Annotated in this window: 42 protein-coding genes and 1 tRNA gene (2 of these 43 only partly in view); 17 read left to right on the top strand and 26 right to left on the bottom strand. The window is 52.3% G+C overall.

Annotated elements, in window-relative coordinates; all coding sequences use genetic code 11:
• The 13 genes from IPQ00_13170 to IPQ00_13230 form a co-directional block, all read right to left on the bottom strand.
• Nucleotides 1–1,022, bottom strand: the 5' portion of a protein-coding gene (locus IPQ00_13170; GenBank protein ID MBL0241511.1) for a serine hydrolase. It extends 364 nt beyond the left edge of the window; only the first 1,022 of its 1,386 coding nucleotides appear in the window; the start codon lies at nucleotides 1,020–1,022; its stop codon lies off the left edge, out of view.
• A gap of 46 nt (nucleotides 1,023–1,068) precedes the next feature.
• Nucleotides 1,069–2,145: an alpha/beta hydrolase gene (locus IPQ00_13175; protein ID MBL0241512.1), complete on the bottom strand. Its 1,077-nt coding sequence runs from the start codon at nucleotides 2,143–2,145 to the stop codon at nucleotides 1,069–1,071.
• Between the two features lie 75 nt (nucleotides 2,146–2,220).
• Nucleotides 2,221–3,735 (bottom strand): serine hydrolase, encoded by a 1,515-nt coding sequence (locus IPQ00_13180; GenBank protein ID MBL0241513.1) that lies wholly within the window; start codon nucleotides 3,733–3,735, stop codon nucleotides 2,221–2,223.
• Nucleotides 3,736–3,802: 67 nt separating this feature from the next.
• Nucleotides 3,803–4,954 (bottom strand): membrane dipeptidase, encoded by a 1,152-nt coding sequence (locus IPQ00_13185; GenBank protein ID MBL0241514.1) that lies wholly within the window; start codon nucleotides 4,952–4,954, stop codon nucleotides 3,803–3,805.
• A gap of 46 nt (nucleotides 4,955–5,000) precedes the next feature.
• Nucleotides 5,001–7,418, bottom strand: a complete 2,418-nt coding sequence (locus IPQ00_13190) for a serine hydrolase (protein ID MBL0241515.1) — start codon at nucleotides 7,416–7,418, stop codon at nucleotides 5,001–5,003.
• A 16-nt stretch (nucleotides 7,419–7,434) separates the two neighbouring features.
• On the bottom strand, nucleotides 7,435–8,271 hold the full coding sequence (locus tag IPQ00_13195; GenBank protein MBL0241516.1) for a GNAT family N-acetyltransferase: 837 nt from the start codon (nucleotides 8,269–8,271) through the stop codon (nucleotides 7,435–7,437).
• A complete protein-coding gene (locus IPQ00_13200; GenBank protein ID MBL0241517.1) occupies nucleotides 8,268–9,092 on the bottom strand; it encodes a M55 family metallopeptidase in 825 nt (274 codons plus the stop codon). The genes IPQ00_13195 and IPQ00_13200 overlap by 4 nt, the downstream gene beginning before the upstream one ends.
• 177 nt (nucleotides 9,093–9,269) lie before the next feature.
• Nucleotides 9,270–10,928: a D-aminoacylase gene (locus IPQ00_13205; GenBank protein MBL0241518.1), complete on the bottom strand. Its 1,659-nt coding sequence runs from the start codon at nucleotides 10,926–10,928 to the stop codon at nucleotides 9,270–9,272.
• Nucleotides 10,925–12,154, bottom strand: a complete 1,230-nt coding sequence (locus tag IPQ00_13210) for a beta-lactamase family protein (protein MBL0241519.1) — start codon at nucleotides 12,152–12,154, stop codon at nucleotides 10,925–10,927. Before IPQ00_13210 ends, IPQ00_13205 begins: the two co-directional genes overlap by 4 nt.
• A gap of 3 nt (nucleotides 12,155–12,157) precedes the next feature.
• Complete coding sequence (locus tag IPQ00_13215) at nucleotides 12,158–14,029, bottom strand: CocE/NonD family hydrolase (GenBank protein MBL0241520.1); 1,872 nt, start codon at nucleotides 14,027–14,029, stop codon at nucleotides 12,158–12,160.
• Between the two features lie 12 nt (nucleotides 14,030–14,041).
• A complete protein-coding gene (locus tag IPQ00_13220; GenBank protein ID MBL0241521.1) occupies nucleotides 14,042–17,293 on the bottom strand; it encodes a PD40 domain-containing protein in 3,252 nt (1,083 codons plus the stop codon).
• A gap of 112 nt (nucleotides 17,294–17,405) precedes the next feature.
• Nucleotides 17,406–20,588: a TonB-dependent receptor gene (locus tag IPQ00_13225; GenBank protein MBL0241522.1), complete on the bottom strand. Its 3,183-nt coding sequence runs from the start codon at nucleotides 20,586–20,588 to the stop codon at nucleotides 17,406–17,408.
• 130 nt (nucleotides 20,589–20,718) lie between these two features.
• Nucleotides 20,719–21,738, bottom strand: a complete 1,020-nt coding sequence (locus tag IPQ00_13230; protein MBL0241523.1) for a MurR/RpiR family transcriptional regulator — start codon at nucleotides 21,736–21,738, stop codon at nucleotides 20,719–20,721.
• Nucleotides 21,739–21,979: 241 nt separating this feature from the next.
• Between IPQ00_13230 and IPQ00_13235 the strand changes: the two genes are divergently transcribed.
• The gene (locus IPQ00_13235; GenBank protein MBL0241524.1) at nucleotides 21,980–23,611 is read left to right on the top strand and encodes an alpha/beta hydrolase; all 1,632 of its coding nucleotides are present in this window, start codon (nucleotides 21,980–21,982) and stop codon (nucleotides 23,609–23,611) included.
• A 569-nt stretch (nucleotides 23,612–24,180) separates the two neighbouring features.
• On the opposite strand, the gene IPQ00_13240 is transcribed toward IPQ00_13235, so the two are convergent.
• Both IPQ00_13240 and IPQ00_13245 read right to left on the bottom strand, forming a co-directional pair.
• Nucleotides 24,181–25,230 carry a Fic family protein gene (locus IPQ00_13240; protein ID MBL0241525.1) on the bottom strand — a complete coding sequence of 350 codons (1,050 nt, stop codon included), beginning with the start codon at nucleotides 25,228–25,230 and terminating at the stop codon, nucleotides 24,181–24,183.
• A gap of 844 nt (nucleotides 25,231–26,074) precedes the next feature.
• Nucleotides 26,075–27,397, bottom strand: coding sequence for a hypothetical protein (locus IPQ00_13245; protein ID MBL0241526.1), 1,323 nt, complete (start codon nucleotides 27,395–27,397; stop codon nucleotides 26,075–26,077).
• 316 nt (nucleotides 27,398–27,713) lie between these two features.
• Here IPQ00_13245 and IPQ00_13250 point away from each other — a divergent pair, with 316 nt between their 5' ends.
• Nucleotides 27,714–30,995, top strand: coding sequence for a CHAT domain-containing protein (locus tag IPQ00_13250; protein ID MBL0241527.1), 3,282 nt, complete (start codon nucleotides 27,714–27,716; stop codon nucleotides 30,993–30,995).
• On the opposite strand, the gene IPQ00_13255 is transcribed toward IPQ00_13250, so the two are convergent.
• Both IPQ00_13255 and IPQ00_13260 read right to left on the bottom strand, forming a co-directional pair.
• Entirely contained in the window at nucleotides 30,992–32,266 is a 1,275-nt protein-coding gene (locus IPQ00_13255) for a zf-HC2 domain-containing protein (GenBank protein ID MBL0241528.1), read from the bottom strand. The genes IPQ00_13250 and IPQ00_13255 overlap by 4 nt on opposite strands.
• Before the next feature lie 61 nt (nucleotides 32,267–32,327).
• A complete protein-coding gene (locus IPQ00_13260; protein ID MBL0241529.1) occupies nucleotides 32,328–33,368 on the bottom strand; it encodes a hypothetical protein in 1,041 nt (346 codons plus the stop codon).
• 657 nt (nucleotides 33,369–34,025) lie between these two features.
• On the opposite strand from IPQ00_13260, the gene IPQ00_13265 reads away from it, so the two are divergent.
• Nucleotides 34,026–34,184 carry a hypothetical protein gene (locus IPQ00_13265; protein MBL0241530.1) on the top strand — a complete coding sequence of 53 codons (159 nt, stop codon included), beginning with the start codon at nucleotides 34,026–34,028 and terminating at the stop codon, nucleotides 34,182–34,184.
• 47 nt (nucleotides 34,185–34,231) lie between these two features.
• Here IPQ00_13265 and tadA read toward each other — a convergent pair whose 3' ends face one another.
• Nucleotides 34,232–35,500, bottom strand: a complete 1,269-nt coding sequence (gene tadA, locus IPQ00_13270; protein MBL0241531.1) for a Flp pilus assembly complex ATPase component TadA — start codon at nucleotides 35,498–35,500, stop codon at nucleotides 34,232–34,234.
• A 968-nt stretch (nucleotides 35,501–36,468) separates the two neighbouring features.
• Nucleotides 36,469–36,543 (bottom strand) — tRNA-Asn (locus tag IPQ00_13275).
• Between the two features lie 123 nt (nucleotides 36,544–36,666).
• Here IPQ00_13275 and IPQ00_13280 point away from each other — a divergent pair.
• The 3 genes from IPQ00_13280 to IPQ00_13290 all read left to right on the top strand — a co-directional run bounded on the left by IPQ00_13280 (nucleotide 36,667) and on the right by IPQ00_13290 (nucleotide 40,274).
• Nucleotides 36,667–37,089, top strand: a complete 423-nt coding sequence (locus tag IPQ00_13280; GenBank protein ID MBL0241532.1) for a DUF1801 domain-containing protein — start codon at nucleotides 36,667–36,669, stop codon at nucleotides 37,087–37,089.
• Between the two features lie 76 nt (nucleotides 37,090–37,165).
• Entirely contained in the window at nucleotides 37,166–38,710 is a 1,545-nt protein-coding gene (gene guaA, locus IPQ00_13285; protein MBL0241533.1) for a glutamine-hydrolyzing GMP synthase, read from the top strand.
• A gap of 70 nt (nucleotides 38,711–38,780) precedes the next feature.
• Nucleotides 38,781–40,274, top strand: coding sequence for a sodium:solute symporter family protein (locus IPQ00_13290; protein MBL0241534.1), 1,494 nt, complete (start codon nucleotides 38,781–38,783; stop codon nucleotides 40,272–40,274).
• Between the two features lie 107 nt (nucleotides 40,275–40,381).
• Here IPQ00_13290 and IPQ00_13295 read toward each other — a convergent pair whose 3' ends face one another.
• Together IPQ00_13295 and IPQ00_13300 are read right to left on the bottom strand one after the other, a co-directional pair.
• Nucleotides 40,382–41,587: a galactokinase gene (locus tag IPQ00_13295; protein MBL0241535.1), complete on the bottom strand. Its 1,206-nt coding sequence runs from the start codon at nucleotides 41,585–41,587 to the stop codon at nucleotides 40,382–40,384.
• 4 nt (nucleotides 41,588–41,591) lie between these two features.
• Entirely contained in the window at nucleotides 41,592–42,434 is an 843-nt protein-coding gene (locus tag IPQ00_13300) for a nucleotidyltransferase family protein (protein MBL0241536.1), read from the bottom strand.
• A gap of 104 nt (nucleotides 42,435–42,538) precedes the next feature.
• Between IPQ00_13300 and IPQ00_13305 the strand changes: the two genes are divergently transcribed.
• The 4 genes from IPQ00_13305 to IPQ00_13320 all read left to right on the top strand — a co-directional run bounded on the left by IPQ00_13305 (nucleotide 42,539) and on the right by IPQ00_13320 (nucleotide 47,894).
• Nucleotides 42,539–44,320 (top strand): M61 family metallopeptidase, encoded by a 1,782-nt coding sequence (locus tag IPQ00_13305; GenBank protein MBL0241537.1) that lies wholly within the window; start codon nucleotides 42,539–42,541, stop codon nucleotides 44,318–44,320.
• A gap of 16 nt (nucleotides 44,321–44,336) precedes the next feature.
• Nucleotides 44,337–45,902, top strand: a complete 1,566-nt coding sequence (locus IPQ00_13310; GenBank protein MBL0241538.1) for an amidase — start codon at nucleotides 44,337–44,339, stop codon at nucleotides 45,900–45,902.
• Nucleotides 45,903–46,274: 372 nt separating this feature from the next.
• On the top strand, nucleotides 46,275–47,483 hold the full coding sequence (locus tag IPQ00_13315; GenBank protein ID MBL0241539.1) for a DEAD/DEAH box helicase: 1,209 nt from the start codon (nucleotides 46,275–46,277) through the stop codon (nucleotides 47,481–47,483).
• A gap of 57 nt (nucleotides 47,484–47,540) precedes the next feature.
• The gene (locus IPQ00_13320; GenBank protein MBL0241540.1) at nucleotides 47,541–47,894 is read left to right on the top strand and encodes a hypothetical protein; all 354 of its coding nucleotides are present in this window, start codon (nucleotides 47,541–47,543) and stop codon (nucleotides 47,892–47,894) included.
• A 93-nt stretch (nucleotides 47,895–47,987) separates the two neighbouring features.
• Here IPQ00_13320 and IPQ00_13325 read toward each other — a convergent pair whose 3' ends face one another.
• Together IPQ00_13325 and IPQ00_13330 are read right to left on the bottom strand one after the other, a co-directional pair.
• Nucleotides 47,988–48,167: a hypothetical protein gene (locus IPQ00_13325; GenBank protein ID MBL0241541.1), complete on the bottom strand. Its 180-nt coding sequence runs from the start codon at nucleotides 48,165–48,167 to the stop codon at nucleotides 47,988–47,990.
• 48 nt (nucleotides 48,168–48,215) lie between these two features.
• Nucleotides 48,216–48,560, bottom strand: a complete 345-nt coding sequence (locus IPQ00_13330; protein MBL0241542.1) for a cupin domain-containing protein — start codon at nucleotides 48,558–48,560, stop codon at nucleotides 48,216–48,218.
• Nucleotides 48,561–48,794: 234 nt separating this feature from the next.
• On the opposite strand from IPQ00_13330, the gene IPQ00_13335 reads away from it, so the two are divergent.
• Nucleotides 48,795–49,142: a DUF2493 domain-containing protein gene (locus tag IPQ00_13335; protein ID MBL0241543.1), complete on the top strand. Its 348-nt coding sequence runs from the start codon at nucleotides 48,795–48,797 to the stop codon at nucleotides 49,140–49,142.
• A 70-nt stretch (nucleotides 49,143–49,212) separates the two neighbouring features.
• Here the strand turns inward: IPQ00_13335 and IPQ00_13340 are convergent, their stop codons facing one another.
• Both IPQ00_13340 and IPQ00_13345 read right to left on the bottom strand, forming a co-directional pair.
• Entirely contained in the window at nucleotides 49,213–49,812 is a 600-nt protein-coding gene (locus IPQ00_13340) for a hypothetical protein (protein ID MBL0241544.1), read from the bottom strand.
• A 69-nt stretch (nucleotides 49,813–49,881) separates the two neighbouring features.
• A complete protein-coding gene (locus tag IPQ00_13345) occupies nucleotides 49,882–50,625 on the bottom strand; it encodes a MerR family transcriptional regulator (GenBank protein MBL0241545.1) in 744 nt (247 codons plus the stop codon).
• Nucleotides 50,626–50,804: 179 nt separating this feature from the next.
• Here IPQ00_13345 and IPQ00_13350 point away from each other — a divergent pair, with 179 nt between their 5' ends.
• From IPQ00_13350 to IPQ00_13360, 3 genes are all read left to right on the top strand, one after another.
• The gene (locus IPQ00_13350; GenBank protein MBL0241546.1) at nucleotides 50,805–51,401 is read left to right on the top strand and encodes a hypothetical protein; all 597 of its coding nucleotides are present in this window, start codon (nucleotides 50,805–50,807) and stop codon (nucleotides 51,399–51,401) included.
• A gap of 241 nt (nucleotides 51,402–51,642) precedes the next feature.
• Complete coding sequence (locus tag IPQ00_13355) at nucleotides 51,643–52,890, top strand: VWA domain-containing protein (protein MBL0241547.1); 1,248 nt, start codon at nucleotides 51,643–51,645, stop codon at nucleotides 52,888–52,890.
• 54 nt (nucleotides 52,891–52,944) lie between these two features.
• The gene (locus IPQ00_13360) at nucleotides 52,945–53,607 is read left to right on the top strand and encodes a hypothetical protein (protein ID MBL0241548.1); all 663 of its coding nucleotides are present in this window, start codon (nucleotides 52,945–52,947) and stop codon (nucleotides 53,605–53,607) included.
• A gap of 127 nt (nucleotides 53,608–53,734) precedes the next feature.
• Here IPQ00_13360 and IPQ00_13365 read toward each other — a convergent pair whose 3' ends face one another.
• Complete coding sequence (locus tag IPQ00_13365) at nucleotides 53,735–54,079, bottom strand: DUF883 family protein (GenBank protein ID MBL0241549.1); 345 nt, start codon at nucleotides 54,077–54,079, stop codon at nucleotides 53,735–53,737.
• A 255-nt stretch (nucleotides 54,080–54,334) separates the two neighbouring features.
• Between IPQ00_13365 and IPQ00_13370 the strand changes: the two genes are divergently transcribed.
• The 3 genes in view from IPQ00_13370 to IPQ00_13380 are tightly spaced (at most 24 nt apart) and all read left to right on the top strand, a layout consistent with a single transcriptional unit that may run on beyond the window.
• Nucleotides 54,335–54,997: a TetR/AcrR family transcriptional regulator gene (locus tag IPQ00_13370; GenBank protein ID MBL0241550.1), complete on the top strand. Its 663-nt coding sequence runs from the start codon at nucleotides 54,335–54,337 to the stop codon at nucleotides 54,995–54,997.
• A 19-nt stretch (nucleotides 54,998–55,016) separates the two neighbouring features.
• On the top strand, nucleotides 55,017–56,321 hold the full coding sequence (locus IPQ00_13375; protein MBL0241551.1) for an efflux RND transporter periplasmic adaptor subunit: 1,305 nt from the start codon (nucleotides 55,017–55,019) through the stop codon (nucleotides 56,319–56,321).
• Nucleotides 56,322–56,345: 24 nt separating this feature from the next.
• Nucleotides 56,346–57,671: the beginning of an efflux RND transporter permease subunit gene (locus IPQ00_13380; protein ID MBL0241552.1), read on the top strand. The gene runs 1,869 nt beyond the window's last position; 1,326 of the gene's 3,195 nt are visible here — the first part of the coding sequence; the start codon lies at nucleotides 56,346–56,348; its stop codon lies beyond the right edge, outside the window.

Consider the following 57,671-nt stretch of genomic DNA (forward strand, 5'->3'; position numbering starts at 1 on the left):
CTCAGCACGACGACCGTCACCTTATCGTCCGGATAGCGTGATATATCAGTAGCAAAGCCGTAAATGCCGCCACCGTGAGAGACCGACTTATGGCCAAACCTCTTGCCGATGCTCCAGCCATAGCCGTAGCCGGCGTCACCCTTTTCCGGAGCAGTTATTTCATCTATCGACTTTTTCGAAACGAGCTTTTCTGTATAAAGAGCCTGATCCCAGATAAGTAGATCGCCGGTCGTAGAGGCGAGCGAACCAGCCGCATACGGGACGGACATATCAGTGTACGAGGAGTTAATGATCTTCCCGGCCTGCTTCTGATAACCGGCGGAGCGCTTCATAATTATTAATTGCGGGTCGTCGTAGTAGGTTTGTTTCATTCCGAGCGGCGTAAAGATATTTTCCTGAAGAAAATCCGCGTAAGTCTTGCCAGACACCTTCTCGATGATCACGCCAAGCAGGTAATAGCCGGAATTGCTGTAGGACATCTTTGCACCCGGCTCGAAATCGAGTGGCGGCTTTTTTAATTTTTCAACCATTTCCGCAGTCGTCGTCGGCATAACGGTCGTCCGGGCAAAGTCGGGAAATGCGGTATAGTTTGTTACGCCTGACGTGTGTCTCAGGAGTTGGTTGATCGTGATCGGTTTCCAAGCGTCGGGGCAATCCGAAATGTATTTGCACATCAGGTCGCTGACCTTCAACTTGCTTCGTTCCTGCAACATAGCAATTGCCATCCCCGTAAACTGTTTTGTCACCGAACCGAGGCGAAATACATTATCCGGCGCATTTGGTACATTCAGTTCGATATTGGCCATGCCATAGCCTTTGCTCACGATAGGCTTGCCGTCACGAGCAACGAGGATGGTGCCGCTAAATCCGTCAACACGCAGCACGGCATCCATATACTCGTCGACCTTGCGATCTATGTCGGCGTTCGACGGCGGACTCTGGGCCGAAACGAGTGAGATAAATGCCAAAAATAGAGCAAAAAGAATTGGCAAGCGATTAACAACCTTAATTTTTCTAATCATTTTAATTTCCTTCGATCAAATGTTCTGTAACTCTCCCGTTTTATAGTTACGGCTTCTTTTCCAAATGATCGGATTCGACACCTTTGGCAGTCGCCGATTCCCGAACTACCTTCAGAATGTATGGGACTATCTTTTCTACATTTTCTTTGTTCGTCACCAGGCCCATATGATCAGCGGTATCGATCTGGACATACTCGCTTCTGGTGGATAGAGCAGCGATCTGTTTGTGCAAATTTGCAAAATTTTCTCTCAATTGCTCCGCTGACATCCCTTCCGGTAAATAAGCGGGCGTGGTCTCTTTCGTTGCAGAGATAACGACGATGGGTCTGTCGCCTAAAGTCTTATTCTTTGCCGCCTGCTCCGCCGCCTTGTCGAAGTCATTCGCTTCGAGGACCGTTGTATTCAGAATCGAGGTTTTCTTTGACAAATAAATGGTCTGGTCACGAATGTCTTGCGGGAGCTCTTCGAGGCTCGCCGAACTCACAAGCGGATTGTAAACTTCTAAAACGCCAAGCCCTTTAAGTACCTTGACGAGCGTTACTATCCATCCGACCGTTGACATCAACTCGTCTTTCTTTTCCTTAGTTAATCCGAGTTTCTCATTCTGTTCGGGATGGCTGGGATCCAGAAACACTAGGCCCGCAACTTCGCTCGGGTATCGCTCGACATAGTCACGCATATACAGTCCGGCGATCGAGTGTCCCGCGAAAACGAAAGGACGCTTTACTTCCGCTTTGTCTAAGAGCGTGTGCAGCGCCGTATTCACGGTCTTTGCGTCTCGCGGAAGTCCGCTTTCCTCACTCCATCCGAGGCCTGCACGATCGTAAATACAGATCCTGGTGGTCTCAGAAACGCCATTTTGTATCCAGTAGGACAACGGCGTCGAAACGCCGGCACCGGCTTCGAAAACCACGGTTGGCAAGTTTTCATCGCTTTTCCCTTGAGGGGAAACGCATTTTATGTGTAGTCGATATCCGCCGACATCGACCATTTCACCCGGCGGCGGAACGACCGGAGCGATCAACCGTAAGACCTGGCCCACGATCAGCGGTATGCCGATCAAGACTGCCAGGGCGATGCCTGTAATTTTCAGTAGTTTCCTAAATTTTGGTAGCCTAAACACCACGTCTCCTACAATCAACAAATGACCGAAGCTTCCGATCCCGCCATCAGTTAGAGCGGATTTCACGAGAGCGTCTTATTTTTTATCCGGTACCCGCGTAAAGTTACCCATCGCTCCCATATCAACCGAAGCGACCTTGCCGCGTGCGTTTAGGCTGAATTGCATAAAGCCGTTGCCCTCGACACGGTCTCGCCACTTAACCTGAAAGGTATCGTAGTTCCAGTGTTCGAGTTCGCCGTTAAAATATGGCCCGAATTCTGCAGTTAGCTTGCCGCCATCCAGTTTGATCTCGACGTCGCCATACATTTCACTGTTATATTTACCGGCATATTCCTTCAGATCAAGTGACGGTTTTGTGCCGGTCACTCTCGATGCCAAAGCCTTTTCCTGGGCGGCGGCACCCTGCTTTTCAAGCGCCTGAATTTTGGGAAGTGCCTCAGCCTGCCAATCGCGTGTGGGCTGACCCATATATGAGTCGAAGATACGATAGGTCAGAAATTGTGGAAGCAGCGTTCCGCCGACGTTCGTAAGTATCACAATTCCGACATTTGCCTCAGGTATCATCGCTACTTCGGCCCTCATACCGTCAATCGCGCCGCCGTGCTCGACCAATTTCTTACCGCGAAAATCGCTCAGAAACCAGCCCATGCCATAACTCATAAAGTGGGCGTCGGGGTAAAATATCGTGTAGGGTCCTTCCCTACGAATGACCGTTTGCGGTGTGTGTGTCTCGTCGAGAGTGGCGGCGCTGACGAGCTGTTTGCCATCAAATTTGCCATTCCCGAGCTGCATCCGCAGCCATTGAGCCATATCCACAACATTTGAGTTTATCGAGCCAGCGGGACCGATATTGTCGATCAGCCGCCATGCGACCGGCTGTAATTTGCCGTCCACCTTCTGATGCGGCGTCGAAACGTCATTTGATTTGGAAAGCGTCCTGATCGTCGTATTGGTGTCTTTCATTCCGAGCGGCGTAAAAATGCGTTCGGTCAGAAAGTCGTCCCAGGATTTGCCGGTTATGGATGGAATGATCTGTCCGGCAGCGAGAAACATAACATTTTGATACCCAAATCTTGACCGCATGCTCGACGAGGGCTCTAGAAATCTTATACGCCGTAACACCTCATCTCGATTGTGCTCAGTGGCGTACCATAGCTGATCGCCGCGTTCGAGCCCGATCCGATGCGTCAACAGATCGCGAACTGTCATTTCGCGCGTTACATACGGATCAAAGAGTTGAAAACTCGGTAAATATTGGCTTACACGATCGTCCCATTTGAGCTTTTTATCATCGACGAGCATACCGATCGACGTTGCCGTGAACGCCTTTGACGACGAACCAATAGCAAAGATCGTATGTTCGTCAACCGGCGCGGTTTTGCCCATTTCGCGAAGCCCGTAGCCTTTGGCATAGACGACCTTGTCGTCCTTAACGATGGCGATCGCCATACCGGGGACATCCCATTCCTTCATTGCCTTGTTGACGTAATCGTCAAACCCTTGAAACGGAGCCTGAGCGTGGCTGCTCTGCAGTCCCGCCGCCATAACAACCAATAGAATTGCCAAATTAATGATGGAACGTAATTTCATATTTTTCCTTTTTGTCGACGTGAAATTCACGGGATTAAATTATTACAAATAAGGACTTTAACAAGCGTCAAACCGTCCAGATCTCTTTCAAAACACGTGCAAAATTGCCACCGAGTATTCCTTGAATATCCGAATCGGTGTATTTGCGGCGGATCAGGCCCTCAGTAAGGTCAAACATCCGTTTTGGGTGATTCAGGCCCTCGACATCGATCTTTTCTCGGAATCCGTAACTGCCCTTGTAACCGGCACGCAATTGCTTATTGGATTCCGGCGGCATTGCGTCGTAACCGTAAAGATCTATGTCGCTGCCGACACCGAGATGCTCCGGGCCAATTAGATCACGGACGTGGTCGTAGTGATCTAGAACGTGTTCGATGGTGGTTGGCTCATCCGCTTTCACGAACATTCGCACGCCTGTAATTCCCATTACGCTACCATTCAAACCCACTCTCTTAATTGCTTCGTCCGACTTATCTCGTGGATGTCCACCTGCGAGTACGCGACAATTTGAGTGAGTGATCAAAACCGGTTTCTTGGAAAGTTCGAAAGCGTCGAGCGTCGTACGGTCGCCGCAATGGGAAACGTCCACAGCCATTCCGACCTTGTTCATTCGTGCGATGATCGCTGCGCCAAAATCCGATATGCCTGAGTCGTTTCTTTCGGTTGAACCGGTGCCGATGAAGTTTCGGGAATTGTAAGTTAGTTGTGAGACTCGCTGGCCGAGATTTCGAAAGAAATCAACGTCGTTCGGGTTGCGAAACTGATCGGAATTTTGAAGACCCAGAATGACGCCTAGCTTGTTCGATTTCTTTACGCGGGCAAAATCATCCGGGCTGTCGATCCGCATAAAATGTTCGTCGTGGCTGGCGATGAAACCATTCCAAAATGCAAAAAACTCAAGGACGTTTTGGTATGAGGTCATTCCTCCCATACCGAGCGCGGGGTGGATGACGTTGATTCCAGAGTCCTTCCACGGTTGCAGATCGGCAGCCGTAAATGTTTCCGGATCCTTGAACCATTTGTCCTGTTTTGCAAAATCGAGCGTCATTACGCACAGCATATCGATGACCGTAGATTCTTTGACAAGCCCGATCGCGCGAGCCGAATATTCGGTTGGCGAATTTGCAAATAACCGAAACCGGCCAAAATTGAGCATCGGTGCAGCAACTAAGCCCGCTCCGGCCACGGCCATACTTTTCAGCAGGCCGCGCCGCGATATGAGATCACATTTCTTTTTGTTCTTCTTGCTATCCATATTATTGGTTTCAGTTTGAGCCGATCTTCTCAAATACCTGGTTTCCGATCCGATAACGCGTCCAATCTTTGTAGTCAAAATGCCACCATTCGGCTTCGTAAACGGTAAACCCAACAGACTCCATTGCGTCTCGCAGCAATTTCCGATGCCAACGCTGTAGCGATGTGCCGCCGGGATAATCAGGGTATGACCGGTCGGATGTTTCATCGTAAGTGCCGACCATTTCGATCGGTTTGCCGCTATTCAGGTCATACAACGAAATATCGACCGCCATTCCGCGATTGTGCCGCGACCCCTGAGATGGGTCGGCGACGAAGATCTTTTTGTCGTCGGGCGTTGCATCCCAAAAGACCTTGGTCACATACCACGGCCGATATGCGTCGTGGATCAACAGACCGTAGCCAAGTTTTTTGAGTTTTTCGTTAGCTCTAACAACGGCCTCGGCCGCCGGACGCTGCATAAACGCTTTCGCCTGCGAATAAAAAACGCTGCCGAGAAAATTGTTGGTCCCGGCATAGCGGACATCGAGCTTTACCGTCCGATCAAGCTTGGCGACCTCGACCAGATCCGATGTGTAAAAATCCCCAGTTTCCTGTGGCGGCGTCGCGGCAAGAGCTTCTTTTAGCAGTTCGGGAACCGGCCTGAGTGGTTTGATATGAAGCTGGCCGACACCGTCCGGCCCGACATCACGGTGTTTGAATACCACATTTGCCGCATTTACCTGCGTTGCTTTTCCATTTGTGTCGCGGGTGAATACGAGCAGTTCACCATCGTAGAGGCCATGATCTGGAAACTTGAAGACGTTTTCGGAAACTTGCTCAAGCGGGTCATACTCGAACCATTCGATCAAAGCCCAGAGCTTGCCGTCTTTTTCGAGGATATAAAGAACGTCGTGGTCCCAGCCGTATTCACCGATCAGTCCCTTTAGCTTTGTGTCAGTAGGTGGTGGTTTGGGGGCGGCAACTCGTTTGTAGGCCTCGTTATTGACGACGATCGAGTCGCCATCGGGCGATATCCTTGGTCCAAACGCCAGCTTACCGTCAACCATCAGATCATTGCCGCTTGACCTAAGCACAGCCGGAGATCCGCCCTCTGTGCTTAGGATCGAAAGCTGATTCCTTGAGCTATCGGTCAGGTCAAAGCCCTTTGGACCATTCATATAGCGGCCAGCGAGCAGCTTTGCCCGGTCGGGCGCTACCGGCGATGTTTTCGCGGGCTCGGGAATCGACTTGCCGTCTCGCACGGCGAGCATGGCTTTCAGCGCAAGATCGGCGATGTGGGCCGTCACGGCATTTGCGGCGTCCTTTGTGGTCACTACGACGACACCGAGTTTGTCGTCGGGCAAAGCGCTTAATTGGGTTGCAAAACCATAGATCGCCCCGCCGTGGCCTATCTTTCGATGGCCATCCATTTCCGAGATGCCAAAGCCGATCCCAAATCCCGTTTTCGCTCCCGGCTTGGCATATTGCGGCTTCCACATCTCGTCAAGTGTCGACTGCGTCAGCAGCTGCCCCTTTGAGCCACGGCCGCCGGCAAAAAGGACGCTCATAAAACGGCCCATATCCTTGACTGTCGTGTACATAGAACCCGCAGGACTTATTCCCAGCTCGAACGTCGGGGCCGGAAACGTGCGTCCGTCGATGGTCCACATATAAGCCTTTGCCAGGCTTTTCGTGATCTCCGGCGTGGGCTCGAAACTGCTGTGGTCGAGGCCCATCGGATCGAGCACCGATCGTTTGAGATATTTTGCAAACGGCTCTCCCTGCGTTTTCTCGAGAACATAACCGACCGTCGCGACACCTGCGTTCGAGTACTTGACGTGAGTCTCGGGAGCGTAAACGAGCTTTGTATCGTTGAGGCTCGCGATCGTTTTCGCCAGCGTCGGTCCAGTCGGATCGAAATAATTGCCGACCGGCGGCTCGCGAACGAGGCCCGATCGGTGCGACATAAGCTGACGGAGGGTTATTGGCTTATCAAAATTATTTTTCGGATGAAAGGTCGGAAGATATCGAGTAACCGGTGCGTTAATATCGAGTTTGCCTTGCTCGACAAGCTGCATAACCGCAATGTCTGTAAAGAGCTTTGAGACCGAACCGACGCGGTAAACGGTCTCGGCCGTTGCCGGGGTTTTGGCCGTGGGGTCGGCAAAACCAAACCCGTTGGCCCACACGATCTGCTGATCGTCCACCAAAGCGATCGAGACCGCCGGCAGGTCCTTTTCGGCCATTTCGCGAGCGATGAACTTTTCGAGCATTTCCGCTACTACCGTAAAATCACGACGCGGTGCGACGTTCTGAGTAGTTATTTCAGCAGGCCGGGGATTGCTCGCAGATATGGAACGGCCGGGCAGGGAGGTCAGCCCGAAAAACGCCGCAACCGTGATCGCTACAAGTATCGGCCAGTCCACTCTGTTTCTTCGTATTGTCATATCTTTCATTAGCACGTCACGCCGCCAGATCTTCCATCGTTTGGGTGCGGCTAAGAACATACTTTCCGGTTTCATTGCCGCGAACGAAGTCGACGATCACAAATCCCGCGTCAATTGCTTTGGTAAAGGCCATCCGCGTCGCATCGCGCCAATCCGCCGCCAATTCGAGGCTCTGCTGTTCAATTTCCTTGATCCGTCCGGGTATCTCGATGAATGCCACGTCACCAATATTCGCGTCGTTTAAGTCGCGATACCCTGGTATGCTATTTTCGGTTACCTCAAGCAGCGATTCACCTTTCCCGTAATCCCTCGTCAAAACTTTCGAGTAAAGCTTTTCGGTGACGCGGCGGCTATTGACCGGCCAGGTTACCCATAAACGGTCCGTACCGTTGCGATGAAGAAAACTGGCGGCGTCCGCACCGTAAAAATCGACCAAGTATTGGTTCGACACAACGCCAAGCCGGTTAAAATTTAAGTAGGCATTCAAGCTTTGCAGCGGGTCGAATGTCCAGGTCATCAAGCCAATACCCTGGGCTATGATGAAATCCCGTTGAGCAAGTTTGAGACGGTATCCAACGCTGTGACTTCGATATTCAGGCTTTACCGCAAGCATATGCGAGTGATGTGTCGCCCTTTCGTGCTCAAATCCGGGAAAGCCGTATGCAAATCCGATCAAAGTCTTATCGACAAATGCTCCAATCAGCGCGCCTCCGGCTGCTTTTGCGGCGACGAACTGCGTAAGCGGCACAACATCGAGATCCGGCAGACCCCACACTTCCTTTTGGAGTTCTTCGACTGCCCGCATTTCGGCCTGTCCGTCAATGTCCCGGATGACGATTTCAACTGCGGTCATGGTTCTAAACTTTGGTCGTAATTTGTAATAAATGCTATAAATTTCGTTGCTTCGACCATATCTTTGCCGATGAATCTTATGCTGTGTGAATCTATCCGTTTGACGGTGGTTAAATAGCTGAGGATCTCGGCCGGTCGATAATTCTTGAAACGCACATCCAACTGGACCGGTGTCTTGACCTTGTACGGCTTAAAGCTCTTAATACGGCCCATCGCCGTTTTCACTTTCTCGCGGATAAGGTCGTAGGCCGCTTCGGGCATCATTGTTTTTGCTGAGTGAAAACCATAATTCCACTTAACAACAGCTCCCTCGATATCGCCGACCGCGGACGTTACCTCTTTGACCGCAGCGTCGTCGCCGGAGACCATGATCACCGGCACGTTAAAGTGGCCGGCAACCGCCGCGTTAAAGCTTCCTTCAGAAACTGAGACATCATTTACCCGCACGTCTGCCAGCCGTGCGCTGGAGAATGTGTGGGCACGCACCCCTTCGATATTCATAGTGCTTGCGTGATAGCCAATAAAGATGACCCCGTCGAAAGTTTCGTCAAGCCCCTCCATCATCTCGAGCGGACGCGGAAACCCTCGGACTAGCAGAACATTTTTCGGCAGTTTTTCGATCAGCAGATTTTCCGCGTTACCGTGCGAATCGCTTATCACGACCTCGGTCGCGCCGCCGGCAAATGCGGCTTCGATAGCGGCGTTCGTCTCCTGCGTCATAAACTCGCGAAACCGTTGGTACTCAAAGCCCGTTGGTCCCAACTGGTCGGCGGTGACCACCCCAACCACGCCCTCCATATCAACTGAGATGTAAATTTTCATTTTCTTTACCTGCGCTTCGGCCGCGGGGCTAATCGCTAAAAGCAGAAGAATTGTGCAAATCAGACTCAACATTGATCTCATAACCGTTACTCCCATTCGATTTCGGACAATGCTGGAACCCTTCCCGTTATTCCTCACAACTAAATGAATTCAATAAAACATTTCTACTTGAGCGGTTTACTGCGATGGCGTTTTGCCCTGTCCGTAGATCACCTTTCCCGGTCTTGCTCCTGTGTGCTTTCCGTTTTCAATAACGACCTCGCCGTTAACAAGAACGTAATTGATTCCCGTCGGTGTTTTATACGGATATTCATACGTCGATTCATCTTGTATTTTGTCGAAATCAAAGATAACAACATCGGCCCACAGACCTTCTTTGATCAAGCCGCGTGATGGTATACGTAGCCGCGTAGCCGGCCACGAAGTCAATTTTCGAATCGCTTCCGGCAACGAAAGTACTTTCCGTTCGCGTACGTACTTTGCGATCACTCGTGGAAAATTACCATAGCCGCGCGGATGACCTGCTCCCTCAGTCTTGGGATCGATAAGTTCAGGGGAAGCGGCCGCGTCGCTGCCAAAACTTATCCAAGGATATTTCATGGCCGTTTCGATATCGCCTTCGCTCATCATGTAGTAAAGTGCGGAAACGCGTCCGCCGCTGCCTTGTTCGACCAGATCGAACGCAGCGTCCGCCGGATCCTTGTTCCATTCCTTTGCGATCTGGACTAAATTTTTATTTTCGAATCGCTTGTTATCCTTGTTCGCCGCATTGACCAGCACGACGTGTTCCCAACCGCCGGCGGCTTCGACAATATTCCACCAACCGGGCGAGCCGGTCTTGATCTCATTTTTTAGGCGAGCACGGATCGCAGGATCCTTCAGGCGTTCCAGCAGTTTTTGTCGGCCGCCATCAAACGCCCACGACGGGATCACGGAATCAAGCCCCGTTCCGCCCGCCGTATAGACATACATATTCGCTGCGACATCAACTCCGCGTCCGCGTGCCGCCTCGATCTTTGCACCCGCTTCGACGATCAGCTTGCCCCACCCGGGCTGGAAGGCCGCTTTGAGATGATAGATCTCGACGGGTATGCCGCTCTTTTCACCTATCTCTATAGCTTCTTCGACCGATTGAACGAGTTCCTCACCTTCACCTCGAATATGGGTTGCGTAAACACCGCCATAACGGCTGGCGACCTTTGCCAGTTCAATAAGCTGTCCCGTCTTTGAATAACTTGCCGGAGGGTATATTAGAGCTGTCGAGATCCCGAGAGCACCACCTTTCATCGCCGTCTCGACGATCGCTTTCATTCGATCGAGTTCTTCCGGAGTCGGGTCGCGGGCATCCTGACCAAGTACAGCAACGCGGGCCTGCGTCGCTCCATAGTAAGTCCCCAGATTCATACTGATGCCGTTTTTTTCGAGGCCGGCAAAATATTCAGCGATCTTTTCGGCGGGCACCGGAGTTCCACCCTCGCCGCTGATGCCGGTCGTCACGCCCATTAGCAACTTGCTTTCGGCGAGCGGACTCTTGATCAAGACTCCGCCGGAGGCATCGAGCATATCGATCCAGCCCGGCGAAACGTATCGCCCTGTCGCGTCGATCTCACGTTTGCCTTTGCCATCTACTTTGCCGATACGAACAAACTTCCCGTCCTTGATCGCAACATCCGCCGCGATCCACGGATTGCCCGCACCGTCCAATACGCGACCATTTCGTATGACGATGTCATAGATCGGTACCCCTGTTTGTGCCGCGACCTGCGCTATCGAAGTTCCGAGCAGAAGCGCGAGAATAAATAGCCCGGAAAAAATACGTCTAATACTGCCTATCATTTATTTTTCTCCAAATCTTTAGGTACGGCGGCTATCGTCGTGGTCGAGTATTTCTTCATCAGATCCATAGCCCGGTCGGCCAACTTAAAAAGATGCTGATGCGCTTGGTGGCCATTTGTTAGGATCGCGAAACCAAATTTGCGATCACGGTTACCAAGCAAAAATGACGTGTATCCGGAAAGGCTGCCGCTGTGGGCAAAATATCTGTCGCCGTCTCTCACCTGCGTCCACCAGGTCAAACCGAAACCGGCGGTTTCATTTCCCCAAATGCCCTCGATCCCGCCTTTGAATTGATCAAATTGCCGCGTCACCATCTGGTTAAACGTTGCTTCACTTAAGATTCTTTTTCCCTTGAATTCCCCACCATTTAGATTTGTTATCAGCCAATTGGATTGATCCAGGATAGTGCCGTAAGTAATGCCTGCCGGATAAACTGCGGCCCTGATGCGAGTCGCAGGCGTTTGTCGGCCGGTTGCCTTGTCGATGACATAAGGCACCGCGATCCGCTCGTCCATACTCGGGGTCGGGTCAAATCCCGTACTCGTCATCTCAAGCGGCGTCCAGACGTGTTCCTGCATATATTGCCGGTATGGTACGCCCGACAATTTTTCAACCAAATATCCAACCAGCGTGAAGGCCGCGTTCGAATATTCGACCTTCGTCATCGGCGGGAAAGCTACCTTTAGTGATTTACGAACGAAGTCGTCCAGTTTTATCACATCGTTGTTGCTCCAGAGCGGAACCGCTCCGAAATCGCCTTCTAATCCAGATGTGTGAGTTAACAGATGCCGAAAGGTCACAGGGTTTTTCGGGTCGTCGCCCTGGATATCAAAATCCAAATATTTGCGAACCGGATCATCCAGCTTGAATTTACCCTGATCCATTAGCTGCAACAGCGCATACGTGGACATTGCCTTAAACGTAGAACCGATCAGATAGACGGTGTTTGGAGTCGCAGGCGTTCGGGCCCAGAGATTTGATTCGCCGTAGCCAGCGGTCCAAATCACTTTGTCGCCCGAGATCAATGCAATTGATGCCGATGGAATATTCCCCTCGATCATCGCCTGACGAATTGCGGGTTCGAGATCCGCCACAACCTTCTTTATATCGACGGTTTGGCCAAACGCCGGGATGCAGAGAGTACAGAGGACAAACGCCGCGGCGGCGACACAAAAGCTAAACCTTAAACGTAAGGTTCTATTCGGTTTGGTATATGTATTCTTCATGAGCTATTTGGAAATAACGGGCAAAGCTATATAAGACGCATTTTTGCCCGAGCGATAGATTCGTTGGGTTGCCTTTTGAAAATCAGATTCCGTCGCCTTAAAAATGTTCGGCACGAATTTCTGCGGATTACGGTCGATGACCGGAAACCAAGTGCTCTGGATCTGCACCATAATGCGGTGGCCCTTCTTAAACGTGTGATCGTTTGCCGGATACGTGATCTGATATTTTTGAACGGAGTTTGCCGGAATCGGATTAGATTTTTCCCAGCCTTTATAATATCGACCGCGAAAGACATCGCCGGCGATCATTAATTGAAAGCCGCTCATACTAGGCTCGGACTCAAATTTATCCGGATAAACATCGATGAATTTCACGATCCAATCACTGTCGGTTCCGCTCGTCGAGGCAAAGATATTTGCGACTATCTTTCCCGAAACGGTCACGTCCTCGGTCAGAGGCTCTGACTTAAAGGTAAGAACATCGGGCCGATATTCGGCAAAGCGTTGATCCTGAACCTGCCAGATCCGCCACTCGGCTCCCATACCGACTTCCATCGGACGCGGGCGATATGGTACCGGATTTGCCGGATCTGAAACATATTCATCAAATACGGCGCGTGCCGCTTTCGGCGAGTCAAACGAGAGTTTTTTGTCTGCCTGCAAATAGAGGTTTTTGACGCTGGCTTCTTTCGGTGCCCAAGTATCGTGCCTGATCCATTCGTTATCACCGGTTCGGAATGTCAGAGCTTCCGGCAGCTTCGGATCAGGCTTGTCCTTTAAGTAATGTGCGAGGAATGGAGCCCGGACATTCTTGCGGAAATAATCCGCCGTTGCGCTTCCGAATTTGATGCGATCCAATTTATCGCCGTCGCCACGCGAGAATCCGCCGTGATTCCACGGACCGACCACTAGAAAATTCTGATTATTGGTATCGTGTTTTTCGAGCAGTTCGTAGATCTTTATCGGCCCATAAAAATCCTCCTGATCCCACCACCCGGCGACATTCAGCGTCGGAACCGTCACTTTATTTAGCCACGGAGCAAACGCCTGCCGTTTCCAAAACGCATCGTAATCCGGGTGCTCCTCAAAATCGTTCCACGTCGGATATTTATCCTTCAAGTATTTTGGATCGACATTGGAGAGTGGGCCTAGATCAAGAAACCACTCGTATTCGTCGCGTTTGTCGATCACCTGTGACGGGCTTACCACTTCTTTCGAAGTTTCCATCATATACGTGTATGCAAACCCGTAACTCAAACGAAAAGCTCCGTTATGATGAAAATCGTCGCCCAGCCACATATCAGCCGGCGAAGCCTGAGGCACGATCGCCTTTAGCGCCGGATGCGGATCGAGCATTCCCATCACTGTCAGCCATCCACCATAACTCGTGCCCGACAAACCAACGCGGCCATTATTATTCTTGGTGTTTTTTAGTAGCCATTCGATCGAGTCATACGTGTCGGTGCTCTCGTCGATCGCCTGTTTATCTTTTGGATCGCGCGGTTGGCGAAGCATCACGAATTGGCCTTCGGACTTGAACCTGCCGCGAATATCCTGTTGAACGACTATGTAACCATCTTTTGACAGTTCAGGAAGAGCAGCATTGAGTTGCTCCGAAGTGAGATCGCCGACGCCATAGGGCGTCCTCAGCAACAGTATCGGCAATTTCTCGCTCGTAATGTCTGGGGTAAAGATCTTTGTGTAAAGTCGAACGCCATCGCGCATTGCGACCATCGCATCGGTTTTTGAATAAACGGGCGCCGCACGTTTTGCGTAAACCGGCGACAATGCCGCGAACAGGATGCTGAGAGCGAATGTCGCGAGGACCAATGCCCGAATTTTCGATACTGAACTTCGTCCTTGTTGAATTCTCACGGTCAGTTCTCCTTAAGGTTTCGATACGCGATCGATCGGCGCCGGTCGCGGCGTACGCTTGAGAGGTTCTGTCTGCAATAGCTTCATTGCTTCGGCGACTGCCCGCTCCAGCTGCGCGTCTTTGCCATTTTCGATCGGTGTATTCTCGACATTGATATCAGCTGATACTCCGATATTTTCAACATCCCATTTACCCTCAAGGTTATAGAACGCGAGGCTTGGCGCCGTTATCCCGCCGCCGTCGATCGTTGGCGGCACGCCCAGTGTTCCGACGAGGCCGCCCCACGTCCGTGTTCCCACGAGCGGACCGAGTTTGCGCAGCTTGAAGTAAAATGGCAACGCGTCGCCGCCGGAGCCGGCTGATTCGTTGATCACCATAACTTTCGGGCCGTAAACACCTGCGATCGGTGAGAAAAATGTATTGCCATCGCGAACAGCAAATGAACCCATCGGCTTGCGGTCGAGTTCATTGACGATGAAATCCGCGACCATGCCGCCCTGATTGTATCGTTCGTCAACAACCGTTCCTTCCTTGTTCTGCTGAGCGTAAAAGTAGCGGACGAACGATGTATATCCCGGCCCGCCAGTGTTTGGCAGCCAAACGTAGGCAAGACGGCCACCCGAAAGTTTGTCCACCAGGCGGCGATTGTCTTCGACCCAACCGCGTGTCCTGATTCCATTTTCGCTCGCTATCGGAACAACCGTAACGAGCCTTGAACCTTCCGGTGTTGGCTGGTCATTTAACCTGAGTACGATCTGCCGATTTGCCATGCCCTCAAAAAAGCTATAGAAATTAGCGCTCGTGTCGATCGGTTTGCCGTTTACCGCGAGAACATAATCGCCCTCTCTCGCGTCGATTCCAGGAGCGCTCAGCGGAGCCCGTAGTTCGGGATTCCAGTTCTCACCGGTGTAGATCCGGCTCAGGCGATACTTCCCATTCTCGACCTTGATGTCCGCACCAAGCAGACCGACGGAAACGGGATTGTCGGACGGGACATCGCCCGAACCGGAAAGATACGAGTGTCCGACCGTCAATTCGCCGCCCGTTTGGGCGATCAAATAGCCAAGATCGCTGCGATGCTGGACAGACGCTAGCAACGGAAGATATTTCTTGTAAACGGCGTTCCAATCGGCGCCTTGCATTTTCTCGTCGTAGAAATATTCACGCTGTATCCGCCAGGTCTCTCGGAAGATGTTCGCCCACTCGGCTCGCGGATCAACCTTCATTTCAAGTTGTGCGGTATTGAGAGCTCCTTCGCCGGGTTTGGCAGGTGCCGTCGTGCCGACAACGCCGAATCGTCCGCCGCGAGCCGCATAGATGAGCTTTTTGCCATCTGCCGATACCGAATATTGGCTGATCCCGTCCATAAACGGCATCGCGGCACCGGCCGCGACCGTATATTTGTGCAATCGGAAAGCGCCGATCTCGGGAACCAATTCCGTGTAGAAAAATGTGCCTACCGGTCCCGCGTTAAGACTGCTGAGGTTAGCGGCCCGAACGCTTAGCGGCAGGATTCGGTTGTTGATGCCGGCAAAGTCGATTCGCACCGCAGTGGCACCGGCGGCCGGTTTGCCCTTGGGAGCATCGGATGGCGACGCCGGCTTCGGTTCGTCGCCCGTTTCGGGGATCAACGGTGAAGGCTCATCCGATGGCAGCACGACAAGATATGCCGATCTATCCGTCGGATGATCGATCGAGCTCATATCTAGCCAGCTCGTTTTCGGGCCGAAATTGGTGCTCGCCAGGAAATATAGATACTTACCGCCGGCGTCGAACGCGGGGGAGATCGCATCGGCCAGCCCATCGGTTATTTGCCGCGTCTTTTTCTCGTCAACTGAATAGACAAAGATCGCACTCAGACGGCTGTTCAGATTTCTTGAATATGTTATCCATTTAGAGTCCGGCGACCACGACGCGTTAAAAGTTGCGCTCGGAACCGGATCGTTGTCCGTATCGATCTTGGCAAAAGTGCCGGTCTTTACATCCATCGTCCAGAGGTTGCTGTGATTGTCCTCGACCACGAGTTGCTCGCCGTTTGGCGACCAGATCGGATTTTGGAAGTAGGCAGTCGTCGGCAACGCAATGACGCGCGGTGCGTTCAATCCTGATGCATCGCCGATCATCAGCTGGTATTCGCCCGTCGGGTCGGAAAACCACGCTAATTGGTTTCCATCCGGCGACCACGCCGGATCGCGATCGTGTGCGCCCGAACTATTTGTAAGATTGCGGTAATCGCCTTTACCGGTCGGCACGGTGAAGATATCACCGCGAGCTTCAAACGCTACCCGAACACCGCTCGGGGAAAGCGCGGAGCTACGGATCATATCGCCAACTTTCTTAAATTGCGTTTGTGCCCACGGAAAATCGCCGGTTACTTCGATATTTAGTTGCTGAGACTTTCCTGTTTTTGCATCAACGAGATGGATATAACCCGCCTGCTCATACACGACAGCGTCCGATCCGGCAGATGCCGTCATAACGTCAAAGTCGTTATGGTTGCTAACCTGTTTTACTTGCTTGCTGCCGGTGTCGTAACTAAAGAGATTGGCTGTAAAATTACGGTCGGACACGAAATATATGGTATTGCCGATCCACATTGGCGAGCTGTCGTTGCTGTTTGTCCACGGCAGCTTTGAGATCGAATTATCAGCTAGATTGATCACCGATATCGGATGTGTACGACCGCCGCGGTAATGGCGCCAGAAACTTGTCTCCTGCCACGGCGGGAACATCGTGGTCGAAAATTCCTCATACGCCAATCGCTGTCCGTCGCCTGAATAGGCGCCTGTAAATGCTCTGGACAATTGTAGTGGTTCCGGCATTCCGCCGTTCACGCTAATGGTCCATAGCCGCCAGTGTGACTCAAGCGGAGCATTGCCTCGCACCGACGAAAACAAGATCCTCTGACCATCCGGCATCCACCCACGCACATGATCTTCGGAGGGGCTATACGTCATACGCTTCGGGTCACCGCCGGATGTTGCCACAACGTATACGTCCGTATTTCCGCCGACTGTGGCCGTAAACGCGATCTTCGAGCCGTCAGGTGAAAAATACGGTTCGGTCTCAACACCGGGAGTTGCCGTCAATCGAAGAGCCTTACCGCCGCTTCGCGAGACGGTCCATATGTCCCCCGCGTATGCAAATGCGACGAGGTCGCGGCTCACTGCCGGGTGCCGCAGCATTCGCGTTCCTTGGGCCATGGCAATTGAGAAAAAAGCCACACTCATGAGAAAAGCGAGGACTAGATGTCGAACTGTCATTTGATTTACAACTCCTTGATGCTACGTATCGCGAACAATATCAATGCTCGGGTTGCCGCCGTATTGAGGCGACAACCCTTCTTGCATTTATCGAAACTCCCAATAACGGATCTTAGAACGAGATTCTAAATCCAATTTGACCTTCCCGTCCCGACAATACCTGCGTCGTCGAACCGAAGGCCTGAGTAGGGATCGTGTCACGGTTCTGGATCGCAGCCGGATTTTGACGGTTCAGGATATTGAAGAATTCGAACAACACCTGTACCTTGACCCGTTCACCGACATCGAACCGCTTTGAAAAACGCATATCGAAATTGACGTACGGAGCTGCCGAAAACGCATTACGACCGGCCGTAAAATCGATGCTGTTAAAATTACCGTTGCCGTCCGGGTCTCGGTTCAGATTATCGAATTTGCTAAAATGAAATCCGCTCTGTGCCCTAAATATCCCGCCGATCTGAATTTGCCACGGTAGCTCTAAAAGCCCGTTGAACTGGAAAATATGATCCAGCGCCAAACTTGACGGGCCTTTGTCCAGATCAGGGCCATTCACAAATGTCCCGGCCTGGGCAACAAAGTTACCGTTTCTGCTGACGAAGGAACCGTTCGCGTTTGTCTGCTGTACACAACCAGGGTTACCGGATGCGCATGGTTCGACAACAACCGGAGCGATACCAATGAATTGATCCGTGGACCTTGTCCCAATACCGAGCGAATTGTCAGTCGCTTTAGCGTACGTGTAACTGCCACCAAGGCTAAAGCGATGGCTCAAACGTTTATCCAGACTCAATACCAGTGCGTCATATTTTCCCTTGAAGAACGGTCCAAACGTAGCAATTTCTCCAAGTGTGTTTGGCGCATCAAAGCTGCGACCGATGCCCGCGACACGGGATCGGAATGCGAGATTGCTGGTTCTGGTACCGAGGAGGTTACGAATGTCCCGGTGAAAGTAATCCGCCTGAAACACGATGTCGTTTGTGATCTGCCGCTGGAAACCAATGCTGAAACCGCGCGTCTGCGGCGTGTTGAATGTGCTATCAACAGTTGTAGGAGTAGATTGCGCGGGAATGACCGGATTGTTCAACACACCAAATTCTCCCCATTGAAAGTAGCCATCAGGCTGGCCGATTGCCGCCGCGGCCTGGGTGAGATATTGAGCGGGCGTGAGGCCGGTAAGAGTTTGCACATTGCTGATGTTTAGTACTGCATTGGCAGGTATGGGTGCATGTCCCACGGCGACGACATTGTTCAATCGATCAACTCCGACGATCGGACCTCCAATTAGGGGGCAAGTTGTCCCCAAAGTAATGATCTGGGCATCGGTTAGCTGATTGGAGATGCAGGGGCCTGGAAGGCCTGAAAAGCGGGCGATACTCGACACCAAACTAGGCGAGCCATAGAAACCGCGGGGAAAATAAAGTGACTGACCACCTCGGCGGTCACTGCCGCCGAACGAAGGGATATTGGCGACAAGTCCCAACCGGAACTGGTCGAAAAAGACCCCGTAATTCGCCCGAATAACCGTTTTAGGCGTAATCGCCCACGCAACGCCGAGCCGCGGGGCAAAATTCTTGTCCGCCGCGAACTCGCTGTCCTTTTCGTAGCGAAGCCCGAGATTCACGGTCAGATTCTTTAGGATCTTCCAGTCGTCCTGAACAAAAACACCATTGTAATTGTTATTTAGTCGAATTTTAGCTTTTTCGGGTGTGACAGCCCCTGTATTGGCAAGCAGGATAATGCCGCTGTTAATTGGGCCAAAATTTACAAAATCATCGATCGTTGCATAAAGCTGCGTAGCGATATTATTCGGATCGAGCCCGTCCACCTTGGTTCTCAAATACTGCCATCCGAACTTAATTTCATGATCACCGAAGCGTTTGCCGACATTGGCTCCAACCGATGTGTATTTCTGATCCAGAAACGATCGCGTCGAGAGACTGCCGAAAACCACGGATGGTAGAGTCGAGAAAAAACCGCACGTCGGGGGACAAGTTTGCTGTGCGGGAAACGGCTGCAATGATGTGGTTCCGGTGAACTGCGGAAATGCCGGTTGATCGTCCGACGGCTCACCGCGGTACGAACCTCGCAACGTAACTACCCACGGATTGCCCTGATCCCCAAGTATCATAGTGTCCCCAAATCCGAGGAGCAGATGTCGAGCGCTTGTCGACCTTCTCGTTGACGGTAAACCTGCACCCGCTGCACGATCGTAGCCATTGGTATAATTTACTTGTTGATTCAACTGATGCCGCCCGAAGTTTTCGTTAAGCTTAAAAAAGTTTCTGGTCTCACGGCCAATAGCCGGGCCATCCAATGGATCCTCCTGAGTTTGGAGCAACGACAGCAGATTGGGCGGCAGAGCAGGATAGTTGAAATCAATTCCTCGATCTTCCTGGATACGTTCGGACGAGCCAAAGAAAAACATCTTGTCTTTCCAGATAGGGCCGCCGAGAGCGAGACTGTAATCGTAACGTCGCAGTGCGGGTTTAATACTTGTGGAACTTAACGAGTTTGACGAATCGAAGCTGTCGTTTCGGTGAAAAAATGACCCTACACCGTGGAATTGGTTACCGCCACTTTTGGTGATAACGTTCACGATCGCTCCGGATGCCTGTCCAAATTCCGCCTTGTAGGCCGATGTAAGCACCTGAAATTCTGCGATCGTCTCCTGATTGAACTGAGCCGCCGCTCCACCGTTAACGGTGTCTTTATTAGGCTGTCCGTCAATTAGAAAGTTGTTATTTCCACTTCGTTCGCCTAGAACCGGACTGGCATTGTCGCCGCTCGACTGCCGGTTGATTGCCACGCCGGGAACAAGCTGAAGCAGATCAAGATATTCGCGACCATTTACGGGCAAATCTTGTATCTGCCTCGGAGTTACCGTAGAACCGGTGGATGACGCCGTAGGTTCCAGCAATGGTAGTTCGCTGGTCACCGTAACTTCGACGCCAGTTGCCCCAACGTCCAGTTTGGCATTTAAGACACCCGTGCGATTTACCGTCAGTTCGACGTTAAACGTGGCGGTGCCAAACCCTGGTTGTGAAACAGTCACCTTATAAGTACCGGCCGGAAGAGCAACAAGACGGTAGAAACCCGCGCTGTCGGTAACGGCGGTGCGTTCAGCGGCAGAGTTCGCCCCAGTCGCCTTTACAGTAGCACCAGCGACGACCGCGCCATTGGGATCCGTAACCGTTCCCTCAATGTTTGAAGTCGTAGTTTGGGACCTCACAACTGAGAAAAGTCCGATCACCATTAACACGACGCAAGAACTGACAATAAATTTAATCTTTCGCATTCTTTCCTTTCACCTCACTCAAGAAATTAGTAAATCAAGACCGCTAACCTACCTCTACCCGCCTAAGATTCCAACATTCCTGTCGAAACGATTTTTAAATATGTCCCGACGACTGAATGTATAGATAACATCATTCGTTTGACCGCATAATTTTGGCCGCTTCCGCGGCTGAATTTTCCTTGGCCCCGTACCACCGAGACCCTGACGTTGATTCCCTGTCGAACTCTTCCAGCAATTTCAGCGCCCGTTTTGGCTGGCTGTGTGCATACGCGATCAGAATGGCGTTGATCGCAGCAACAGGAGCGACATAAGAATCAATAAACGATGCTCGGGCGGTGGATGCGACAATGTATTGATCGCAAAGGCGTGCGATCGGGGTCTTTACGCTGTCTGTTATGCCAAGTGTCGGCACGTTATGCCGTTTCGCCCGCTCAACCGCTTCAACCGTTTCGCGCAAGCATTTGCCAAAACTGATAGCAACAAAAAGATCTTTTTCGGTCAGAATGCTGATCTTATTTTGCAAAGAGCCAGTAGTTCCCATCGGAGCCTCGGCATCGCATCCCAATCGTACGAGCCCATAAGCGAAGGATGTAGCCAGCGACGCAGCAAAATCTATACCCACAATGATGATCCGCCGCATTCCGTGAATTTGCTTTGCTATCTCGACGACTTTCTCGACATCTATACTCGACTTTAGTAGGTTCAGATTCTCGAGATCTTTATCAATGCTGTTGTTAACGTAATCGGCAACGCTCCGATGCTTTTGCGTTGCCTCCCTCATTGACGCGTATGGGGTGATCTGCGTAACGAAATGATTACGCAGATCGTGAGCAAAGTCGGCGAATTTTTTATACCCCATCGCCTGGATCGTGCGAACGATCGTAGCCGAATCGACGTTGTAACGCCTTCCCATCTCACGTGACGAGAGGTAAAACGTCTCGTCAGCTTCGGCCAGTATCTGGCTCAATAGTCGCTGTCGGCTTGAGCTTAATTCAGTTTGGGTATCTAAGAAACGTGCTTCAAGCTTCGTTTGCACGTCATTGCCATTCAGGCTTTCCGCCGTGTCTGTTGCATTTCCGGTAGCATCGCCGGCGAATACGCCCGCACTATTCCGACTCTTAAATTCTTTTTTTCGCCCTTTCGTATCCATACGATAAGTGCCTTTTCGCTTCTACATTGTCGAGAGACAAGCTCGCTGCCCCTGCAAAAGCAGTCAGGAATTCAATTCTGATTGTGCAACATGTGATGCAATTTTGAAATTCAACAGCAATATACGCTGAAGTTTACCTCTATGTCAACAAGAAATTCTGCAAATTTGCACCAAGTGGTGCATTATGACAATATTATGACGATCAAATAGATATTGTTGGGTAAAGGATCAAAATAAAACAATGAAAAATACGTTATTGATATTGCTGTTGTTGGCAGGTCTCTCGTGGCAGGCATTTGCCCAAACGCCTGCAAAAGGCATCGAGGGCACCTGGAACGGGACGCTTGACGCTGGTTCTGCAAAGCTGCGTTTGGTTGTCACAGTGACCAAGTCCGAAGCCGGCGTTTATACCGGAAGCTTTGAAAGTGTGGATCAGGGGGCGACTATCCCGTTTGATACGGTCACGCTCAAGGGTGACGCCGTGACCTTTGAAAGCAAGGCCGCTGGGATCGTTTACGAAGCGGTTCTGAACAAAGAGAGCACGGAGCTCGTCGGCACCTTCAAACAGGGCGGGCAAGAGATACCGCTCACGCTTTCCAAAACCGCGCAGAGAGCGTCGCCGGCAACCGGATTTGAGGGCACTTGGAACGGCGTGCTTGACGCAGGCGGGACAAAGTTGCGTTTGATCGTTACAGTCACGAGATCCGAGGCCGGTGCCTATGCGGGAAAATTTGAAAGCGTGGATCAGGGAGCGACCGTCCCGTTTGACACAGTCACGCTGAAGGGGGACGATGCGGCCTTTGAAAGCAAGGCCGCTGGGATCGTTTACGATGCCAAGCTGGACAAAGCTCGCACGGAACTCGTAGGCACCTTCAAACAAGGCGGGCAAGAGATACCGCTGATGCTGACACGAGGCGGGCCGGCGGCGGCTCCGAAAGCTGCCCCGAAGCCGAAACCCGATTACTCGGCTCCCGCCGACGCTCCCTATACAACGGAAGAGGTGTTGGTAAAGACGCCCGGCGGCTTTACTCTCGCCGGCACGCTGACGCTTCCTAAAGGAGCAAGTAAAGCAAAGCCCGTTGGGGCGATCGTCACGATCACGGGCTCCGGCCAGGAAAACCGTGACAGCGAGATCGGGCTGGAAGGCTACAAACCCTTTCGCCAATTGGCAGATTCGTTTGCCCGAAGCGGCATCGCCTCGCTTCGTATGGACGATCGCGGTATGGATGGTTCCGGCGGCATATTCAAAGGTTCGACGAGCGAAGATTTCGGCGAAGATGCACGAGCCGGACTCGCTTACTTGCGGACGCGGCCGGAGATCCGGGCTGATCGTCTCGGAGTGGTTGGGCACAGCGAGGGCGCGGTTATAGCCCCGATGGTGGCCTCAAAGGAACCGACGCTGCGAGCTATTGTGCTACTCGCCGGCATCGCCGAACCCGGACGCCCGACCCTTCATTTCCAGATGAAGAATCTCATTGAACACAACGCGAAGCTCACGGCCGCTGAAAAGGAAGCCCAGATCGCTGAGATCCCCAAGAAGATCGATGCGATGATGGCCGCAGACCCATGGATGAAATTTTTCCTAACTTACGAGCCCGCATCAGCGATGCGCAAGGTGAAGACGCCGGTGCTTATCCTGACCGGTTCTAATGACCAACAGGCAGTCCCTGCGCAAGTCGCCCTGCAAGAGGCGGCGTTCAAGACAGCGGGCAATAAGGACGTGACTGCTCAAGTGCTGCCGGGTCTCAACCATCTTTTTGTCGAGGACAGCGACGGCTTCCCCGGCAACTACGCGAAACTCCCGCCCCCGGTGATGATGCGAAGCGACGTCGTGAAGATGGTCACGATCTGGCTCGTGAAACGGCTTAAATAATACTAAACGGAGATGAATTTGAGCCCGATGCAGTTCAAATGCTTTTCGCAAACTATTGGTCGTTGCAACTGCTACGACACTACCAAAGCTTGGGTGGATTATTTATTGCGAACAGGAAACGGGCACCTAACTGGTGCCCGTAACTTGTTGATCAAATTGGCTCCGCAGGTAAGACTCGTGTCTTACAACCCTTCGGTATACAGCCCGGTTCGCACTGTAATATGCGATAACATAGGATAACAAAAGTCAGACGTTGACCCCCAAAAACACTCGATTTTGACCTGTTTACCCTTTTGTGGACCCCAAAATCTGTAACATACGATAACATCGAGTCTTAGATAACTCTTTAGATAACCGCAACGTTTCGGGTATAGGAATGAACAGCGATTCCGGCAACACTGAATTGAAAAAGAATCGTCGTCCCCTTTCAACCTGCTTCAGGATCCCTATTGCCTGCGTCTCACTGAACTTCGATCTCGTCATTTCCAGTCCTCCTCCTACTTTCTTTTTTGACCGGAAACTATATTTCTGTCTGGTACTATTTTATGGAAGGCTTACAGGTGCAATGCTTACGGTAAGTCGTACCAGGTTGATCGCCCTGCTCCGTGGCGCACCAGTAACTTGTTCTCTACCAGGCTGCGGAAATGCTCTTTGAGCGTGTTACCGCTTGCACCTGTGGCTCGTACCATATCGCGCATGGTCACGCGGCCTTGGTCGCGGGCATAGTCCAGAATCCTGACGGCCAATTCCGGTAAGTCGGCGATTACAATCTTTTCGCGCTCTACCTTTATGGCCAAGCGGCGCATTTGCTGCTGCAAGGCTCGCATGAAAAACATTAACCATGGCTGCCAGTTCGGAGAGTCAGTCCGAATGGTACCTTGCGTCTGGCGCAAGGCCAGATAGTACCCTTCCTTGCTGTTCTCGATAACGCTTTCAAGAGAGCTATACGGGACATAGGCATAGCCTGATTGCAGTAGGAGCAACGTGGTAAGAACACGGCTCAGGCGTCCGTTGCCGTCTTGGAATGGGTGAATCTCCAGGAACACAACAATGAATATGGTGACAATCAGCAGAGGATGCAATCGGCGCAAGTCGCGTGCTTCCGCAAGCCAGGCGATAAGTTCGGCCATAAGGCGCGGCGTATCGAACGGTGTTGCGGTCTCGAAAACAATGCCGATCTGCTTTCTGCCTTCGTCGAAAGCGACAACGCTGTTGGACATTTTTTTGTATTCGCCACGGTGCCGCTCGTCCTTCTCGCTTTGGAACAGAAGGTCACGGTGAAGCTGCTTGATATAGTTTTCGTTGATGGGAATCTCTTGCCAGTCGGCAAAGACGGTTTCCATGACGCTGGCATAACCGGCAACTTCCTGCTCGTCGCGGCTTCCGAACTTCTTGATTTCGAGGTTGGCAAGCAAACGCTCGACCTCGCGGTCGGTCAACTTGCTGCCCTCGATGCGGGTTGATGAACCTATGCTTTCAATAGTGGCTACGCGGCGCAGCGCCTTTAGGCGTTCCGGAGCAAGGCTGCCGAGAGAGCGCCACGCTCCTTTGAATTCATCTATTTCCGTGATCAACGCGAGCAATTCCGGCGTTATCTGTAAGGTGTCTATCTTCAACATCCAGTATACCTCACCCGTAGTATCACCCGATTACACCCGATTGTCCACCTGTAAATCCACCCGAGTACGCCCGTATTTTGTATCCATGGCCCCGTAGGATCTTTTCCTCAAGGACGGACGTTGCGTTGTGACACCGACAATAGTAAGGGCAAAGAACTGCGCAGGCTACCCGACGCGTGTTCCCTGCCCCAAAGCCGCAGGTGAACGCATCATTCAGCGAAGCCCCGACCAACCTTTGCGTAATTACGGTATTTTCGAAGGTAATAGAAAAAGGTGCCTCTACGCTTGCTAACAAGCCGTTGATGATCGCAGTTCCTCCGACCGGATTTTAGTTTGGAATCTCTCGTGTGTAACGACTTCTCTGTGTTCCCAAGTCAACAGGAGACCCAATATCATCAACAAACTCAAGAGCCCACGGCGAGTATCTGATGATCGAGCTTAAAGTTTCGCGCCTTCATATTCAATGCCGATATTCGGGTATACGGCCGGCGAATCGGGGTCCAGGCGGATCACGATCGGCAACACAAAAAAAGCGCTGTTGCCCGGAATGGACAACAGCTAGCGTGAGAGTCGGCGACGCCAAATTGGCTCGCGGTCAGGTAGCCGCAAGATAAGAAAAATCATTTCAGAAAATAAACTAAAGATGATGACAGATAGGCGGCTTTCAAAAAACTTGCACTTTAACAAAAAAAAGATGTTGCCCGGAACGGACAACATCTAGTGTGGGAGGTTTTGTCGTGTTGGTGACGCCCATCAGTGGGCGGATCTTTCCCTTTCCGCAGTGACTTAAAAGGTAGGAGAGATTCTTCCGATCTGATCGGACGAACTATTGGCCGGATCGGGCCTAAAGCGAATAACGAAGCAGGGCGATGTAGCGATCAGCATAAGCATTGCTAGCATCGGTATACGCTACGCCCGCGACAACAAACTTTTGACAATTGCAAGTGGGGTCCAGACGAACGGTTCCCTTTATCCCCGTGTCATAGGACCCATAAAATTCCGTCAGATTCCATCCGGTTCCTTGATATGAAGTGTCGAGCGTTCCGTTCGCATTATATCTGGCGGTGAGTATATTCGCGTTGGCATTGTTCCCTGCGAGCCTTGATTCGCCGGTCAACACGATCTTTCCATTAGACTGAACCGACACCGCGGCAAAGTAATCCTGCAGGTCGCCGAGGTTCAGTGGAGCAGTCTTACCGCCGCTGCCGAACGTTGTGTCGAGTTTCCCGTCTGACTTCAGGCGGATCATAACGGCGTCGAACCCCTTTGGATACGGAGTAGTATCAACGTAGATCGCCTCGCCGGAGACAAGGATCTTGCCACTTGCGTCAACTGTCAGATCGCTGACAATATCAAGCTTTCCCGCAAAATCAACTGAGGTTCGTCCCTTTGTGCCGAAAGTTGTATCGAGTTTGCCGTTAGTATTGAAGCGACCGACCGCGAAGTCCCAACTCGTACCGTTCCAGGTCTCTCCACCGGCCAGCACCTTGCCGCTTGAGAGCATTTCCAAGGCTCTGATATTCATTCCGGGATTTGTCGTCGAAACCCCGTTCGGTCCGTAAGTCGTATCGGCTGTGCCGTTTGATTTCAAACGAAGGATCGAATTTGTACCGCCCGCGAGCAATATTTTCTGATCGCTCTGGATCGCAACGGCTGACGGCGCCCACGCTACGTTGAGGCTCGTTGCGCCGCCCGTTCCGAACGTGGTATCAAGTACGCCCCACTTTGTGTACCGTTCAACCCGTGTGCAACCAGAGCCGCACTCGGAACCCGCGACGACAAATCTCTCTTCTCCGTTGACCGTTTGAATCGCAAGTTTTGAAGCACCACCCGGTCCCCACGTAATGTAGGCAAAGCCACCGCTGCCGAACGAGGCGTCAAGGCTTCCGTCAGCGGTGAATCGAACGAGCGCACCACGAAACGTTGTAGGGGTATCGCTGACATAAGCCAGAATAACGATCTTGCCGTCGCTCTGAAAGACCATATCCCGCGTGCTGTTCGTATGCGTGGCCCCAAGTGGAACCTGAGTAACCGTAAATCCGCCGATGCCGAACGTCGGGTCGAGACAACCCGGCGAGCCGGGACATGTTTGTGAATATGCATTGGCCGCCAGAACAATGGCGCAAACGGCCGCAACCGCGAAAGATCTACCGAGTGTTTTTAACATTGTCATACTCCTTAACCTTGATTTGTGAATTTTCTTGTCATCGGTTAAAGACGTTAATTCGGAAAGGATATTGATTTGTAAAAAAAACTTTAAAATATGCGGAGAAGGAATATACTCCAGGTATTACCATCTATGTTCTAATGGCGGGTTTGATTAAGCTCGCCAATTTCGCCTATGCATTAGCAGTGACTGAACGGAGGTTCAATTGCCCATATTTCGTCAATGTCTTCGGATTCTCAGCCTCGTTTTCCTTTTAGCAGGATTTTCGTTACCGACACATGCTCAGGGCCAACCCGCTAAGGCTCCGGAAACCACCATGCCTGCTACGGAGGAAGCGGCGGTTAAAGCGGCCGCAATCTCATTTCTCAGATCGTTCGAAAACATGGACGTTGACGGAACGATGTCGTACGTTAGTAAAAGCTCGCCGTACGCCAAGGGCAACCAGAGGGATTTTCAAGAGATCTTTACCCAAGCTGAAAAAATAAAGATCGTCGAAATCTCTTTTGTCTACATTAAGGTGCTTGATGTTCAGGTCGAAGTTCGTTTCGATGTGAAATTTGCTGCAACAGACCGAAAAACCGGTGGCCCATACGAGGTCTATACCAGCGCGAGACGCTTGCTCAAACTAGTGAGCGAAAATGGCAAGTGGCAGATCTACCGTCACAGTTCAGGTGAAATGGACTTCGCTCGGAGACTGATAGCCGAAAAGTCCCCGACCGTCCGCGATGTCATGCTCTCAAACGAAAAAGAATACTTGAACAAGTCATTGTCCGGGTCATTTACTAATTTGGGCAATAGTATGCCCGACAATGCACCCCCTGAAGACCTGCTAGAAGTTTTCAGGCTCGGCCTGCATGTGGCCGAACTCATCGGCGACAAGCACGAAATGGCGGGCGCATGGAATAGTATTGGCTGGGTACTTAAGCACCAAAATAAAAACGATCTAGCCCTCGATGCCTATTTCAGGAGTCTTAGTTTGTGGGAAGAAAGTGGTGATCTCGCAGGGAGTCAAGTGGTTCTACAAAACCTTGGTATCGCGTACTTTCAGTTCGGTGAGCTTAAGAAATCACTAGATTTCTACAACCGTTGCGTCGAAAGAAGTACTTCTTTGAAAGATGAAGCGATGATTGCCTCTTGCCTTCACGGCATAGGCGATACGTACCTTGAGAAAGGCGACTATATCCTTGCCCTGACCTACGCCAATCGGTCGTTAGAAATTGGAAGAAAGCTCGGAAACCCAGAGCAACTCTCAATGGCTCTGACAAGTATTGGCCTGAATTATCAGATGCTGAGTCGACATTCGGAGGCTCTGACAAGTTTTGAAGAATCCTTGCGATTGTCGGAATCGATCGGTGACAGGAACAGACAAATAAACGATCTGATGAACATGGGAAACAGTTATAAGGATTTGGGCGATTTTTCAAAGTCAATGGCGTTCTATCAGAAAAGTCTGACGTTAGATGGAAGCGATGATGAATCGCCTTACAGAAACCCGGGAGTATCCGTAAACATCGCTGAGGTTTATTTGGAACAGGGTAACTATGAACAAGCTGGCTCCTTGTTTAATATTGCGTTATCGATTTTTGAAAAGAGCGGCTCTAAGTACGGTGTTGCATTCTCGCTAAGTGGTCTGGCAAAGACCTACTCAGCTCAAAAGGACTTCAGGAAAGCCATAGAATTTGAGGAAAAGGCACTTGCGATGCGTGAGCAGATGGGGAGTAATTTTGATGCGATTAGGAGTCTAGTCAACCTTGGCAATGATTATTTTGAACTGGGGGACAAGAGTAAAGCGGTGGAGTACTACAAGAAAGCTCAAGCGAACAGTGAACAACTTGGTTACGATTCACTCTCCTTGTTGGTTCATTTGGCTTTCGCAAAGGTGCATTTGGCCGAAGGAGACTACGCCAAAGCCATTGTAGAAGCCGAAAGGGCCGACACGTTCGCAAGCAAAATGCCGGGTTACAGTGAGAGATGGAAGATATACGGTCCGCTAGGCAAAGCGTATCAAGCCATTGGAAAGTCTGGGCTGGCACGGGAGAATTACAAAAAGTCGATTTTGATAATTGAAGATAGCCTGCTTAAATTCGCCGGTGGCGAGTCGGAACAGGAACGTTTCTTTGCTGAGAGAATCCAGCCCTACTATTTAATGATCGAGCTGTTGAGGTCCCAGAATGAGCTCGTAGAAGCCTTCGATTACTCTGAACGATCCAAATCCAGGTCATTACTGGATATCTTGAGGAACGGTAGAGATGAGCTTAATAAACTGACTAGTATCAAAGAGAAGCAACGCGAACAAGCGTTGCGATCGGATCTTGTTACTCTTAATGCTCAAATCTCAATGGAAAGTGAGAAGAAACCGCAAGATTCGGTTCGTACGAGTGAACTCCGGAAAGGCCTAAATAATAAAAGGCTCGAATTCGAGAATTTTCAAGTCGCACTTTACGTCGCTCATCCGGAATTAAAGGTTCAGCGCGGCGAAATGGCTCCGATCTCACCCGTGGAAACAACCAAGTTACTATTGGATGATAAGAGTGCTTTGATCGAATACGCTGTCGCCGGGGACAAGACATTTCTTTTTATCATTACCAAGGACATCAGACAAAAGTCTGTTCTAGAAGCGAATACGATCGATGTCAAGAGTAAGAACCTCGCCACAAAGGTCGAGGCTTATCGATCAAAATTGGCGACTGGCGACCTTGATTTTCAGGCGTCGTCGCGGGAATTGTATGACCTTTTGCTTAAACCGGCGGCGGCACAGCTAGTCGGAAAGACTAATCTGATCATCGTCCCGGACGGGCCGTTGTGGGATCTGCCGTTTCAGGCTTTGCAGGATGGCAAGGGTAAATATCTGATCGAGCAGGCGGCCGTATCGTATGCGCCGAGCCTGACCGCACTACGTGAGATGCGTAAGAAGGCGATGGCGCGAAAGCCCTCGCCAGATACCGAACTGCTGGCATTTGGAAATCCGATCGTTGGCAACGAGACCAGAACCCGCGTACAACGTGTCTTTATGAGCGAAAAGCTCGAACCAATACCGGAGGCTGAACGCCTTGTAAATGAGTTGGGCAAGATGTACGGTCCAAAACGGAGCAAAGTCTTTACCGGTGCCGATGCTCGAGAGGAAGTCGCAAAAACCGAATCGCCCAAATATCGCATCGTTCAATTTGCGACGCACGGCATTCTCAACAATGTCTCGCCGATGTACTCACATCTCGTTTTCGCTCAAAATGACAAAAATCCGAATGAGGACGGCCTGCTCGAGGCTTGGGAACTAAAAGATCTCGATCTCAAAGCCGACATGGTCATACTTTCAGCATGCGACACGGCCCGTGGCAAAATCAGCAACGGTGAGGGAATGATCGGTATGACGTGGGCATCTTTTATCGCCGGTGCTCCGACGACTGTTGCGACTCAATGGAAGGTCGAGTCTTCGTCGACGACCGACCTGATGCTCGAATTTCATCGCGGCCTGCTGTCTAAACCTCGAATTTCAAAGGCCGAAGCGCTTCGCCGTGCATCGCTCAAACTAATGAAAATGCCAAAATACCGGCACCCGTCCTACTGGGCCGGTTTTGTCCTGGTCGGCGACGGCAGCTAACGGGCGGATCTCACTTTTTCCAGTAAACGGCGCGCGATCGGCGAGTCAGGATTTTTCTGAACCAGTATCTGAAATTCGCGTATCGCGTCGTCTAACAAACCAGATTCCGCATACAAGATGCCGAGCAACAGATGCGAGCGGCTGTTTTTGGCCCGTGCGGCAGCCAGACGGTTCGCGTTCGACGCGTCGAGAACTTTGAACTTTGCATCGGGCGCCGGACGCACCGGTGACTTCACTTCTTCGCCGTTTACGACCGCCGTGACCTGCCAGCGATAGACTGTGCCGCGTCGAAGCGGAACATTGACCGTCCATTCGGCACTTCGGACATCGGGGCTCGATACAACTTTGGTAAAGTTTTCGTTAAAAATCTCGACCCGATAGGTTTCAGCGTCTTTTATCCCTTTCCAACGGAATTTGGGCTGTGTAGTTTCGACGATAAGGCCGACCGGACCAACAAGAGCAAACGGCACGCCGCTATTGCCCGGTCCCATCAGAGTTCCCGAAGACTGCCCCAGCTTACGTACTTCCGGCGAGACCTCGATCGGGTTTCCGCTCATTGCGGCGGCGACCGTCCGCTCAAATCCCGTATCATCAAGTCCAGTGATCTTGCCCGCTGCGTCCATCTCGATCCGGCCATTACCGTCGTTCAGAACGACGACAGTTTTTGCCTTATCGGAAGCCATATTCTGTATATTTTCCGGTTCAACCGGCAGGTCTGAGTTCGGCGGCGGAGTAACAATATTGACATTTGTCTTCGGCGGACCGACCCGCGCCGTTTCGTCATCCGGTCTGCGGTTCGTGATGAACCACGCCAGGAGCAATACGCCGCCGATTAACATTGCGGCAGCGGGAATGGCGATAACGGGAATCCGAAATGCGCTGATACCATTCCGGACCTGCTCCCAGAATGTAAGTGTCGCAGTCGCTGCCATGGGCAGGGCAGCAAGCTCCTTTCTCAGCACAATGAGGTCGCTAACTTGTTCGTGACAAGTTGGACAGCTGACCAGATGATGGTCGGCGATCTCGCGTTCGACCTCATCCAGACGGCTTTCGACATAAGCCGTTCGCTGATCGAAACTCAAATGACCGTCGACCTCTGGATGCTCAAACGCATCCAGCAATGCCTTTTGGTTAACCGGAACGACGTCTGTGGCCGCCGACCGGCATTCCGGGCAGGTTATTATGTGATCATCAACTCGCAGTAGCTCATCCGGAGGCAGTGTCCGGTGAACATAGCCTTCGATCTCCGTATTAGATAGATGTTTCGACATCCTCATTTATCCTTAGATGAAAAATCGCACTCCAAATTGATTACGTTGCGAAAACTTAGCCTCACTTTAGCCGACGACGCAAACCAGCACGCGCCGATTGGCGTAGATTGATAACCTGTTGACGCGTTAGCCCCATGCGCTCGGCAATCGCGTGGTCATCGAGCGGCAATTCTGCCCATAACTTTGCGAAATCCTCTCGTTCATACTCCAGGGCGGCCGCGATCCCTCGTATAGACGTGATCCCAAGACGGGGAAGAAACGCTATCAGGTTATCGCCCTTCCCGTCAGTCAAATTCAGGAGCAGCGCCCGTCGATGCCGAACCGGCAGCGTACATATTTCGTCCCATAAACGCCGCAGCGAGACGCTCAGGTCGAGCCGTTCCTCAATGTTTACAGCTTTTCCGGGTAAATCGAAAAAACCTTGTTCAGTTTCGGATATGAGCTGAGCTTCCTTCAACCCGAGGAGGTCCCAAATTATCGAAACGGTCGCTTCCAGTTCGAGCGGAGCGGTTGTCTGCTTGAACAGCTCGTCTATCAACTGGACGATCTTATTATTGTCATCCAGACCGCTTGACGGGCCTGCGTCCCGGGTCAGAATTTCCCGCAAGGCTTCAATATCCGAGGCATTCGCAGATTTTCGTCCGCGCGTCTCCCACGCTGCCGGACCGCAGAGCCGGACGTCGCCGTCCTTCCAGATCGAATATTCCGGTCGTGTTGTAAGTATGTATCGGATCTTATTTCTGAGCCGCAGCCGATTAGGATACTTGTCGCGAAGGTACTGTCGGTACGCATTCAAAGCCGCCGTTCGCACATACGCTTCTAGGTTTCCCGTATGATCTTCGTCCGGTTTTGCCCTCATCCGCTGGAGCATTGGCAACAACGCGGCCTTGATATCACTCAGCAGATCGAGCCCAGCCTGATTGACATGACCATCGTCCTCGAAGCGCAGAGAAACCCGCAGTTTGCGGCGAAGTATGCCGGCCGCAATCGACTCGATCCCCTGACCATAAAGTTCCCCAAGGGCGCGATCCACATCCTCGTCCGGAGCGTGGACGAATTTAAGTAGAAGATCATCAAGCGATGTGGCCGGGTTGTCCGTCATCCTGATTGTTTGACGCCACTATATTACTTTAAGTCGGATAGTTTAAGAGCCAAAATGGTCAAAACTTTTTGAAAGGGTTCTCTTCAAATCTATTTACAGTGAGGATATCGTTGACGAGAACACTTTAGAGGATTCCATTGACATTTGAGCAGATCAAAAACTTTCGCTTCCAAATAGAGCTTCTTAAACGTGCGATTTCACGACGGCCGGCACTCCGTCATAACCACCCTCGCTGAAAAGTGAGTTGCAGATTGGGTAATCCAAGCGCAAGTCGGACAATTTGACCCGCAAACGATAAAGACACACAGCCATATCCGGAGGAAGGCTTTGGATGAATCGGTGGCAGCCCTTGAGCCAGCGATTATTACATCTATCCCGGCGACCGAAACTACTGTGGCAGATAGTCCTCTGATCGGTTATTCATGGCAAAGTCCGACAGGTTATGACACTGTCCACGACACAAACGCGAAACGGGCACCAAATCGGTGCCCGTAACTTGTTGATCAAATTGGCTCCGCAAGTAAGACTCGTGCCTTACAACCATTCGGTTAACAGCCCGGTGTGCACGGCGACATACGATAAAGTGTCGGGCCGACGATCGGAGGCACTCCCCGTTAGATCGCATCTGTTAACCGAGAACTTGAGCTCCTTCGGGGAATGCTCAACTATGCGATCCGAAATGAGTGGCTCATAAAGAATCCGTTCGCACGGACCGGAGGAGTAATTTCAAAGTCGGCGGAAGTAGAACGCGAACGTGTCCTGTCGTTTGACGAAAACCGCCGCATCGGCCTGGCCGGCGCGGTCACGATCAAATGAATGTTTGTGAAAAGCGGCCGGGGGTGATCACCTCGCCAGCTGGCGCATCAGGCGTGACTGGGCCGTTTGCCGAACATCATGAACTCCTCTATGCTTGTATTTCCGAGGATCGCCTGACGGAGTCCGGCATCCCAGAGAGTAAGCATTCCTTCTTCGATCGCAGTCTTCTCGATCTCTCTGACCGAGTACTTATTCAAAATGATATCCTGCAGCTTTGGAGTTACTTTCAGGCTCTCGCAGATCAGGATACGGTCGTAATATCCCGATCCGAAACACTTCGAGCACCCTCGCGGCTTATAAAAGGTAATTGAGCCCGGATATTCGAACGGGAGTCCCAGTCGTTCGAAAAGCTGTTCGTCGACCTTCAAGTGCCGCAGTAAACCGTCTGACGGGGAATATGCTTCTCGACAATCGAGGCAAAGTCGTCTGATGATTCTTTGGGCCTGAATCAGGAATATATACGTTGACAGGTCAAATTGCGAGATCCCCATGTTCCGAAGCCTATCAAACACGCTCGCCGCCGAGTGGACATGAATAGCCGAAAGGACCAGCGTCTTCTTCGACGCCGCCCGAAATGCGAGCCTCGTCGTTTCATGATCTTCGAGCTTGAGCTTGATAATATCGGGCTTCTGCTTGAGAAAGGTGTTTACCGCGACCGTATCGGTGTAACCGATCTCAAATTTGCAATCGACCTGATTTATTCCGGACATCGGATATTCGACCGGCCACTCGGCCGTCAATATGTTCTTTTTGCTGTCATTCAAGATATACAGGATCGAATTTTGTGTGGTCGTCTTTCCTGCATTTGTCGGACCCGCAAATACTATCAATCCGCCCTTTTTCCAAATTGCCTCCGTCAGTTGTTTCTCTGCGAACGGATCAAGTCCTAAGTTTTCAAACTTCTTGAACGGCGTTCCCAACCTAAAAATTCTTACAAAGCTCTGTTCCCCAAAAAGTGTGGGGTTGGTGGTGAGCCAGAGGTCCAGATCTTCATTCAAATGTGGAAAACTGAGGTGAATAATTCCGTCGCTTGGAATTGTCCTTTCCTCGACGTCCAGGTCACTCAATGTCTTTAATCGAGTATTTATCAGCTCGGTTACGGACTCGGACCCTTGATCGGACGCTCCGGCTTTCCGGTCAGATAACGTCAGGTAGTCAACAAGGTCCCGACCTTTGCGGTATCGAATTCGCATTCCGCCCTGAAAAGGATCGAAATGGACCTCCGAGAATTCTCGTTTCGCAAGCTTCTCAAATATCTCATCGAGCAAACGATCTGTATCGAGAATGGCTTCCGGTTCTCTGATCTCCTGATCCATAGCGTTCCCTTTAATATTGTCTAGCCCGAAACTGTGTTCCTACAAGATCACGATCGCGACCCAAATTCCGTTCGCAGCGAAGTGTCAGAGCCGATCCACCTGCCACAACCATAATTGGCCGCGCGATAGACCTGAGCGTTATGCGACGATCGGACTCACGCCGTGAGCGTCTGTGTAGGAAGCTCCCGTAGGGTCCCTGCACGCGCTCACCGATCACGGCAATTACAATAATATCACTTGGAAAGATAGAGAGCCGCAAAATTCGCAGCCAAAGTATCCGTACAGACATCGACGACGAGACTGTCGTCACCGCTGTCCGCAACACCACCTTATGGATAACCGCCCGCCGATATCCAGTGACGAGTGATCGGCAACGAGACACCACGGGGACTTGGGATGAGAATCCCGATGTGCAGTCTACTTAGTGAAGCTAAAGTCTCTGAATATAAATCCGTTTTATTGGCCGTCAACAACTTCTGTTTGTTGACGCAAAAATAAAAACGGATCATTGTCGAGCAGATCTGCGACCGCGTAACGATCGGCGACCGTCATTTCAATATCGAATTGGGATATTTACCTATTACTCCTACAACGGTGACATTTGGGCAACGAATCTCAATGAACGACGGAATCGGCGAATTTCCCTTTGTTGAATCGAAGAGTGAATAGATTCAACCCATTACCGCACCCCTGCTTAGCGAAGCGGAAGCCGCAGACTTTGTCGGCGTTTCGAGAATGACGAAGCTTCGAAAGAGAAACGCCGGAATCATTGAGTTCTACCGCGTCGGTTTTCGCGTCCTCTTTTCGAAAGAGAAACATCTCATTCCGTTCCTGGTGAGTATAGAGATCAGTCATGGATAACCTTGGCCGATGACGAACACCCACAGTTAACCAGTGAGACTTAGTAAACCTTCTAGGGAAACAACAAAAGCCTGTCAATCGTTGACAGGCTAAGTTATTGATTAAATTGGCTCCGCAGGTAAGACTCGAACTTACAACCCTTCGGTTAACAGCCGAATGCTCTGCCATTGAGCTACTGCGGAATTTGGCACGCCTCAAATTGGTATTTGGGGCGAACATAAAGATTAGGAATTTAGCTCGCGGTTGTCAAGTTTTGCGTGAAAAACTCGTTACTTTTCGCCAAAACAGATTACTATATACCGATAATGGCAAAATCGGAGCTTAAAACGCAAGAGACTGATGCGAGTGTCGACGGATTTTTGAATTCGTTGGCGGACGAGCAGCAGCGGGCGGACGCATTTCGGGTGCTCGAGATGTTCAGACGCGTCACGGGCGAGGAGCCCAAGATGTGGGGTCCGGCGATCATAGGGTTTGGCCACCGCGTGCTCAAGTATGATTCGGGTCGCGAGCTCGACTGGATGGTGACCGGCTTTTCTCCGCGAAAGGGCAATCTGACGCTATATATCCACGACAGCACCGGCGGATCCGAAGATCTAATGTCGCAGCTCGGCAAGCACAAGACCGGCAAAGGATGTCTTTATATAAAAAGGCTTGCGGACATTGACGAAACCGTCGTCGAACAACTGATCGTCCGCGCGGTCAAGCGAGCGTCAAAATCCGACTCCTGAACGTAGCGTCATTGTTGCCAGCCGAAACTCCAAGTATAATCGTAATATTAGCCATCTAAACGGAGCGATACCCTTCTTGAAGCACGAAACGATCATAATTCTCGATTTTGGTTCGCAATACACTCAGCTTATCGCGCGGCGCGTGCGTGAGCAGGGCGTGTATTGCGAGATACATCCATTTCATTTGTCTGCCGAGGCGATCGCGGCAAAGCAACCTAAGGGCGTCATTTTATCGGGCGGGCCATCGAGCGTGTCTGACGAGGATGCACCGCGGGTAGCGTCCGACTTCTACGACAAAATAGACGTTCCGATACTCGGCATTTGTTATGGAATGCAGCTTGTCGCGGTCGACCTCGGCGGAGCGAGTGAGCCGGCGGCAAGACGCGAGTACGGTGCGGCAACACTCAAAGTGCTAAGCGGTAAAACCGAACTATTTAACGCACTTCCATTCGCTCTCGACGTCTGGATGAGCCACGGCGACCACGTGACCAAGTTGCCCGAGGGCTTTACGACAACCGCTACGACCGGTGACGTCATCACCGCGATCGAAAACCCCGAACGCGGCATTTACTGCGTCCAGTTCCACCCCGAGGTCTCGCATACGCCGCTCGGCAAAGAGATCTTGCGAAATTTTGTTTTCAACGTCTGCGGCTGCCAAGGCGATTGGACGCCCGCACAATTTATTAAGGAAGAGATCGCACGCATACGCGAAACGGTCGGCCCGACCGGCAATGTCGTCTGCGGACTCTCCGGCGGCGTCGATTCGACCGTCGCGGCGGTGCTCGTACACGAAGCGATCGGCGAACGGCAAACCTGCATCTTCGTCAACAGCGGCCTACTGCGCGCCGATGAGTTCGAAGATACGCTCGCGATGTACAAGGAAAATCTTCAGCTCAACGTGGTCGGCGTCGATGCCTCGGCTGAGTTTTACGCCGCTCTCGATGGCATCTCCGACCCGGAACTCAAACGCAAAGCCATTGGCCGCACTTTTATCGAGACCTTCGACGTCGAGGCAAAACGCATCGGCGACGTTAAGTTTCTCGTCCAGGGCACGCTCTATCCGGACGTGATCGAGTCGGTCTCGGTCCGCGGGTCTTCCGTCACGATAAAAACACACCACAATGTCGGCGGACTGCCGGAAAAGATGAATCTGAAGCTGATCGAGCCTTTGCGTGAGCTTTTTAAGGACGAAGTGCGTCTGATCGGCAGGGATCTAGGCATTCCGGCCAAGCTAGTCGAGCGCCATCCGTTTCCCGGCCCTGGCCTCGCGGTCCGCATCCTTGGCGAAATTACCACCGAAAAGATCGAGTTGCTGCAAAAGGCCGACCGCATCTTTATCGAAGAACTACGCAACTTTGGCGTTTATAATGATGTCTGGCAGGCCTTTGCCGTACTGCTGCCGATCCAGTCGGTGGGCGTGATGGGCGATTTTCGCACCTACGAGCGAACCGTCGCTCTGCGGGCAGTAACATCCACCGACGGTATGACCGCCGACTGGGCACGCGTCTCGCACGACTTGCTCGCACGCGCTTCGTCACGCATAACCAGCGAGGTTCGCGGCATCAACCGCGTCGTTTACGACATCACCTCAAAACCGCCCGGAACTATCGAGTGGGAATAGCCCGACAGATAGTTGATTGGACAGACAACAAAAACACATTTAGTATTGGAACGATTTATCTCGAAACAATATGACGAACTTCAGCTGGCTTCTGGACGGGAGCATTGTTGGGCTTTACCTGTTGGTCACGATGGCCGCGGGGTTGTACGTGCGCAAGTACGTGGGCAAGGTCGACGACTTTCTGGTCGCGGGCCGCGAGATGAATGTCTATCTCGGCATCGCAAGCTTAGCGGCGACCGAGTTTGGCATCGTCACCTGTATGTACACGGCCGAGGCCGGTTACAAATACGGCTTTGCGGGTGCGACGCCGGGAATTGCAATGGCGGTCTCGATGCTGGTGATCGGCTATACCGGATTTTGCATCAAGCCGCTCCGTGATTCGGGCGTCATCACGATCCCGCAGCTGATCGAAAAGCAGTTCGGGCCGCGCGTTCGTTGGGCGGCGGGCGTTGTCATCGTGCTTGGCGGACTCCTGAATATGGGCGTTTTCCTTCGGGTCGGCGGCCAATTTTTGGTCCAGATTGTCGGACTCAAGGTCACATCATTTGAGTTTTTAGGATTTCATATCGGTTATCTTGAGGCAATGATGACCGTCCTGCTGGTCGGCGTTGCAACATACACGATCCTCGGCGGAATGCTGTCGGTGCTGATCACCGATTTTCTACAATTTGTCGTAATGAGCATCGGTCTGATCGCCGTAACCGTCCTGATACTCGTCAATGTCGGGTGGGAAAAGATCGTAACGACCGTCGAGGCCAACTACGGTGCCGGCGGATTTAACCCATTTGTCCATCCTGACCTCGGCTGGCAATATGTCGTGTTTCAGATCCTGCTCAATTTTGCGGCCGTGTTGACCTGGCAGACGACGATCGCTCGCGTTTTGGCAGCCAAGGATTCGAAGACCGGTCAGCAGATCTATATGCGGACGAGCTTCTTTTTCGTTTGCCGATTTCTCATTCCCGGCATCTGGGGCATCGCCGCACTGGCGACGCTCGGCAAAATGACCAATTCGCTCGACGCGATGCCGACATTTCTGGCGACATTCGTACCGGTCGGGCTGATGGGCTTGTGCATCGCGGCGATGCTCGCGGCCGATATGTCGACTGACTCAAGCTATATGCTCTCGTGGGGCAGTGTCATCTACAACGACATAATGGCACCATTTCGCAAGACGCCTTGGTCGGAGAAAAAAGGCATCTTTGTTAACCGTACGATCGTTGCTCTGATCGGCGTATTCCTGCTCTTTTACGGCTTATGGTATCCGCTCGAGGGCGACGTCTGGATCTATCTCGGCATAACGGGGACGATCTATCTGGCTTGTATCTCCGTCCTGCTGATCTCTTGCTGTTATTGGAAGAGAGCAAATAATTGGGGGGCGACCGCCGCCATTATTGTATCGGCGGCGATACCCGTATTGTTTCTGGTACTTGAAAAGACACCGTCGACCAAGGATTTCGCCAAGGAGATCGGGCCGTATTATTCGGGTATCGCCGCCTATGTCGGTTCGGCGGCGGCGATGATAATTTTCTCTTTGCTCAAACCGAAAGGAGGACAGGAGGTATGAAGTATTTTTGGTTGATCTTAACCATTATCGCCCTCTGCTGGTACACCTTTGTGACCGCTTATGTAGCGTTTAAGGGCGTTACGGATATTAAGGAGATGCTCGCACGTCTAGCCAGTAAGAAATGAGGGCGGCAGTTCGATCTGAGATGGGCGAGTAACAAAAAGAGAGCTCAACTCAATATGTTGTGGAAATCGCGTGTGATAGATCCGCTGCCATTCGCCGCAAAATCGCTCAGCATCGCTGCTCGGCACTAGAGCGTAAACACTCCCGCCAAATCCGGCGCCGAATGCCGACGCCGCAACCGCGCCGATATCGCGGGCCGCGGCCTGCAGGAACACCGTTTCGGCCACCTGATTGCCTAACATCGCCGCCGCGTTTTGCTGCGAATGGTCGATCAGCGGGCCGATATTTTCGAATTGCCCCGCGGACAGAAGCTTGCCGACGGCCGGAATTATTTCGTAATTCTCAATGTAAAAATGTTCGACGCGGTCGAGCATTTCGCCTCCCGAAAATGAATATTGTCCGCGACTGATCAACGGCCGCAGGGCGTCCATCCCGATCTCGTCGATCAGGCCCCGAAGCGTCGTGCCGCCGTGCGATGCCGTGATCTCAGTGACCATTTGGGAAACGCGATTGTATCGATCGCGTGCAGCACCGGTCTTTTCGGCAGTGACACCGCTCGATGCGACGACAAATGAATGATCCGCAGGAAACGCGAATTCGGCATCAACCGTGAGCGGACCGAACGAAACCGCACTCAGACGATCGACCCGGCCAAGCAAAATTGCCGCGTGATCCTGACTGCCGCCAAACGTCCCGACGCCCGCCGTGCCCTCGAGTTCGCGATAGTCTCGGCCGTTTTCGACACATCCGAGATACTCTGCGATCTCAACCACTCCGGGCAAATTCGCTCTGAAGATCGGCGTTTCACTAATGCCGTTGACCGACGCCAAAGCAACGAATGACATTATTATCAACGCACTCGAACTCGACAGCCCGGCCGCCTTTGGCAGGTCGCTGTGAAATCGGATCGTCGCACCGCGGGACATCGCATCGGGAAAGTTGCGGGTTATTCGGCGGGCGGTCTCGGCGACGTAATTGCCCCAGTGGCCGGCGGAAAAATGCGGTTCGGTAGCGAGGTCAAATGATATAACCTCGCCGGTGTCTCGGCTCTCTGCCGTGAGCATCGTGTCATTTCGCGGTTCGACATCGGCGTGAAAACCGCGATCGATCGCACAGACTATGCTCCGGCCACCGCAGTAGTCGGTGTGTTTGCCCAAAAATTCGATCCGGCCCGGAATGAACATTTTCATCGTACTACGCCCGCCTTTCGTTTATCAGCATTCTCGACACGGCCTCGACATCGGTTCGGCTCGAAAGGTCGAGAACGCCCTCATCCGACCGTACCGCAGCAATTTTGACCTGCATTTGGTCGATCATAAACTGGACCGCCGCGACTATCTCAAGCTCGCCTCGCACGGACGGTGCGATCGATCGGCAAGCGTCGAATATCTCAGTTGGGAAAAGCCAAGCGTTCATCGAAACGGCGGACGAGGCGTCGACCACCTCGGGCTTTTCGACGATACTCCGCAAGAATCCGTGGCCGTCGATCTCAACAGTCGCAAAATTTGCGATCCGATCGGCGGTGATATTGCTCTGCTCGATCAGAGCCTCGCGGTGAAACGCGAGCATCGCCGGTTGGTCTGCCTCGCGCAATCGCCTAAGGCTCTCGAACGGATACAGATTGTCCGAATTGACGACCAAAAACAGCCCGTCACCGACCCAAATTTCAGCCGCAAGCACCGCGTCGGCAGTGCCGAGAGCCTCATTCTGGACCGCAAACTCGATCTCCAGCCCACGTTTGTGACAAAAATCGCGGATCGCTCCGTGCTCAGGCCCGATGACCAGGCAAATCTCGCAAAATCCCGCGGATTCGAGATTTTCGACGATCATTTCCAGCAGAGTTTTGCCGCCGGCGACGGGGATCAGAGCCTTGATGCCCACGTCAGCAAAACGCTCTTGATCGGCGGTCAATCCCGCCCCGTTATCGGCACGCATCCGCGTCCCAAGTCCGCGGGCGAGGATCACTGCTTTTGTCGTTAATGTTGTCACGTCGTTCACGAGCGATCTGCAAAGCCAAACCAGATTATCGTACGTCATTAGATACGTGCGTTCAACGCCTAATATTGCTCGCCGCATCACAATTATTGAAACTTTCAGTCGCTGCCGGTAGTACAATTATCTTTACGATCCAAAAAAACAATATGAATTCCTTAAGACGCTGCGTTCCGTTTGCTATCTTTCTCGCTTTGGTTATCGGTGTACAGTCAGGCTTTGCTCAAAAGGGTAAGCTGGATGTCACCTACACCGTCGCATTGACCGATGTCTCGAGCCAACTTTTTCACGTGACGACCGATATCAAGAATATCGATCAGCCGCGGCTCGATCTCGCTCTGCCGACGTGGTCGCCGGGTTGGTACACGGTCGAGAACTACTTTAGGAACGTTTTGCGATTTAAGATAACGGACGCCAACGGCAAGGTCCTGCCGCTGCGGATGTCGCGCAAACAGACCTGGAACGTCGATACCAAAGGGATCAAGCAGATCCGCGTCGAATACGATTACAGCGCAACGGTTCTGAGCCTCAATCAGGCCAAGATCTCTAAAGATTTTGCCTTTTTTACCGGTATTGAACTCTTTCTCGAGCCGATCGGCCACCGATGGGAGTCGAGTACGCTCAAGTTTCAGTTGCCCGCCGGATGGAAGCTGATGTCCCCGCTAAAGGACACCGCCGATCCGATGACCTTTATCGCGTCCGACTATGACGCACTCGTCGATGCCCCGGCCCTGATGGGTAAATTTGACGTCACTCAGTTTGAGGTCGAGGGCAAGCCGCACTATTTCGCGGCGGCACCGGCGGGCGTCTTCAACGCCGAAAAATCAAAGAAGTTCACTGAGATCCTGGCCTCCAGCATTAAGGCATCGAGTGCGATCTTTGGCGGTCTGCCGTACGAAAAGTACGTAGCCTATTATTTCTTTATGCCCGCCGAGTCCAATGCCAGCGGAGCGCTCGAGCATCTCAATTCATACGTCGCGTTTTCGCCCGGCGGCGAACGCTCGACGCCCGAAGGCATCATCGGCACCGGCGCTCACGAATTCTTTCACCTTTGGAACGTCAAGCGAATGCGTCCGGCCGAGATGTGGCCCTACGACTACTCGCGCGAAAATGAAACGCCCCTGCTCTGGGTTTCCGAAGGCTTTACCAACTATTACGGTGTTGTCGCAACTTATCGCGGCGGCGTGACATCAAGGGAAAATTTCATCAGCCGCGCCGCGGATGCCGCTGCCGGTGTCGAAAACACCGAGGCGCGTAAGTACATCTCGCCTGCCAATTCGTCGGTTTCGACCTGGGCCGGTTACGACACGCCGGTCGCATTCGGCATCTCGTATTATACTCAGGGCCAGAATCTCGCCGGTCTGCTCGATCTGTCGATACTGAACGATACCGACGGCAAATATCGCCTCGACGACGTTATGCGAGCTCTCTACAACGAGCATTATAAAAAGGGCAAGGGCTATACGACCGACGATATGATCGCGATCGTCAACCGTTTGACCAAAAAGGACTATCGCGGATTTTATGATCAATACGTTTTCGGGACCGACGTGCCCGATTATGACCGTATTTTCGGCTACGCGGGATTTAAGTTAGTACGCACCGCTCAGGCGTCGGCGGATCTGGGCTTTAATGTCAGGCCGCGAAACGGCGGTTTTGCCGTTAATGGGGTCGAGCCTAATGGCCCTGCCGAAAAGGCCAAGCTCAAGGTCGGCGATGTCATTACAAAGATCAACGGCGGTTCGCCGTTCGAGGCTCCATTCGGCACAATGGCCGGTAAGGAGATCACGCTGACCGTCGAACGCGGAGGTGTCGCAAGCGAGATGCCAATGCTGGTCGGCTCGCGCAGTTACACCGCCTACAGCCTCGTTGAGAACGCCGACGCAACGCCCCAGCAGATCAAGATCCGCGAAGCGTGGCTCAAACGATAGGCGATACTTAATTGATATGAGCGATATAGGACGATCGAGACGCGAGTTTATAAAGGCCGGGACGGCCGGAGTGGCGGCATACGCTCTGTTTCGCGACGCCGTGGTGGTGTCGGCGGCCGAAGATCCGTTTCCGGAACTCGTCGAGGCGACCATCAGCGACCTTCAGGCTTGGATGAAATCCGGCAAGCTCACGTCGCGTCGGCTCGTGGAGATGTATCTCGAACGCATCAAGCAGATCGATCCGAAGACGCGCGCCGTGCTCGAACTAAATCCGGATGCTCTCGCGATCGCCGATGCTCTCGATAAGGAACGTCGAATAGGCAAAACGCGATCGATGATGCACGGCATCCCGATCCTTATCAAGGACAATATCGACACGTCTGACAAAATGATGACGACCGCCGGTTCGCTCGCTCTGGTCGGCGCCCCGACGCCTAAACAGGATGCATTTGTCGTGAGGCGTTTGCGTAAGGCCGGTGCGGTGATAATCGGCAAGACCAACCTGAGCGAGTGGGCCAATTTTCGTGGAAACCGTTCGATCAGTGGTTGGTCAGGCCGCGGACTGCAGACCAATAATCCGTATTTTCTTGATCAAAATCCGTGCGGATCGAGCTCCGGCTCCGGCGTATCGGTGTCGGCTAACCTCGCAGCGGCGGCGGTCGGCACCGAGACCAACGGTTCGATCATCTGCCCGGCAAATACCAATGGCATCGTCGGCATCAAGCCCACACTCGGCCTTATTTCCCGTAGCGGCATTATCCCCATCGCTCACACCCAAGACACTGCCGGCCCGATGGCACGCACCGTATCAGACGCGGCGATCCTGCTCGGAGCGATGGTCGGACGCGACAAAGATGATTCGATCACTGCCGATGCGGACAATCGTGCCCAAAAGGATTACACAAAGTTTCTCGACACCGGCGGCGTCAAAGGCGCTCGGCTCGGCATCGTTATGCAGTTTACGACAAGGCCGGAATTTAAGGCATTTTACCAACCGTTCTTAGACAAGCTTCGCGACGGCGGAGCGACGCTTGTCGATGTCACCTTTACGCCCGATTACAGCAAGGTCGGCGACGACCGACTCAACGTGCTTTTGTACGAATTTAAGGCTGATCTGAACAAGTATCTCGCCGCTCGCGGTGCCAAATACACGTCGCTCGCGGATCTGATCAAGTTTAATGACGACAATAAGGAAGCCGAGCTGAAACTCTTCGACCAGGAACTTTTCGTCCAGTCGCAGGCAAAGGGCGACCTCAACGACAAGGCTTACATAGACTCGCTGACCAAGGTAAAACGCGCCGCTCGCGAGGATGGCGTCGATGCCGTTATGGCCAAGGAGAATCTCGACGCTCTCGTCGCCCCGACCGGCGGTGCGACTTGGGCGATCGCCGCGACGGCAGGATATCCGTACATCACTGTTCCGATCGGGCTGCGTGAAAATACAGCGGTCGGTATGGCGTTTTTCGGCAAGGCATTTTCCGAACCGTCACTGATCAAATACGCATACGCCTTCGAACAAATGACAAAGGGGCGTGTCACACCGAAGTTCATCGCTCAGAAGCCTTTGCCGGTCGCGAAATGAATTAGCTTGCTTATTATTGCAAAAAGGTGTAGTCTCTTAGTTTGACAACTCCGTATCTCTTTCATCGACGGTAGATGCCCTGCTATGTTGCAGTGCTTTGGATAGTTCGAGAAACGGTTCTTTTATAACTGTTAGAAGCGGTTCCCCGAAAGGGTGAACCCTCGAACGTAGGTCCCTTCCTTGCAACCGTTACACTGAAGATCATTCCACGTTAGTAACTTCTTTTTACATCCTAGAGACTCTTTTTAGAGGCCCAACTTCTGTTGGTTATCCGTTTGCGTAAAGGCATTTTGCCAACCGCCGATGCGAGAACCTAAGGAAGCGAGGGTAAAAATGTAGGTCTTTAGTTGATCTGAGATTTTTTGTTCACAAATGACATTTAAAGATTTAGGCTTGCTGCCGGTTTTCACCGACAAATGCGAGCAAATGGGTTATACCGAACCGACTCCGGTTCAGAAACAGGCTATTCCTGTAGTGCTGCAAGGCGGCGACATTCTCGCTAGTGCTGAGACCGGCACCGGCAAAACGGCGGCATTTCTGCTGCCTATACTGCAGATGCTTGGCGACAACAAGGGCAAGCCCGGAACTCGGGTTTTGGTCCTGTCGCCGACACGCGAACTGGCCAATCAGACCGAGGCCGCTTGCCGCGAGTTTGCCCCCAAGGGCATCTCGTGTACAGCGATCATCGGCGGCGCAGGTTACAAGCGTCAGATGGACTCGCTTCGCCGCGGTGCCAATATCATCATCGCAACGCCCGGCCGTCTGATCGATTTTATGGATCAGGGCCTTATTAATTTCAACAACCTGACGCATCTCGTCCTGGACGAGGCAGATCGTATGCTCGATATGGGCTTTTTGCCCTCGATCAAGCGTATTTCCAAGGTCATTCCGGCCAAGCGTCAGACATTATTCTTTTCGGCGACGATGTCGGCCGAGATCGAGCATATCGCTTACGCGATGCTCAAGGATCCGACCTACATCGAGGTCAGCCCCCGCGGCAAGGCTTCGGGCCTGATCGAACAGACGGCGTATCCGGTTGCGCAGCAGTCGAAGATGCCCTTGCTGCTCGACCTGCTCGACCGCGAAGATTTTGACCGCGTTCTCGTCTTTACCCGCACCAAACGCGGCGCTGACCGCGTCGCCCACGTGCTCGAAAAGCGTGAGCACAAATCGAATCGCATCCACGGCGACCGTTCACAGTCGCAACGTGAAGCAGCCCTTCGGAGCTTCAAGTCGGGCCACACTAATGTGTTGGTCGCGACCGACGTTGCCGCTCGCGGCATCGATATCGATTCGATCTCACACGTTATCAATTACGATATCCCTGAGGCACCCGAGGATTACGTTCACCGCATCGGCCGTACGGGCCGTGCCGGCAACAAGGGTACGGCGATCACGCTCTTTACACTCGCCGAAGAACATTCGATGCGTGCTATCGAGCGTCTGACCGGTGAGAGGGTCGAGCGCGTCGTGCTTCCGGATTTCGGCGGTCACCATATGCCCGCGTCAGTCGCGGCAAAAAAAGCGGGTTCGCCCGCTCGTAAGACTTTCCGCTCATTCGGCGGACGTCGCGGACGTTAGTCCGTATTAGATCGCACGCCGTATATTTTGGGCGTGCTGGAGGTTAGGTATAAAATTATGATCAAAACTACGGCTTATGCCATCGGAGATTCGCTCGAGATGATGTGTTCGGCTTGTGATCTGGAACAAAACCACAAGGTTGTGACCGTGACCAAGCAGGGGAAGGTAACTAAGGCTTCGTGCGAAGCCTGTGAGACCGTCAGCACGTTTACCCGCGGCGTTAAAACCTCGGTCAATATGGGCACCGGCAAAAATGCCTCGCCCTATGATCGCGGCCGCAAGTACCGTAAAGGACAAGCGATGACTCACGACAAATTCGGCCGCGGCGAGGTCACCGCTGTTATTGAACCGCAAAAGATCGACGTGCTCTTCGGCGACCAAACCCGCCGTCTGATCCACTCGCAGTCCTAGTGTAACTGCCGTCCGCTCCGGCGCTCGGCACAGCTACGACATATACAAAAGGCTATCCTGACGACCCCGGTCGTCGGATAGCCTTTTGCTTGCTTACAGTTTCAGCCGTTCGTATTGGGCAAAGAGCTTTGTGATCTCAGCGTTGATCACCTGCCTGGCCGCCGGCGATGTCTCAGCGTCACGCCGCTTAACCAGAGCCTCGATCTGCTCCGCCAAGATCTCGGCCTTAGTCTCCGGCTTCTTACTCTTCGGCACCTGATATTTGTTTTCCATAGGTCGAATTTACTACATCTGGCCCGCGGTTTTCTGACAATTCGACTCTTAACCGTCGGTCTTTGGCACCTTGATCATCACAAGCAGCATTTTGAATCGGCTGATCGCATCCACCGCGTGCGGGACGTTGGCCGGCAACACGATCGTTTCGCCGCCGGTCAGTCTATGCTTCTCACCCGCAAGCGTGATGTCCGCGTCGCCCTCGATCACGTTTACAAACGCATCAAACGGCGCCTTGTGCTCGCTCAACCCCTCGCCCGCATCAAACGCAAACAATGTGATCGTCCCACCGGCGTTCTTAAGCATCACCCGACTGATCACAGACTTATCCTGATACGCCAAAGCCTCACCGAGACTCACCACAGTTGACCCGTCTTCACTCTTCGCATTCATATCTTCCATCCTCCCATCGAAATTACACAGTCGTAGCCCTAATAATATTTAATTCACTCAATAGAGCGACTCGACCACTACCATTATATTACTCGTCCGCGCGAAACCGAGCACTCACATGCTCGTGCTCAGGCTTAAACGTGGAAAAGTTGACCTAGTTGCTGTTTACAGTAAATAGTGTTAGTCTTGTAGAGTACGAATTATTCGAGTCTATTTTAGGAGAATTTTGAAATTATGAAAATGATGATTAGCGGAAGTCGGACGATCGATAGTTATGAGTTGCTTGATACGGCTGTCACTGAAAGCGGTTGGGAACCTACGGAGATACTCTCGGGCGGTGCATCAGGCGTTGATACTTTGGCCGAACAATATGCCGAACAGCACGGTTTACCCGTTACAGTTTTCCGGCCGAATTGGGCCCTCCATAAACGGGGTGCCGGCCATCGGCGCAACGAGGAAATGGTAATAGCCTGTGACGTACTGGTCGCGTTATGGGATGGCAACAGCCGTGGCACCGCCCAGGCCGTCGAGTTCGCCCGCAGACAAGGTAAGGATGTCTACGTTAAGGTCGCAAGACCATAATTACCGGTAGGGGCGAAACACTTCCGTGTCGGTAACCGATCGGTAAGTAGCGAAGTCGACCGTAAAGGGCCTACTTTGGCACTAAACTTTTAAGGAATTCGACCGTTTGCGCCTGGCGTGCCGTAAGTGCATAGAAGTCATATATTCGTGCCAGTGTTGATACTGCAGACCACCAAACAACCATTTTGGGGTTAACCAGAAAGACGTTCTCAAATACGTCGTTATCGTTGGATGAAAAGGAGTCAGACTTCCTAAAGAGTGCAAATTTGCTTTCTCTGGTCGGCTTATTATCGAGCTCCGCCATTAGGTTGTAATCAACATTTCTGGGATCGTGGGCCAACATATTTCTAAGCTCTGATAGATAGCGGATAAATCCCCTGTGAGCCCTTGCCTGCTCGCCATCCCCCAACATCCCCAACGAATTTGCGAACGCTACCTTTCCGCAATGCGAGTCGCTCATTGGGATAGCACTCATTATGTCTAACAGTTCCGGTCTTACGAGATTCGCGCAGATCCGGTCGGAGAAGGCAGCCTCCAAGAGAGCGTGGATCTTGATTATGAATGCCCAATCGCTCTCGCCTCGTACGCTCCTAAAGAACCCTTCAGCAAGTCCAAGCCGATTCTCAATCTGGCTTAGTTCATCATAAAACGAATTTTCTAATAACAGCATCCTAATCCTCCGGTGTAGATATCACTAACTTCTGATCCGTGAAAAAATCAACCATTAGCTCGACACGGTTCAAAGATCGGCCTTATACCTAAGAACTTTTTCGATCACCCGAAGTAACGAATTCAATTCTCGCTCTGTGCCGGGTAGTTCACACGCGTCCGAAAGATGCAGTTCGATGCCGGGCCGGATCAAGCTGCGTGTCCACGCTTCGGGTCCGGCCAGGTTTCGCGACTTCCCGGGATGAGTCCGGTGTTCCGCTGACCTTTGGTCTGGCTTCGGCGTCGGGGCGCTCATCAGGAGTCGGGATAAGTATGCGCTTGCGTCGTTCTCTTCACTCATTTCGGGTGCCTGACCCGCAAGGTAGTCCTCACGCAATTTAGGGTCGGACATTACCATTACCTCTTCGCCCTCGCCTTTTCCGGATGACTCTATAAAAGTTTCGAGCTCGGTCCTATCGGTAAACACTTTGACCCGCTCCCGCAACAGTTTCTCCAGATCGTCGATCTCTCTTCCGGCGAGCAAACTCTTTATGACGCTTATCGGCAACCCTTCGGACTGCAGTTTCTTGATCACGAGCAGCGTGATCAGATGCCTGTAATTAAACAGCGACGCCGGGCCGCGCTTTTCCGTCGGTGTGGGCAGCAAACCTTCTGAAAGATAAAACCGGATCGTTCGCTCGTTTGGGTAGTCCGACACAGTTCCCTTGGGTTGCTCCCCCGGATTCATTTCCCTCAGAACTCGTTCTGCTGCCTCGGCAAGTCCTCTCACGCCTATATATTCGGTGCTTCGGTGATCTCGAAATGTGCCCTGCATAATATCACTCAATCGTACCACAAATCGCCATTATCTCTAACTAGTGTCGACACAAAAAAGGTCGCTTGACATTTTCGATTAACAAGATATGCTGTCGACAGGATATAATGTCATATCCCCGAAATTAAAACGTTTCGCAAATCGGCGTCGCATTGGTCGCCGAAAGGAGGCAAGAATATATGAAAAACGTAACACTGATACATCCGGCTGATCGGTCGACAGACGATTTGAAGCTGGTATACGCGGGGCTCGGACTTGAGCCAATTACTAATACGGCAAATGCCAATTTACTTGATGCGGTCGCTGAGTCAGAGAGAACTATTTGCCTTGGCCACGGAGTTCCGCAGGGTTTGATCGGCACTGGTATGAGGCTATGCGTAAACGAGACATTTGTCCCGTTGTTCAAAGACCAGCCGAATAATATATACATATGGTGTAACGCGGACCAATATGTTAAGGATCATAAGCTGAGCGCATTCTGTACAGGGATGTTCATCAGTGAACCGCAAGAAGCGTATGTGTTCGGGATTGGCGCAACGCCTGAACAGCTCACGTATAGCAATAGGCTATTTTCAAGGCTTGTGAATCAAGGCATTAAAACCGGGCTCAGCAATTGGCGACTGGCCGAGCACGTCTTGACGCACTATAACGATCCGACCAATTCCGCAATAGAATATAACCGACAGCGGATATTTGCTTTTGACGGTGGCTGTGTAACCTACGGCCACCTCGGCAGTACACCTGCGCCTAGGGCGGCGGCATACACGGCCGCATAGTTCACTTCACGGGAGCAGATATGAACTTGAGCTGCGGAGATCGACTGCCCGTTGTTGCCGATCTCCTCTTGCTCGACCCTCGAAGTTCATCAGTTCCAAATAGACTCTATAGCAGGATACTGTCGGCAGCAAACACTGTTGACAGTACCTTGCTAGAGTGCTATATTGAAAATTATCGGAATATTTGAGATTCACGACGCATTCGCTAATCAACGATCGACACGAAGACACGGAGGAAAAAATGAAAAACAAAACAATTATCGAGATCAAGACTATTAAGGAAAAATCAACTGCCGGCGAGGGCCAGACGATCGACGTGCTGGTACGCGTGGTTCCGCCGGAGAGGAACAATACCGAATCCAAGCGGCCCAAGCTAAACCTCTCGGTCGTGCTTGACCGCTCCGGTTCGATGGGCGGCGAAAAGATGCAATATGCAAGGGAGGCGGCCAAGTACTGCATTGATCAAATGCTCACGACTGACCGGCTTAGCACGGTCATTTTTGACCAGAGCGTTGACGTTTTGATCCCAAGCCAAGAGGTTCGAAACAAGGCGGCGATGAGATCCGAGATCGACCGGATCGAGGCTAGGGGTTCGACGGCACTTCACGAAGCGTGGGTGCGCGGGGGCTTGCAGGTGAGTGACCATCTCGATAACGACGCGATCAATCGGGTCCTGCTTATCACTGACGGTCAGGCGAACGTTGGTGAAACAAACGTCAATACGATCGTCCACCAAACTCGCGAACTCGGAAACCGGGGCATAAGTACCAGTACGATCGGGATCGGGCGCGACTTTAACGAGGATCTGCTGATGCCGATGGCTGAAGCCGGAAACGGCAACAGTTGGCACGTACAGGAACCGGATGATATGCAGCGTATCTTTGAGGTCGAGCTTAAGGGCCTGATCGCTCAGGTGGGACACAGCGTGACCTTTGGCATAAAGCCGAAAGAAGGTGTTCGCGTGGTTGAACTCCTTAACGATCTCGAGCGGGACCCGTCCGGTAGATATAAGCTGCCGAATCTACAGTCCGGTTCGCCGCTTGAGATCGTCGTCAGGTTGGCGGTTCCGACAACAGAAGCCGGGGCAACGTTGCATCTTGCCGACTTTGACCTTTCATATATCGGGCAGGATTCGAAACTGCCGGAGAAGTCCAAGGCTAAGTTTCAGGTGGAGTTTGCTGCCGCTGAAGTCGTTGACGCTCTGGAGGAAGATCCGTCAGTCGCTCAAGCGGTGCTTTTGTTAATTAACGCACGGGCACGCCGTGAAGTTGCCGAGCACATCGATCGCGGCGACCCGAGAAGCGCCAAATCGTCCCTTGCGGCGGCGATGGGCGCTACCGATCAAATGTTCTTGAGAGCTCCATCACCCGAACTTCGAAAGGAGTTGAACGATCTCGCCGGGATCGACGAGGCTCTCGATATTGATGATATGTTGGCCCGTAAGCTAGGATTGTACCAACGGTACAACCGTCGAACCGGTAAGGAGTAAGTACTTAAAATGGCAGGGCGGCCCGGTTGGTCGCTCTGCCGGGAGGACTATTTTATGAAATTTAATTTCGAAGAATTTGACGGACACATACTCGCAAATATCGACGACAACGTCTGCCTTATCGACACCGGTTCGCCAGTCACATTCGGCGCCGGATCGTTGCCGTCGATGGGGAACCCGACGATTATGGAAGGCCTACGTGGCAAGGGTGTTACGGAACTCGGAACTCTGCTCGGAAAGCCGTTTGACATCTTGATCGGCACCGACATTTTAGGGAAACACTCATTTCTGGTTGACTCGAACGCTAGGACGATCACTTTCGATGTGACCGATCGGATTGAAGGGGTCGAAGTCCGTTTGGAGAGTATTGGCGTACCAATACTATCGGGCCGCGTGGACGGGCAGGATGTGAGGCTCGCTCTCGATACGGGTGCAAAGGTCACTTTCCTAATGCCATCTCTGGTCGCCGGGGGCGAAGTCGTCGGACACTACGACGACTTTTATATCACCTGCGGAGCATTTACCTGCGGCAATTATCGGAAGGCAGTCGGTCTCGCCGATGTCACGCTGGATCTGATCGTTGGCGAATTGCCGCCCGATCTCGAAAACGGATTGGGGTCGATAGGCATCGACGGTATCTTAGGCAACGACATCTTTAATCACTATCCGAAGGTACTCTACGACCTTCCGAATGGCATTTTGACACTCGGTCGTTGATCACGGATAGGAGCATTACTCGCCCTTTATCTATTGTCTATTGTTGGCAAACTTCCAAACAGAAGAGGCCGCCCCAATTCGACGGGGCGGCCTTTTTAACTTCAGTTAGACTGCGAAAGTTGCGGTTTTATTTTCGCTTAATCAGCAGACCGAGGATCACGCCGACTGCGGCGGCGATCAGAATGGTTTGGCCGGGTTTCTGGCGGGCAAACTCTTTGGCGTCCTCGACGAACTCTTTCGGGTCCTTGTTCTGCAATTCCTTAAATTTATCGCCTGCCTTGGCAAACTTGTCCTCGGCAAAATCTCTTGCCTTGACGGCGGCGTCCTGGATCTTCTGGCCGTATTCTTGTGCCTGCATCTTGATATCTCCTAAAAATTCGTCATCCGTCACCTTTTCGCCCGTGTTGAGCGGTACCAGGCTCTGTTCCAATTCCTTTTCTGCTTTTTTAACTTCGGCTTCAAATTCAGACATTTTCGATCCTACCTCCAAAATAGCTTTATTAATATAACGCCCTGCGACACTCGTTTATGGTCGTTTGTCACAGCTTGCGACGATTCAGATGAACTCATCTGCTCATAAGTTGTAACGATTTTTTTCGTCCGTTTGTTCCGAATTTCGCCATCATACGGCTTTTATCAGAAAAAGAATTGACAAGCCTGAATCCAAAATGTAAATCTATTCGAAAAGTAAGTAAGCACTTACTTAGTATCTTAAAGGGACAGTTTTTTGATCAAAGACCTATTCACGTGTAATCACGCCGGCCGGATGACCGGCGACGCCCGTCGGGAGCAGATATTGCAGACGGCGGTCTCCCTCTTTGCCCAAAAGGGCTTTAAGGGCACGACGACCAAGGAGATCGCGACTGCTGCCGGTGTCTCGGAGGCGATGGTCTTTCGCCACTTTGCGTCAAAAGACGAGCTTTATGCCGCGATCCTGGACACAAAGGGTTGTCAGGACGGCGTCCATCGCTTCCCCTGGGAGGAGAATGAGGTTTTGCGTAAGGCGATCGAGGACAAGGACGACTTTGCCGTCTTTTACAATATCGCCTTTGACGCTCTTAACAAGCACGAAGCCGATATCGGCTTTATGCGTCTGCTATTTTATTCGGCACTTGAGGAACACAAGTTAGCCGAAATGTTTTTCAGCGGATATATTTCGAAGATCTATGGGTTTATCGGCGGATATGTGGCCGAACGCCAGGCCGACGGCGCATTTCGCGACCTCGATCCGCGAATGGCGGTGAGGAGTTTTCTGGGGATGCTGATCCACCATTCGCTTAACAATCTGCTCTGGGATAAAAACCGTATGATCATCGACATTACAAATCAGGAAGCGGCAACGAGCTTTGCCGAAATATTATTGAACGGGGTCAGAAAAGTCGATGCGTGATGCGCATCGATCGTATCAAATGATGAGAAGTCAAAAATACCTATTATTGTTCGGGCTCGTATCGGTTACTGCTGCATTGACGCTGAGCGGATGCGGATCAAAGGCCGCCAATACGAACTCCAACGCAAGCGCGCAACCCACGGTCGTTGACGTTACGACAACGCAAGCAACAGTTAAGCCGATCCCGACCTATTTCGAAGCTACCGGCAACCTGGCCGGCGATGCCTCGACCGATGTCGCACCGTCGGTCGGCGGTAAGATCACCGAGGTCAATTTTGACGTCGGCAGCTATGTCGAAAAGGGCAGCGTACTGGTCCGCCTGGATGACCGCGATGCCCGCCTCCGCCTCGAACAGGCTCAGGCTCAGGCCGAGCAGCAACGAAAGGCTGTCGATCAAGCAGTTGCCGCTCTTCGCCAGGCCCAAATACGGCTTAATGTTAAGGACGGCGAAGTTTTTAACATCGAGACCTTCTCGCAGGTAAAATCGACCAACGCCAATCTCATACTTGCCGAAAAGGAACTCGTACGGGCTCAGCGTTTGTTCGATACCGGCGACGTTTCGCGTTCGGTACTCGACCAACGCCGCGCGGCGCGTGACGCGATCCTCGGCCAACTCGACGAAGCGCGTTCAAACGCCGCGGTTGCAGTCAAGGCGATCAACTCTGCCGAGGCCACCGTCGCAACGGCAAGATCGGGAGTCGCTACGGCCCAGACACAGGTCGATCAGGCCCGCAAGGCACTCACCGACACTGCCATCTATGCACCGATCAGCGGTTACATCGCCGAGCGTGTGGCCGATCCGGGTGAGTTTATTTCGCCTAATACGCCAAATTCTAAGGTTGCGACGATCGTCCGAACATCGACGCTGAGACTGAAGATCGACGTGCCCGAGGCATCGATCGGCAAGGTCGCCATCGGCCAGGGCATCTCGCTCCAGACGAGCGCGTATCCGGACCGCAGCTTTGCCGGAACGGTTGTCAGAATGTTGCCCAATATCAATGCGACGGCCCGCACGCTCATCGTCGAAGCCGAGGTCGCGAACGGCGATGGATTGCTCAAGCCTGGACAGTTTGCCACCGTCCGGATCACGCAGTCCAAACCGGAAAATGCCGTTATGATACCTGCCTCGGCCGTGCGTACCGAGGGCGAGACCAATAGGGTATTTGTTATTAAGGACGGCGTCGCGCACGAGCATATCGTGCAGACCGGATTGCTCGAAAACGGTCTGATCCAGATCAAGACCGGTATCGCCGAGGGCGAAATTGTCGCCAACAGCAACATCAACACGCTCTATGACGGCGTCGCTGTAAGGCAGGCTAATTAGTTGTTTCACGAGGGGTAAAGCAGTATGCAGTGGCTGGCTGAGATTTGTGTAAAACGCCCGGTATTCGCGACGATGCTTATATTGTCGCTGGTCGTCGTCGGGGCATTCTCGTTCTTTAGTTTAGGCGTCGATCTGTATCCAAAGATCGATTTCCCGACCATCACGATCACGGTGGTCAATCCCGGCGCGTCGCCGCAGGAGATCGAAACCGAGATCACCGAAAAGGTCGAGGAGGCCGTCAATACCATCAGCGGTATCGACGAACTGCGCTCGACCTCGGTCGAGGGACTCTCGCAGGTGTTTGTTCAGTTCATACTCGAAAAGGACGTCAACGTGGCGGCCCAAGAGGTCGAAAACCGCGTCCAGACCGTGATCCCCAATTTGCCGGAAACCGCCAAGCAACCGGCGGTCCAAAAGCTCGACACTGATGCGGCGCCCGTTCTGCGTATTTCGGTTTCAGCTCCAAAATCGCTTCGCGAAGTGACGGAAGTGGCCCGAAAGCAGATCAAGGAACGCATCGAGTCGGTCAACGGCGTCGGCCAGATAACCATCATCGGCGGCCGCGAACGCCAGATCAATGTCTGGCTCGACCCCGACAAGATGCGTTCCTACACCGTCACTCCCGCCGAGGTCTCAGGCGCCCTCAGGATCCAAAACATCGAGTTTCCGAGCGGTCGCCTAGACGAAGGCCAGAAGGAAACCAGCGTCCGCACCGTCGGCAAGATCAAGACACCTGAGGAGTTTAATGAGGTCGTCGTCGCGACCCGCGGTAATTATCAGGTCAAGGTCAAGGACCTCGGCTATGTCGAGGACGGCGCCGAAGAAACGCGTTCCGAGGCTCGCCTTAACGGCGTCCCGGCGGTGACTCTGATCGTCTCGAAACAATCCGGGCAAAACACCGTCGCGGTGTCGCGCGAGATCAAGTCTCGCCTCGCCGAGATCGAAAAGACTCTGCCCGCCGGATTTCAACTGCGTGTGATCGGTGACAACTCGGTCTTCATCGAAAACTCGCTACACGCGATCGAAGAGCATCTCGTCGTTGGTTCGATCCTCGCGGCCATCGTTGTATTCCTTTTCCTTTGGAGTTTTAGATCAACGCTCATTGCCGGCCTCGCGATCCCGACTTCGATCATCGCCACTTTCGCTCTGGTGTATGGGATGGGCTATACGCTCAATTCCATAACGATGCTGTCGCTCACTCTAATGGTCGGTATCGTCATCGACGATGCGATCGTCGTGCTCGAAAATATCTATCGCTTCGTCGAGGAAAAAGGGATGAACCCATTTCAGGCGGCCATCGAAGGCACGCGTGAGATCGGTATGGCGGTCTTGGCGACGACACTCTCGCTA

The sequence above is a fragment of the Chloracidobacterium sp. genome (assembly GCA_016720705.1).
GTDB lineage: Bacteria > Acidobacteriota > Blastocatellia > Pyrinomonadales > Pyrinomonadaceae > OLB17.

What these genes read in the sequence shown, in the direction of transcription:
- IPQ00_13180 (MBL0241513.1), bottom strand. Translation starts at nt 3,735, where the DNA reads ATGAAATTACGTTCCATCATTAATTTGGCAATTCTATTGGTTGTTATG.
- IPQ00_13190 (MBL0241515.1), bottom strand. Translation starts at nt 7,418, where the DNA reads ATGACAATACGAAGAAACAGAGTGGACTGGCCGATACTTGTAGCGATC.
- IPQ00_13195 (MBL0241516.1), bottom strand. Translation starts at nt 8,271, where the DNA reads ATGACCGCAGTTGAAATCGTCATCCGGGACATTGACGGACAGGCCGAA.
- IPQ00_13200 (MBL0241517.1), bottom strand. Translation starts at nt 9,092, where the DNA reads ATGAAAATTTACATCTCAGTTGATATGGAGGGCGTGGTTGGGGTGGTC.
- IPQ00_13205 (MBL0241518.1), bottom strand. Translation starts at nt 10,928, where the DNA reads ATGATAGGCAGTATTAGACGTATTTTTTCCGGGCTATTTATTCTCGCG.
- IPQ00_13210 (MBL0241519.1), bottom strand. Translation starts at nt 12,154, where the DNA reads ATGAAGAATACATATACCAAACCGAATAGAACCTTACGTTTAAGGTTT.
- IPQ00_13220 (MBL0241521.1), bottom strand. Translation starts at nt 17,293, where the DNA reads ATGACAGTTCGACATCTAGTCCTCGCTTTTCTCATGAGTGTGGCTTTT.
- IPQ00_13225 (MBL0241522.1), bottom strand. Translation starts at nt 20,588, where the DNA reads ATGCGAAAGATTAAATTTATTGTCAGTTCTTGCGTCGTGTTAATGGTG.
- IPQ00_13230 (MBL0241523.1), bottom strand. Translation starts at nt 21,738, where the DNA reads ATGGATACGAAAGGGCGAAAAAAAGAATTTAAGAGTCGGAATAGTGCG.
- IPQ00_13235 (MBL0241524.1), top strand. Translation starts at nt 21,980, where the DNA reads ATGAAAAATACGTTATTGATATTGCTGTTGTTGGCAGGTCTCTCGTGG.
- IPQ00_13240 (MBL0241525.1), bottom strand. Translation starts at nt 25,230, where the DNA reads ATGTTGAAGATAGACACCTTACAGATAACGCCGGAATTGCTCGCGTTG.
- IPQ00_13245 (MBL0241526.1), bottom strand. Translation starts at nt 27,397, where the DNA reads ATGTTAAAAACACTCGGTAGATCTTTCGCGGTTGCGGCCGTTTGCGCC.
- IPQ00_13250 (MBL0241527.1), top strand. Translation starts at nt 27,714, where the DNA reads ATGCCTGCTACGGAGGAAGCGGCGGTTAAAGCGGCCGCAATCTCATTT.
- IPQ00_13255 (MBL0241528.1), bottom strand. Translation starts at nt 32,266, where the DNA reads ATGTCGAAACATCTATCTAATACGGAGATCGAAGGCTATGTTCACCGG.
- IPQ00_13260 (MBL0241529.1), bottom strand. Translation starts at nt 33,368, where the DNA reads ATGACGGACAACCCGGCCACATCGCTTGATGATCTTCTACTTAAATTC.
- IPQ00_13265 (MBL0241530.1), top strand. Translation starts at nt 34,026, where the DNA reads ATGCTCAACTATGCGATCCGAAATGAGTGGCTCATAAAGAATCCGTTC.
- tadA (MBL0241531.1), bottom strand. Translation starts at nt 35,500, where the DNA reads ATGGATCAGGAGATCAGAGAACCGGAAGCCATTCTCGATACAGATCGT.
- IPQ00_13280 (MBL0241532.1), top strand. Translation starts at nt 36,667, where the DNA reads ATGGCAAAATCGGAGCTTAAAACGCAAGAGACTGATGCGAGTGTCGAC.
- IPQ00_13290 (MBL0241534.1), top strand. Translation starts at nt 38,781, where the DNA reads ATGACGAACTTCAGCTGGCTTCTGGACGGGAGCATTGTTGGGCTTTAC.
- IPQ00_13295 (MBL0241535.1), bottom strand. Translation starts at nt 41,587, where the DNA reads ATGAAAATGTTCATTCCGGGCCGGATCGAATTTTTGGGCAAACACACC.
- IPQ00_13300 (MBL0241536.1), bottom strand. Translation starts at nt 42,434, where the DNA reads ATGACGTACGATAATCTGGTTTGGCTTTGCAGATCGCTCGTGAACGAC.
- IPQ00_13305 (MBL0241537.1), top strand. Translation starts at nt 42,539, where the DNA reads ATGAATTCCTTAAGACGCTGCGTTCCGTTTGCTATCTTTCTCGCTTTG.
- IPQ00_13310 (MBL0241538.1), top strand. Translation starts at nt 44,337, where the DNA reads ATGAGCGATATAGGACGATCGAGACGCGAGTTTATAAAGGCCGGGACG.
- IPQ00_13315 (MBL0241539.1), top strand. Translation starts at nt 46,275, where the DNA reads ATGACATTTAAAGATTTAGGCTTGCTGCCGGTTTTCACCGACAAATGC.
- IPQ00_13320 (MBL0241540.1), top strand. Translation starts at nt 47,541, where the DNA reads ATGATCAAAACTACGGCTTATGCCATCGGAGATTCGCTCGAGATGATG.
- IPQ00_13325 (MBL0241541.1), bottom strand. Translation starts at nt 48,167, where the DNA reads ATGGAAAACAAATATCAGGTGCCGAAGAGTAAGAAGCCGGAGACTAAG.
- IPQ00_13330 (MBL0241542.1), bottom strand. Translation starts at nt 48,560, where the DNA reads ATGAATGCGAAGAGTGAAGACGGGTCAACTGTGGTGAGTCTCGGTGAG.
- IPQ00_13335 (MBL0241543.1), top strand. Translation starts at nt 48,795, where the DNA reads ATGAAAATGATGATTAGCGGAAGTCGGACGATCGATAGTTATGAGTTG.
- IPQ00_13340 (MBL0241544.1), bottom strand. Translation starts at nt 49,812, where the DNA reads ATGCTGTTATTAGAAAATTCGTTTTATGATGAACTAAGCCAGATTGAG.
- IPQ00_13345 (MBL0241545.1), bottom strand. Translation starts at nt 50,625, where the DNA reads ATGCAGGGCACATTTCGAGATCACCGAAGCACCGAATATATAGGCGTG.
- IPQ00_13350 (MBL0241546.1), top strand. Translation starts at nt 50,805, where the DNA reads ATGAAAAACGTAACACTGATACATCCGGCTGATCGGTCGACAGACGAT.
- IPQ00_13355 (MBL0241547.1), top strand. Translation starts at nt 51,643, where the DNA reads ATGAAAAACAAAACAATTATCGAGATCAAGACTATTAAGGAAAAATCA.
- IPQ00_13360 (MBL0241548.1), top strand. Translation starts at nt 52,945, where the DNA reads ATGAAATTTAATTTCGAAGAATTTGACGGACACATACTCGCAAATATC.
- IPQ00_13365 (MBL0241549.1), bottom strand. Translation starts at nt 54,079, where the DNA reads ATGTCTGAATTTGAAGCCGAAGTTAAAAAAGCAGAAAAGGAATTGGAA.
- IPQ00_13375 (MBL0241551.1), top strand. Translation starts at nt 55,017, where the DNA reads ATGATGAGAAGTCAAAAATACCTATTATTGTTCGGGCTCGTATCGGTT.